Source organism: Ramlibacter pinisoli (assembly GCF_009758015.1).
Classification (GTDB): Bacteria; Pseudomonadota; Gammaproteobacteria; order Burkholderiales; family Burkholderiaceae_C; genus Ramlibacter; species Ramlibacter pinisoli.
On the sequence record NZ_WSEL01000002.1, the window covers coordinates 1 to 42,703 of the forward strand.

Annotated in this window: 42 protein-coding genes and 2 pseudogenes; 15 read left to right on the forward strand and 29 right to left on the reverse strand. The window is 64.8% G+C overall.

The features are described from left to right. Window positions 1–85 (forward strand): NAD(P)(+) transhydrogenase (Re/Si-specific) subunit beta (locus tag GON04_RS00005; RefSeq protein ID WP_157396174.1); only part of this gene is annotated, 85 nt, incomplete at its 5' end. Window positions 86–486: 401 nt separating this feature from the next. Here GON04_RS00005 and GON04_RS00010 read toward each other — a convergent pair. From GON04_RS00010 to GON04_RS00030, 5 genes are read right to left on the reverse strand one after another with little or no spacing between them, the layout of a single operon-like run. Further along, window positions 487–1,461: a Bug family tripartite tricarboxylate transporter substrate binding protein gene (locus tag GON04_RS00010; protein WP_157395959.1), complete on the reverse strand. Its 975-nt coding sequence runs from the start codon at window positions 1,459–1,461 to the stop codon at window positions 487–489. Window positions 1,462–1,469: 8 nt separating this feature from the next. Continuing rightward, the gene (locus GON04_RS00015) at window positions 1,470–2,441 is read right to left on the reverse strand and encodes an NAD-dependent epimerase/dehydratase family protein (RefSeq protein WP_157395960.1); all 972 of its coding nucleotides are present in this window, start codon (window positions 2,439–2,441) and stop codon (window positions 1,470–1,472) included. Further along, window positions 2,442–3,227 carry a cyclase family protein gene (locus tag GON04_RS00020; RefSeq protein ID WP_157395961.1) on the reverse strand — a complete coding sequence of 262 codons (786 nt, stop codon included), beginning with the start codon at window positions 3,225–3,227 and terminating at the stop codon, window positions 2,442–2,444. It lies immediately after the preceding gene. A gap of 12 nt (window positions 3,228–3,239) precedes the next feature. Next, a complete protein-coding gene (locus GON04_RS00025; protein ID WP_157395962.1) occupies window positions 3,240–4,226 on the reverse strand; it encodes a fumarylacetoacetate hydrolase family protein in 987 nt (328 codons plus the stop codon). Then, on the reverse strand, window positions 4,223–5,260 hold the full coding sequence (locus tag GON04_RS00030; RefSeq protein ID WP_157395963.1) for an SMP-30/gluconolactonase/LRE family protein: 1,038 nt from the start codon (window positions 5,258–5,260) through the stop codon (window positions 4,223–4,225). Before GON04_RS00030 ends, GON04_RS00025 begins: the two co-directional genes overlap by 4 nt. 96 nt (window positions 5,261–5,356) lie before the next feature. On the opposite strand from GON04_RS00030, the gene GON04_RS00035 reads away from it, so the two are divergent. Both GON04_RS00035 and GON04_RS00040 read left to right on the forward strand, forming a co-directional pair. After that, window positions 5,357–6,304, forward strand: coding sequence for a LysR family transcriptional regulator (locus GON04_RS00035; RefSeq protein WP_157395964.1), 948 nt, complete (start codon window positions 5,357–5,359; stop codon window positions 6,302–6,304). A gap of 89 nt (window positions 6,305–6,393) precedes the next feature. Continuing rightward, window positions 6,394–6,775 (forward strand): annotated as a pseudogene (locus GON04_RS00040) (aromatic ring-hydroxylating dioxygenase subunit alpha); the annotation flags it as partial. A 192-nt stretch (window positions 6,776–6,967) separates the two neighbouring features. On the opposite strand, the gene GON04_RS00045 reads toward GON04_RS00040, so the two are convergent. The 12 genes from GON04_RS00045 to GON04_RS00100 all read right to left on the reverse strand — a co-directional run bounded on the left by GON04_RS00045 (window position 6,968) and on the right by GON04_RS00100 (window position 21,454). Then, window positions 6,968–8,347: an MFS transporter gene (locus GON04_RS00045; RefSeq protein WP_157395965.1), complete on the reverse strand. Its 1,380-nt coding sequence runs from the start codon at window positions 8,345–8,347 to the stop codon at window positions 6,968–6,970. A gap of 300 nt (window positions 8,348–8,647) precedes the next feature. Then, window positions 8,648–9,763, reverse strand: a complete 1,116-nt coding sequence (locus GON04_RS00050; protein ID WP_157395966.1) for an FAD-dependent oxidoreductase — start codon at window positions 9,761–9,763, stop codon at window positions 8,648–8,650. After that, window positions 9,760–10,119 carry a Rieske (2Fe-2S) protein gene (locus tag GON04_RS00055; RefSeq protein ID WP_157395967.1) on the reverse strand — a complete coding sequence of 120 codons (360 nt, stop codon included), beginning with the start codon at window positions 10,117–10,119 and terminating at the stop codon, window positions 9,760–9,762. The genes GON04_RS00050 and GON04_RS00055 overlap by 4 nt, the downstream gene beginning before the upstream one ends. A 12-nt stretch (window positions 10,120–10,131) precedes the next feature. Further along, window positions 10,132–11,082 (reverse strand): VOC family protein, encoded by a 951-nt coding sequence (locus GON04_RS00060; RefSeq protein WP_157395968.1) that lies wholly within the window; start codon window positions 11,080–11,082, stop codon window positions 10,132–10,134. A gap of 19 nt (window positions 11,083–11,101) precedes the next feature. Then, the gene (locus tag GON04_RS00065) at window positions 11,102–12,259 is read right to left on the reverse strand and encodes an alpha/beta hydrolase family protein (RefSeq protein WP_157395969.1); all 1,158 of its coding nucleotides are present in this window, start codon (window positions 12,257–12,259) and stop codon (window positions 11,102–11,104) included. 23 nt (window positions 12,260–12,282) lie between these two features. Continuing rightward, window positions 12,283–13,395 (reverse strand): ABC transporter substrate-binding protein, encoded by a 1,113-nt coding sequence (locus tag GON04_RS00070; RefSeq protein ID WP_157395970.1) that lies wholly within the window; start codon window positions 13,393–13,395, stop codon window positions 12,283–12,285. After that, window positions 13,395–13,814 (reverse strand): DoxX family protein, encoded by a 420-nt coding sequence (locus GON04_RS00075; protein WP_157396175.1) that lies wholly within the window; start codon window positions 13,812–13,814, stop codon window positions 13,395–13,397. The genes GON04_RS00070 and GON04_RS00075 overlap by 1 nt, the downstream gene beginning before the upstream one ends. A gap of 14 nt (window positions 13,815–13,828) precedes the next feature. Continuing rightward, complete coding sequence (locus GON04_RS00080) at window positions 13,829–16,219, reverse strand: efflux RND transporter permease subunit (RefSeq protein WP_232532904.1); 2,391 nt, start codon at window positions 16,217–16,219, stop codon at window positions 13,829–13,831. Between the two features lie 8 nt (window positions 16,220–16,227). Continuing rightward, window positions 16,228–17,268: a YCF48-related protein gene (locus tag GON04_RS00085; RefSeq protein ID WP_181653560.1), complete on the reverse strand. Its 1,041-nt coding sequence runs from the start codon at window positions 17,266–17,268 to the stop codon at window positions 16,228–16,230. A 10-nt stretch (window positions 17,269–17,278) separates the two neighbouring features. Continuing rightward, the gene (locus GON04_RS00090; RefSeq protein WP_157395972.1) at window positions 17,279–18,625 is read right to left on the reverse strand and encodes a DUF1329 domain-containing protein; all 1,347 of its coding nucleotides are present in this window, start codon (window positions 18,623–18,625) and stop codon (window positions 17,279–17,281) included. Between the two features lie 19 nt (window positions 18,626–18,644). Further along, window positions 18,645–20,318, reverse strand: coding sequence for a DUF1302 domain-containing protein (locus GON04_RS00095; protein ID WP_157395973.1), 1,674 nt, complete (start codon window positions 20,316–20,318; stop codon window positions 18,645–18,647). A 29-nt stretch (window positions 20,319–20,347) separates the two neighbouring features. After that, window positions 20,348–21,454, reverse strand: a complete 1,107-nt coding sequence (locus GON04_RS00100; RefSeq protein WP_157395974.1) for an FAD-dependent monooxygenase — start codon at window positions 21,452–21,454, stop codon at window positions 20,348–20,350. A gap of 210 nt (window positions 21,455–21,664) precedes the next feature. Here GON04_RS00100 and GON04_RS00105 point away from each other — a divergent pair, with 210 nt between their 5' ends. Next, the gene (locus GON04_RS00105) at window positions 21,665–22,585 is read left to right on the forward strand and encodes a LysR family transcriptional regulator (protein WP_157395975.1); all 921 of its coding nucleotides are present in this window, start codon (window positions 21,665–21,667) and stop codon (window positions 22,583–22,585) included. 39 nt (window positions 22,586–22,624) lie between these two features. On the opposite strand, the gene GON04_RS00110 is transcribed toward GON04_RS00105, so the two are convergent. The 8 genes from GON04_RS00110 to GON04_RS00145 are packed head-to-tail and all read right to left on the reverse strand — an operon-like array spanning window position 22,625 to window position 29,872. Beyond that, window positions 22,625–23,710, reverse strand: coding sequence for an aromatic ring-hydroxylating oxygenase subunit alpha (locus GON04_RS00110; protein WP_157395976.1), 1,086 nt, complete (start codon window positions 23,708–23,710; stop codon window positions 22,625–22,627). Window positions 23,711–23,742: 32 nt separating this feature from the next. Further along, window positions 23,743–24,699, reverse strand: a complete 957-nt coding sequence (locus GON04_RS00115) for a PDR/VanB family oxidoreductase (protein ID WP_157395977.1) — start codon at window positions 24,697–24,699, stop codon at window positions 23,743–23,745. Beyond that, window positions 24,696–25,328, reverse strand: a complete 633-nt coding sequence (locus GON04_RS00120; RefSeq protein WP_157395978.1) for a MarR family winged helix-turn-helix transcriptional regulator — start codon at window positions 25,326–25,328, stop codon at window positions 24,696–24,698. Before GON04_RS00120 ends, GON04_RS00115 begins: the two co-directional genes overlap by 4 nt. 23 nt (window positions 25,329–25,351) lie before the next feature. Beyond that, on the reverse strand, window positions 25,352–26,053 hold the full coding sequence (locus GON04_RS00125) for an ABC transporter ATP-binding protein (RefSeq protein ID WP_232532905.1): 702 nt from the start codon (window positions 26,051–26,053) through the stop codon (window positions 25,352–25,354). Between the two features lie 15 nt (window positions 26,054–26,068). After that, a complete protein-coding gene (locus GON04_RS00130) occupies window positions 26,069–26,809 on the reverse strand; it encodes an ABC transporter ATP-binding protein (RefSeq protein WP_157395980.1) in 741 nt (246 codons plus the stop codon). Then, a complete protein-coding gene (locus GON04_RS00135; protein WP_157395981.1) occupies window positions 26,806–27,807 on the reverse strand; it encodes a branched-chain amino acid ABC transporter permease in 1,002 nt (333 codons plus the stop codon). Before GON04_RS00135 ends, GON04_RS00130 begins: the two co-directional genes overlap by 4 nt. Further along, window positions 27,804–28,661 (reverse strand): ABC transporter permease subunit, encoded by an 858-nt coding sequence (locus tag GON04_RS00140; RefSeq protein ID WP_181653561.1) that lies wholly within the window; start codon window positions 28,659–28,661, stop codon window positions 27,804–27,806. The genes GON04_RS00135 and GON04_RS00140 overlap by 4 nt, the downstream gene beginning before the upstream one ends. Window positions 28,662–28,687: 26 nt before the next feature. Then, entirely contained in the window at window positions 28,688–29,872 is a 1,185-nt protein-coding gene (locus GON04_RS00145; RefSeq protein WP_157395983.1) for an ABC transporter substrate-binding protein, read from the reverse strand. A 761-nt stretch (window positions 29,873–30,633) separates the two neighbouring features. Between GON04_RS00145 and GON04_RS26985 the strand changes: the two genes are divergently transcribed. Together GON04_RS26985 and GON04_RS00155 are read left to right on the forward strand one after the other, a co-directional pair. Beyond that, window positions 30,634–30,927, forward strand: coding sequence for a type II toxin-antitoxin system CcdA family antitoxin (locus GON04_RS26985; RefSeq protein WP_157395984.1), 294 nt, complete (start codon window positions 30,634–30,636; stop codon window positions 30,925–30,927). Further along, window positions 30,927–31,226: a CcdB family protein gene (locus GON04_RS00155; RefSeq protein ID WP_157395985.1), complete on the forward strand. Its 300-nt coding sequence runs from the start codon at window positions 30,927–30,929 to the stop codon at window positions 31,224–31,226. Before GON04_RS26985 ends, GON04_RS00155 begins: the two co-directional genes overlap by 1 nt. A 336-nt stretch (window positions 31,227–31,562) precedes the next feature. On the opposite strand, the gene GON04_RS00160 is transcribed toward GON04_RS00155, so the two are convergent. The 4 genes from GON04_RS00160 to GON04_RS00175 form a co-directional block, all read right to left on the reverse strand. Next, entirely contained in the window at window positions 31,563–31,877 is a 315-nt protein-coding gene (locus GON04_RS00160) for a hypothetical protein (RefSeq protein WP_198349175.1), read from the reverse strand. Window positions 31,878–32,240: 363 nt separating this feature from the next. Continuing rightward, on the reverse strand, window positions 32,241–32,504 hold the full coding sequence (locus tag GON04_RS00165; RefSeq protein WP_157395987.1) for a hypothetical protein: 264 nt from the start codon (window positions 32,502–32,504) through the stop codon (window positions 32,241–32,243). 77 nt (window positions 32,505–32,581) lie between these two features. Then, on the reverse strand, window positions 32,582–32,971 hold the full coding sequence (locus GON04_RS00170) for a putative phosphothreonine lyase domain-containing protein (protein ID WP_157395988.1): 390 nt from the start codon (window positions 32,969–32,971) through the stop codon (window positions 32,582–32,584). A gap of 14 nt (window positions 32,972–32,985) precedes the next feature. Then, entirely contained in the window at window positions 32,986–33,396 is a 411-nt protein-coding gene (locus GON04_RS00175) for a hypothetical protein (protein WP_157395989.1), read from the reverse strand. Window positions 33,397–34,150: 754 nt separating this feature from the next. On the opposite strand from GON04_RS00175, the gene GON04_RS00180 reads away from it, so the two are divergent. The 9 genes and pseudogenes from GON04_RS00180 (at window position 34,151) to GON04_RS00215 (ending at window position 42,351) form a co-directional block, all read left to right on the forward strand. Then, the gene (locus GON04_RS00180; protein WP_157395990.1) at window positions 34,151–34,597 is read left to right on the forward strand and encodes a hypothetical protein; all 447 of its coding nucleotides are present in this window, start codon (window positions 34,151–34,153) and stop codon (window positions 34,595–34,597) included. Window positions 34,598–35,144: 547 nt separating this feature from the next. Continuing rightward, window positions 35,145–35,585, forward strand: a complete 441-nt coding sequence (locus tag GON04_RS00185) for a hypothetical protein (protein WP_157395991.1) — start codon at window positions 35,145–35,147, stop codon at window positions 35,583–35,585. 44 nt (window positions 35,586–35,629) lie between these two features. After that, window positions 35,630–36,382: a hypothetical protein gene (locus tag GON04_RS00190; RefSeq protein WP_157395992.1), complete on the forward strand. Its 753-nt coding sequence runs from the start codon at window positions 35,630–35,632 to the stop codon at window positions 36,380–36,382. Beyond that, complete coding sequence (locus GON04_RS00195) at window positions 36,382–38,358, forward strand: Mu transposase C-terminal domain-containing protein (RefSeq protein ID WP_157395993.1); 1,977 nt, start codon at window positions 36,382–36,384, stop codon at window positions 38,356–38,358. The genes GON04_RS00190 and GON04_RS00195 overlap by 1 nt, the downstream gene beginning before the upstream one ends. Next, window positions 38,355–39,314, forward strand: a complete 960-nt coding sequence (locus GON04_RS00200; protein ID WP_157395994.1) for a TniB family NTP-binding protein — start codon at window positions 38,355–38,357, stop codon at window positions 39,312–39,314. The genes GON04_RS00195 and GON04_RS00200 overlap by 4 nt, the downstream gene beginning before the upstream one ends. A 14-nt stretch (window positions 39,315–39,328) precedes the next feature. Beyond that, window positions 39,329–39,676 (forward strand): annotated as a pseudogene (locus tag GON04_RS27245) (TniQ family protein); the annotation flags it as partial. 3 nt (window positions 39,677–39,679) lie between these two features. After that, complete coding sequence (locus tag GON04_RS00205) at window positions 39,680–41,155, forward strand: hypothetical protein (protein WP_232532906.1); 1,476 nt, start codon at window positions 39,680–39,682, stop codon at window positions 41,153–41,155. 209 nt (window positions 41,156–41,364) lie between these two features. After that, window positions 41,365–41,940: a hypothetical protein gene (locus GON04_RS00210; RefSeq protein WP_157395996.1), complete on the forward strand. Its 576-nt coding sequence runs from the start codon at window positions 41,365–41,367 to the stop codon at window positions 41,938–41,940. 99 nt (window positions 41,941–42,039) lie between these two features. Next, on the forward strand, window positions 42,040–42,351 hold the full coding sequence (locus GON04_RS00215) for an NYN domain-containing protein (RefSeq protein ID WP_338050857.1): 312 nt from the start codon (window positions 42,040–42,042) through the stop codon (window positions 42,349–42,351). Window positions 42,352–42,703: the final 352 nt, after the last annotated feature.

Sequence of the window (42,703 nt, forward strand, 5' to 3'; positions counted from 1 at the left end):
GCTGTTCTACAAGGACAACAACCGCATGCTGTTCGGCGACGCCAAGAAGATGCTGGACGAGGTGCTGTCGGCGTTAACGAGCTGACACTGCTGCTGCACTCAGTTGCACCGCTGCAGTCATAACGGCGCCCTGCGCCCCCTTGCGGGAAGGCAACACAAGACCGCGGCACATCCTTGCAACGCGCGTTGTGCCGGCCTTCTGTTTCCTCGCCTCAAAGTCCCCTGCCTAAATCGTCGACGTCCCTGATTCATGCAAAAGAGCATTTCGCGTCGACGACTGCTTCTGGCCCGAAAGCCGCCCACTTGCCACCCCACACCGTCACCTGCCACACCTTGAGTGCCCGCGTGGCTCAGGCTCGTCGGATCACCCGTCTACTAGCGGATGAATCCGCCGATGCATTCAAGGCGAGTTCGCGCAGCGGTTGGCGTGGTTCCTTGTACACAGCCCCAACCTGCGTAGCGGCGAAGGCCGCCGAGATTTCTAGCTCAGCTGGCCTTGATGTCGAGCCGGCGGACGATCTCAGGATACTCCGCCAAGTCCTGGGCCACGGTGTCGGCCAGTGCCTTGGGCGCTCCGCCAACGAGTTCCCATCCATTCACCTGCGCCCGCGCCCGCAGCTGTGTGTCCGCCAGCGCCGCGTTCAGTGCACGGTTCAGTGCCGCGATCACCGACCCCGGCGTGCCCTTTGGCACCGCCAGACCAATCCAGAAGGAAGGGTCGAATTTGCGGAAGTCTGACTCGATCAGGGTCGGTACGTTTGGCAGTGATGCCAAGCGCTTGGACGCCGTCTGCACAAGCGGCACGATGGCGCCGCTCTGAAGTCCCGGTTGCGCCGAGGAAAAGTCGAGCAGCGCGAGTCCCACTTCGCCGCCCATGAGTCCGGTGATCAGCCCACCGCTGCCCCGAAAAGGCACGTGCGTCATCTCGATGCCGGCGAGCTGGCGGAACTGTTCCATCGAGATATGGTTGGCGGCACCGATGCCCGCGCTGCCATAGAACACTTTGCTGGGGTTGGCCTTCGCATAGGCAACCAGTTGCTTCAGCGTCTTGTACGGTGCCTTCGCTGGCGCAGCCAACATGCCGACTGCACGCAACGCCAGGCCAACAGGGGCGAGGTCGCGCCCCGGTTCTACCTTCGTGCTCTTCTGTACCAGCGGCGCGATGACGTGATTACTGCGCGAGGTGACGAGCACGGTGTAGCCGTCCGCAGGCGCCGATGTCACCGCGGCCGTCCCGATCAGGCCCGCGGCGCCTGGGCGGTTGTCGATGACGATGGGCTGGCCGAGGCTCGCCCGCATGCCATCGGCCAGCATGCGTCCGACGATGTCGGATGGCCCGCCGGGCAGGTTCGGCACCACCAGCTTGATCGGATGGTCCGGATAGACGTTGCCCTGCGCCCAACTGGCGCGAGCAGCGGCCAGCGCTGAGGCGGCGGCCAGGAAGGTGCGGCGGGAGGGCATCGAGTTTCCTACTGGGAACGTCGTCTCAGGGGCGGGGGGTATCGTGTGGCTAGGGCGCGTAGCACCAGCGCTTCCGGCGAGCCGTCGTCGGCCAGGCCCAGCGCGCGCGCGGCGGAGTTGTCCAGAAGCGGATAGTTGGCAAACACCGCTTCCAGCGCCGGTTGCGGGGCATAGTCGGCCAGGGCGCGACGATCCGCGCCATACAGGCCAGCGAGGGTATCCACGATCTGGCCCATGGACAGGCGCAGCACGGGGAGAGTCCAAGCTCGCGCCGGGTCGGCCCCCACCTCCATGCTCGCGGCGTGGACCAGGTTTTCCGCGCATCGCCAGGCCGACATCAACCAGGTGGTGGCTTGTGGCGAGACGGGGCAGGTATAGCGCTCGCCGGCAGCGAGTGCGTGCAGGATGTCGCTCATGAAAGCCGAGGCGAAGCCGTTGGGCTCGCGCGGACGGGCGACGACGCCGGGCAGCCGCACGGAACGGCCGTCCAGCAGGCCGCGCCGGCTGAAGTCCGCCAGCAGGATCTCGCAGGCGAGCTTGTGCGCGCCATAGGTGAGCGGTGGACCCAAAGGCGTGTCGGGCCGCACAACCTCGGGGAGGGTCGCGCCGTACACCGCGACCGAACTCGCATAGACCACGATCGGCGGCCGCTCCCGGCGCACCGCGAGCGCCTCGAACAACGCCAGGCTCGTATCCAGGTTCACGCGCCGGCCCAGCGCGTAGTCCTTCTCGGCGGCACCACCCGGCACCGCGGCTAGGTGGATCGTCACATCGGGGGCAAACTCTGCCACCCTCGCCAGCGCGCTCGCCGAACCGAGGTCGCCCTCCAGCGCCAGCGCGCCCGCCGGTACCCAGGCCAGGCTCTGGTCCGCCAGTGCCAGCGCCGTGATGGAGCTCTCACCGATGCGACCGCGGGCTCGCAATACCTCGACGACCTTGGTGCCAATGAAACCGCCGGCGCCGGTCACGAGGACTTTCATTCAGTCCTCGAAGATCGCGACCGCGCGAGTCCAGCCAGCCGAAGCGCCGCGGATCTTGTGCGGGAAGCAGCAGATGGTGAAGCCGTCGCCTGGCAGCACTTCCAGGTTGTGCATCTTCTCGATGTGGCAGTAGCCGATGTCCTTGCCGACCTTGTGGCCCTCCCACAGCAGGCTCTTGTCACCGGTCTCAGCGAACTTCTTTGCTGTGTGCAGCATGGGGGGATCCCAGCTCCAGGCGTCGGTTCCGGTCAGGCGCACGCCGCGTTCCAGCAGGTGCATCGTGGCCTCGTAGCCCATGCCGCAACCGGTGCTCACGTAGTCGTTGTGCCCGTAGCGGGTGCCGGCGCGCGTGTTGACCACCACGATGTCGAGCGGCTTCAGTTCGTGGCCGATGCGCTTCAGTTCCGCATCCACGTCCCGGGCCGTGACGCAGTAGCCGTCGCGGAAGTGACGGAAGTCCAGCTTCACACCAGGACGGAAGCACCAGTCCAGCGGCACCTGGTCGATAGTGATGGAGGGCTTCTTCTCGCCCAGCTTCGCGTCCATCGTGGAGTGGAAGTGGTAGGGCGCGTCCACGTGTGTGCCACTGTGCGTGGTCAGACGCACCCATTCCGCGGCCGCGGCCTCCTGATCCGGGAAGTCCTCCGGATTGGTGCCGGGGTACAGCATCATGAACTCGGCCATCGTGTCCTGGTGCTTGGAATACTCGATCTTGGGCGCCAGCATGGGCGGATCGGACAGGACGTCGTTCTCGAGGTAGATCGACAGGTCGACGAAACGGGGCATGGTGGGCTCTCCTTACTGGGGCCGCTCGGCCTGCACGATGCGTTGGTCGATGGCGCCGAACACGGGTTGCCCATCGCAGCGGGCCTCCATGCGCACACGGTCGCCAAACTTCATGAAAGGCGTCCTCGCTGCGCCCGCGGCAATGGATTCAATGGCGCGGCGCTCGGCGATGCAGGCCGAGCCCTTCTTGTCGCCGGCGTTCGATACCGTGCCCGAGCCGATGATGGTGCCGGCGGATAGGCGCCGGGTGGCGGCCGCATGCGAGATCAGCCGGTCGAAGCCGAAGTTCATTTCACTCCCGTTCGGGTCGCCAAACCACCGGCCGTTGTATTCGATGCCCAGATCGAGACAGACCCGCGCATCGCGCCAGGCCGCACCGATCTCGTCTGGGGTCACGGCTACCGGGGCGAAGCTGGACGAAGGCTTGGCCTGAAAGAATCCGAAACCGGTCCGCATCTCGCGCGGGCCGAAGGCGCGCAGGCTAACATCGTTGATCTGCACCAGCAGCAAGATGCGGCTCGTCGCGAACGGCGCCGTGCAGCCGAGGGGCACGTCGCCGACGATCACGCCGAACTCCCCTTCGAAATCGATGCCATGGGCTTCGTCCGGCAGCCGGATGTCGTCGTGCGGGCCCAGCATGTCGTCGGAACCGCCCTGGTACATCAGCGGAATGGTCTCGATATCCGGCAGGGGCTCCAAGTTGAACGCCTTCTGCATCAACTCGCCGTGGTTGAGGAAGGCCGAGCCGTCGCACCACTGGGGCGCGCGCGGCAGGGGCGCGGCGGCCCGCCGGGTGTCAAAGTCGAACGCTCCAACCCCGCCGCCCTCGTTCAGCGCCTGGTAGACCGCCTGCAGGCGCGGCGCCGCCGCAGCCCAGTTCTCTACGGCATGCAGCAGGGTGGGAAGGCCGGTCGGTGCTTCGACCGCTCGCTTCAGGTCACGCGAGACCACGACCAGGCGGCCATCCCTGCTTCCGTTCTTCAGCGTCGCGAGTTTCATGCGGCATGCCTCTCGTTCCAGTGGATCAGGGGCAAGCCTGCCACCGGGGAGCGGAAACTGGGCAAAGTCGTTCCCCGCAGGCTGCCCAGGTAGACGGTGTGCAGGTCGGGACCGCCGAAAGTCAGACTGGCCAGCCAGGGCGCCAGCGTCCCGCCGGCGGCGGCCGCGATCTCCGGCGTGAGCGTACGGGCCTCGAAGTGCGCATTCAGGCACTTCGTGGCTTCGGGGTCGCCGTCATCCAGAAGTGTCAGCACCTCGCCGTCCGGGGTGATCGCCACCAGCTTGTCGGCCATGATCAACGTGACCCAGAGGTTGCCGAAGGCGTCGAAGGCGAAGCCGTCGGGAAAACCATCGAGTTGGCTCGGCCCGTAGACCTCCCGCCGGCCCAGGGATCCGTCCGCTTGCACGCGCAGCCTGGAAATGCGGCGGCCATTGCTTTCCACGACGTACAACCATTCCTCGTTGGCGTCCATCCGGATCTCGTTGGTGCCCTCGAAACGGTCGGCCACGATGCGCGCGTTGCCTTGCTCGTCAAACAGCGCGATGTAGCCGTCGGCGGCGCGCGCGTTGATCGAGTCCATCCACGGCCGCATCCGCGTGGTGACGGTCAGGTACAGGCGGCCACGACTGTCCCGCAGGGGGAAATTTGCCTTGCCCAGCGGCTGGCCGTCGATTCGATCGAACAGGCGCCGCAGGCGGCCTTCGCGCGTCATCACCTCCACCGCGTCGGTCCCCCAGTTCGCGATCAGGAGGTCGCCGTTGGCCAGGAAGGTCATTCCGTTCGGCAGGGAGCCCTGACTCTGCACGTAGCGAGCGTCAAAGTCGGCGCTCGATAAGAACTCCGACTGCGGAGGCACGACGAGGCGCTGGTTTCCGTCCGGAGCGATCCTCATGGCGCCGCCGCGCGCGTCCGCGGCCCACACGGTGCCGTCCCGCTCTGCGAGGACGCACTCGGGGCGCTGCAGTTCGTGCCCGACATGGCGGATCGCTGCCCGGTCAACCTGCCAGCCTCGCAGGGGATTGCGCTTGTTCATCGCCTGGAAGCATAGGGAGGGGGCGCGCCCGGCGCCAACAAAATCTGGCAATGGCTGTCATCTGCCTAGCCAATACCTCCGAAGCTACGATTGGGCATGCGCTACCAAAGAATCGACCTCAACCTTCTCATCGCCCTGGACGCGCTGCTCGCCGAGCGCAGCGTGACGCGGGCGGCGGAGCGCATGCACATGACGCAGTCGGCCATGAGCAACGTCTTGGCCCGCCTGCGCGAGTACTTCGACGACCAACTCCTGGTGCCGGTGGGCCGGACGCTGCGGCCGACGCCGCGTGCCGAAAGCCTGGTGCAGCCCGTGCGGGACATCATCCTGAAGGTCGATTCCACCCTGGGCGTCCGGCCCGAGTTCGAGGCGGCGACCGCGCAACGGCACTTCACGATCATCGCCTCGGACTACCTGTCACACGTGATGCTGACGGAGGTGCTCCGGCGCATCGCGCTTGTTGCGCCGGGACTCAGCTTCGACATCCGCCCCACCAGCGCGACCATGGCGCAGGACCTGGACCAGGGACGTGCCGATTTCCTCATCGTGCCTGCCCACCTGACGTTGGCCGACCATCCGCAGGCCGTGCTCTTCGAGGATACCTACCAAGTGGTGGCTTGCGCGCAGCATCCCGATCTGGCCCATGGCCTGTCCCTGGAGCAATACCAGTTCTTCGGCCATGTCGTCTACCAGCAGGAACGCGGCAGCAACCCCTGGTTCGAGCAGTGGTACGCCAACGAGCACGGTCAGACCCGGCGCATCGAGGTCATCACCCACGGCTTCGCTCTGATCCCGCGCTTCCTGGTGGGGACCCGGCGTGTCGCCACAGTGCAAACCCGCCTGGCAATGCAGTTCCAGCAGTTCATGCCGGTGCGCCTGCTACCGCCGCCGATAGAGACGCCGCGCCTGACAGAAGTGTTGCAGTGGCACCGCTACCGCGCCGACGACCCGGGCGTGCAGTGGGTACGCGACCAGATCATCGCGGAAGCGGAGCGGATGCCGGCACTCTATACCCTTGCCGGCGACCGCAGGCGCCCGCCGTGATCGGCTAAGACTGCACCAGAAAATCGCGGGTTTGTTGCCGATAACAATGAATGCCGGGCGCCTTGGTCCACCTGCTGGCGGGCAGGCGCCACGTCATGATCGAAGTCGGCGTTGCACTGGCGGGGCAAGGCGGCCATGAAGCCGACTCGAAGGTCAAGGCTTCAAGCATCGGTGGACTTCATCACGCCGGAGACCGAGACCTCGATCTGGTATTTCTGGGGCATAGCCCGCAGCTTCCGGCCGGAAGACAAAGCGCTCACTGCGAGCATTCGCGAGGGCCTGCGGAAGATCTTTGCCGAGGACCTTGAGATGCTCGAGCGCCAACAGCAAATCCTGTTGCAACGGCCTGAGCGCCAACTGCTCAAGCTCAGTATCGACACCGGCGGAGTTCATTCGCGCCGCGTGCTCGACCGGCTGCTCGAAGCCGAGCGTGCGAGCGCAGCGGCCAGCATGGGGAACAAGGCGCGATAAGGATGCAGGTCACCTCGCTACCTGATCGGTGTTCTAGCTACGAACGGCCACGCCTCCCAGATACTGCTTGTCCCGCTCACGGCAGCCGCACCGTTCGCGGCCCGATGCGCTTCATGTGTGTGAGGTTCTCAGGATCGGCCCCAATGCCGCCCAGGATCCCCATGCTTGTCACTCATCATGGCGCTCTCGGAATCAGGCAGGTTGAGAGGAAATTGAGGCGTCTTCCCTGCGCGCGCGCGCGCAGGCGAACATAGCCGAAGAGCACAGGCCGATGGCGGCGGCGACCACGCCAAGGCCGGGGTAGCCCACCAGCTTGACTGCGGTTCCGCCGAGCACGGGCCCGATGGCGGCGCCCAGCATCAGCATGGCCGGGGTGGCAGCCACCGCGCGGCCGCTGGCGTCGAGGCGGGCGACCAGGCCGAAAAGGAAGGTGTGGGTGAACACCGTGGTGGCGATGAGCACGGAAACCAGCGGCGCATACAGCGCGAAGGAATCCGTGTGGGTGATAGCAAACACGGCGGCCGCGTGCACCAGCGGCCCGGCGACGATGACTGCTTCAGGCCTGAGCTTGTGCTGCAGCCATCCTGCGAGCGGCCCCGGCATGAGATTGACGAACCCTGCTGCAACCAGCACGGCCGTGACCGCAGCTCCGAAGCCGCGGTCCACACCGACCCGCTCGACGAAGCTGAACATCGTCGCCTGCGCCAAGGCCAAGAGACCAATGCCCACCATGCAGAACCAGGCCGCGCGCGGCAAGGGCGCATTCGGCCCGTCGAGACGCTCGCTCCCTCCCCCGAGCTTCGGAAAGGACGCAGTGGCCACGATGCAGGCCAAGGTCATCACGGCGGCGAATAGGAAGAAGAGGGCCGCGCCGCCCTGCCCCGCCACCAGTTTGGATCCGCCCCCAAGGATGAAGATGCCGAACAGGGCGAGCGCGAATCCCGCCAATGCGAACAGCCGGTGCGGGTTGGCGCTGCGCCCGATGCAGCCGTGGGTGACGCTGAGTGCGCAACCGGCGCCCATGCCGCCGATGCAGTGCAACAGCGCCATGAGTGGATAGGACGCCGTGAGCGCGACACCGAGAAAGGAGAGCCCGGCAATGGCAAAGCCTCCCACGGCGGCCTGGCGGGCTGGCACGCGCGTGAAGCGCGGAGCCAGCAGCATGCTACTGACCACCTGGCCGCCCAGGAACAGGCTGGCCAGCAAGCCGGCCTGTTGGGGATCGAGCTTGTACGTGCCGACAAGCGCCGCCCCGACCCATACCGGCAGTGCCACAAGATCCAGCATGCCGGCGCAGTGGGCGACTAGCAATGCAGCGATGCCGCTGCGGGAGGGAGTGGGCATAGCGAAGGCGCGCAAGCGCTCAATTGAAAGCTGCGCGAAGCGTACGCGGCAGACGCAGGCGGGCCAAATGGGAAATCTCCATGGCATGCATTCATGCGGGCGATACCAAGGGTCAACCCTGGTATTGGCCGGATCGAACGCGCGCGCAAGCAGACCACCGTCTTCGAATACGGCAACATCGGTCCTGGCTCGATCTTCCACTTCGCCGGCGAGGCCTCGAAGGAACAAGGCCGCATTCTCCTGCTCCGCATTCCTTGAAAGTGGGACGGTCCCATGGTGCAGGACCTGCTCGGCGGCCAGCTCGGCGTGGCCTTCCTACCTTCCGCCGACACCCTGACTCCGGAGCGATCGAGAACGCCGTGAGCGAGTGCGCCGGATCCTCACTCTGATGCCGCTGTCATTGCCGATGCCAGCGAAGCGGCTCAATTTCGACCAGGCACATCACGCGCACTGGCCGTTGGCTTGCAAGTTGCACAGCCATCGGCCGGGGTAGCGTTGCAAAGCGCGGCATGCCGCGCTCAGTCCTGTTCAGATCGGCTGCGCCAGTGCCATGAGGCTGTCGCGCATGATCTGCGCGTGCTCCTCCTTGCTGCCGCCCTCCATCTCGATCACGCCGAGTCGCATCGAGTTCTCTACCACCATGCGGCAGCGCTCCCAGCGGCGCTGCTCGAAAGCGGCGATGGCGGCGGGCACACTGCCTTGCCAGCCGACTTCCTCCGCCAGCACCAGTCCGTCCTCGATGCCGATGCAGGCACCGGAGGCAAGATGCGGCGTGGTGGCGTGCACCGCGTCCCCGATCAGCACCACGCGACCCACGTGCCAGGGCTGTGGCAGCAGCACCGACTCGAGCGGCCGATAGACGATCTGCGAATCTGGGCCGATCCGGTCACGGATCCAGCGCAACAGGGGCGCCGAAAAATCATCCAGCAGGCCGCGCAGGTGGTCTGCGAATGTCGCGGAGTCCACGTAAGGGTTGGTCGGCCGGTGTTCGGTGACGAAGAGGTACATCTCGTCTTTCGACACCGGGTTGATGCCGGGCTTCACCTTGCCCCCCGCCCACATCGTGGCGCCCTTCACCTCAGGCGGGCGCGGCAGCACTGCGCGCCAAACGGCCTGGCCGCTGTACCTGGGCTGAGACGACTGCGGGAACAGGGTCTGACGCACCTTGGAGTACAGGCCGTCGGCGCCGACCACGAGGTCATAGCGCCTGCGTTGGCCGTCGGTGAAGGTCACCTCCACGCCCTCGGCGTCCTGGGTGATCGCCGTGAAGCTCGCCCCCAACTGCACCTGGGTGCCGGCAGCGCGCGTGGCGTCCGCCAGGATGCGGGCCAAGACAGGCCGCATGATGCCGCCGCCGCCCGGCACGTCGTGGCCGGCAATGCGCGGCGTTGGCAAGGTGGCGATGACCTGGCCGTGCGGCAGCTGGACCTCGACACCGTCGCCAGCAGCGCCAAGCTCCAGGAAGGCGTCCAGGACACCGAGCTCAAGGAAGGCGCGCAACGTCGCGCCGCCCAGGCTGATGCCCGCGCCGTAGGAGCGCCAGCCTTCGTCGATCTCCACGAGGTCGACGGCCGCACCGAGCTTGCGCAGCTGGATCGCGGCCGCCATGCCGGAGAAGCCGCCGCCGATGATGAGGATGTTCATGTACTTGTCTCCAGCTGGGAAATGTCCACGCTCAGCGTGCCTTCTTCGGATTCAATGAGGGTTACGCGCACCAGCGACTCGCCGATGCAGGGCCCCAGAATGCAGGCGCCGCTCCAGATGTCGAACTGCGCGCCGTGCGCGGCGCAGACGATGCGGCTGCCGTCTGCGTTCAGGTAAGCGTCCTTGCGCCAGGCCATCGATGTGCCGGTCCAGTGCGGGCAGGCATTGCGCCAGGCATGCAGACCATCGCGCCGCACGACGAACATCGTGTCGCGGCCGCTGCCTTTAGGATCGAAACCACGGGCACTGCCTTCGGCAATCTCGCCAGAGTGACAGAGCCGGATGACTTCCTGCATACCCGCTCTGTGTCAATGGTCGCCGGGGGCGCGTTGCGCACCGGGCGGCGGGCCACCGGGTGCCCACTTTTCCCTGTGCTGGAACAGGAACAGCTGCGACGCATCCGCGCCCATGGCCGCTTCCCGCGCCGTCCACTGGTCGTTGTGCTGGTCCATGTCCGCGTCGTACTCGACGTGGCAACCCAGCGGGCTGTTGAAGTACCAGAACCAGTTAGAGCCGTAGCGGTGCCGACCCGGGCCCCAGAACGACTCGTAGCCCTTGGCCACGAAGCGCGTGCCCGCCAGCAGCACTTCCGTCGGGCCGCCCAGATGGAATGTGAAGTGCTCGCAGCCCTTCATCTGCGGCGGCGTCTGGATCATGAACAGCGTGTGGTGGTCCTCGGTGCCGGCAGGCCGCATGAAGGGGCCGGCGCCAGTGAAGCGGTCGGTGGTGATGAAACCCAGGCGCTTCGCGTAGAAAGCCTCGGCCTTCGCCGCGTCGGGCACGAAGTAGACCACGTGAGACAGCGTACGCGGCTTGGCGGCCATCCCGTCGTCCACCGCCACCGAGTTCACCGGGCGGCGCGCGGCGCTGCCCGGCGCATTCGACAGTTCCCCAGGCAGGTCCAGAAGCTTGCGGCGCACCGTAACCTGGAAGCCCAGCGCGAAGCCGAGGTCGTCCACGCTTTCAATGGCGCCGTCGGCCAGTTGCTTGACGTCGCGGTCCTTGCGCAGCTCCTGCGCGATGGCGTCAACCGTCGCCTGGTCCGCGCAGCCATAGATCGTCTTGCGCAGCATGCTGGCCGTTCCCAAACCGGCCGGCAGGGTCGCGTCGTCCTTCGCGGCGATGACGATGGCGGTTCCATCCAGCGCCTCGAAGCGGCCCCCGCCGACGGGTTGAAGTCCATATTCGGTAAGGTACTGTGCGCAGGCAGCGATGTCGTCGACGCCGAAAACGAGCGCGTCAGGTCCAATGATGTTCATGTGAGGTCCTCTTTGGAATTCAGGCGGTGCGGCCGCCCAGGGTCTCCGCGACCCAGTCGGCGATGTAGTGGCCGGCGTTGATGCTGTTGTCGAAGCTGGCGTGCTGGGCGCCGCCTTCACGGTCGGTGAAGATCTTCAGCTCGCGCTTCGGGCTGTTCACCAGCTGTTCGTAGGTGCGGTGCGCCCACTTCAGCGGAATCTGAGAATCCTTCTCGCCGTGGGTGACGAGGAACGGCACCTTGATGCGGTCGAGAACGCCATCGAGGTGCATGTTCTCGGCGATGCGGAAGAATTCTTCGTCGTCCTTGGCGCCGAAGACCCAGCGTACGTGCTCCCAGTAGTGGGGGACGGGCAGGTCGCCTTCCTTGGCCTTGCGCTTTTGTTGCACGTCCCGCCAGTCGTGGTTTGCACCCCAGGCCACGCCACAGGCGAAACGCGGCTCGAAGGCCAAGGCCCGCGGGCAGTAGTAACCACCCAGCGACACGCCCTCGAGGCCGATGCGCCTGGAATCTACGTCGTCGCGCAGTTCCAGCCAGTCGACCACGCGGCTGGCCCAATGCTCGGCGTCGTAACGGGCAGGCAGGCCATGAAGGCGCAAGGCTTCGCCCGTGCCCGGCTGGTCGATCACGAGTGAAGACACGCCACGCTTCGCCAGCCAGGCCGGCATGCCGACGCGGTACTTCATTTCCTTGGTGGAGTCGAGGCCATTGACCTGCACCAGGACCGGCGCGCGGCCCTGCACACCGTCCGCACGGCTGAACAGGCCGGCAATGTGCTTGCCCTCGTACGGGATCTCGACGCGCACGCAGTTGTCGCGCGACAGCCCCAGGCTGCGCCCGAACACATCCAGCATGCGGCGATACAGTTCCATGCGGCCCGGTGCACCGTGCGCCTGCAAGCGCTCCGCCGTGATCAGATAGGCCGCCGCGCGGCCGTACTTCTCGCCCGCGGAAAGCGGGCGTCCGCGCGCCTCGTCCTCTTCGGCCAGCCCACAGAGCTTGTCGGCGGTCCTCCTCCAGGTCTCGCGAAAAGCCTGCGTGCCCGCGGCATCGGGTTGCTTGGCAGCGTCCTGCAGCGGGGCGCACATCTCCTCGATCTCGCCGATGCGGGCTCCCATCTCGATGGCAAGGTCGACGGAGAGATTCCAGACGTAGTTGGTTGGGAAATAGCGGAACAAGGGGAACTCCGGTGAATTAGTTTTCAGCGACGGAACCGGCCGTCGGGCGTGACGATCGTCATCTCGACGAAACGCGAGCCGCGCCTGTCCTGGGGGGTGAACTGCACGCGGTAGCCTCCGGTATCGACGGGACGCGATTCCAGAGCGTCTACCAGGCATGCGCGGGTGGGCTCGCGACCACAGCGGCGCAGGGCCTCGGTGATCACGCGGGCATATACGAATCCTTCGAGTCCGGCATAGCTGGGCGCGCCTGCGGCCAGGCGGAGGTAGTCCGCGGCGACCGGGACGGAAGCAGTGCGCGGATGCGGCAGCACCTGGGAGACGATGACACCCGCCAGTTCGCCGGGGGAGGCGCCGCCGGCGACGAGCTGGGTGCCGGCCTCGCTCATCACATAGAACTGCGGCGTGCAGCCCGCTTTGCGCGCAGCACGGATCACCGCGAGCGCGTTGCCTGCATCGAGACCCAGGATCAGCGCTTGCGGCGGGGTCTTGCATGCGACTTGCACCGCCTGCGCCGCACCTGCCGCTGCCGAGAGTCGCGCGAACGCCAGAGGCCGAATCGCCAGCCGGCTCAGTTCCACCTGCACGCCTTCCGCGGCCGCACGTCCGAGAGCGTCGTCTTGCGTGATGGCGGCAATCTCGGTCATCCCCACCGTATCAAGCTGCAACACCATGGCCGCAGCTTCTTCGCGCGCAGCGGCGCGCAGGTTGAACACGTGCCGGCGCAAAGGCTCGCGCAACAATTCGGCGCTGCTGGCCGCCCCGACCAGCGGGACCCTGGCCTGTTCTATCAGCGGCAACACCGCCTCGATGGAAGCCGGCCCGTGAAATCCGGTCAGTGCAAGCACACCACCGTCCAGAAGCGCGCGCGTATTGGCCACTGCTCGCTCGGGGTTGCCGCCGTCATCCTTCACCAGCAGTTCGAGCTGGCGGCCGCCGACACCGGCCGCGCCATTGGCCTGCGCCAACCCCAGCCTCAAGCCCTTCTCGAGCTCGTTGCCGTAGACCGCGAGCGGGCCGGAAAGCGGTGCGGACATGCCGATCACGACTTTGTGCGGCGTGACACCCGGCTCGCCACGCGCGGCGCCCACCAGGGCCGCCGCGAATACGAGAGAAAGAGCGAGCCTGCGCTTCATCACTGCGGCGCCTGTTGACCCACACCGAACCGTCCCGGCCCGAGTGCCGCGACCAGCAACAGGCCGCCGGCGATGCCAAGGTTCTTGAAGAACGACAACTGCTGCATCATGGCTTGCGCCGGCGGTGCGGCCCAAAAGTCGTGAAACAGGAAGCCGGCAAGCAGTGAGTAGCCTGCTAGGGCCAGCGCCGCCCAGCGCGTGCGGAAGCCGGCCAGCAACGCGAGCGAAGCGGTCACTTCAAGCAGCACCGACCCGGCCAGGAGCACTGCAGGCAGGGGCAGGCCCTTGCTAGCCACGAAGCCCACGACGCCCTGGAAGCCCATGATCTTCCCCAGCGCCGAGTTCAGGAACAGCGTCGCGATCAGCACTCGGCCGGCCAGGGCCAGCAGCCCTTCGGCGGAGGAAGCCTTGTTTTGCATGGAAGCGCCTTCGTTCATTTCGCGACCAGTTCCCTGACGGCGCGCAACGGCGAGTTGGAACCGTACTCACCGTTTGCACTGGGCCGAAGCAGGAAGTGGCCCAGCGCCGGCAACAGCACCAGGGCGCCCAGCATGTTCCACAGGAACATGAATGCCAGCAGGATGCCCATGTCGGCCTGGAACTTGATCGGGCTGGCGACCCAGGTGATGACGCCGATCGCCAGCGTGACGCCGGTCAGCATCACCACCTTGCCGGTGAAGAGCAGAGCCCGGTAGTAGGCCTCGGACAGGCTCTTGCCCTCGCGCATCTGCGCAAGGGTCACCGACAGGATGTACAGCGCGTAATCGACGCCGATGCCGACGCCCAGGGCGATCACAGGCAGCGTCGCCACCTTGACGCCAATCCCCAACGCCACCATGAGCGCCTCGGCGAGCACGGAGGTGAGCACCAGCGGAACGACCGCAACCACGACGGCGCGCCAGGACCGGAAGGTGATAAAGCAAAGGGCCACCACCGCGGCGTACACCAGCAGCAGCATCTGCCGCCAGGCGTCCTTCACCACGATGTTGGTTGCGGCCTCGATGCCGGCGGAACCGGCCGCCAGCATGAACTTGACCTCAGGCGTGTCGTTACTGCGGGCGAAACGCTCCACGTGCGCCACCACGCGCGCCAGCGTGTCGGCTTTGTGGTCCTTCAGGTACACGTAAGTGGTCAGCAGGCCGCAGCTTTCGTTGTAAAGGCCGCGCGGAGCACCGGCAGTGATTAGGTTCAGCATCTCCTGGTTGGGGAGAAGCTCGTACCACTTCGGATTGCCTTCGTTCAGGCCAGTGAGGACCCGACGGTTCAGCAGGCCCAGCGTGTTGGTCGACTCGACTCCCTCCACCTGGCGCAGTTCCCACTCGAGCGCATCCACCCGCTTGAGCGTGTCGTAGCGCGAGCACTGGCCTTCCGGCGTCGTCACCATCACCGCCAGCACGTCGCTGGACGCACCGTAGCTGGCGTTCATGAAGGCGACGTCGCGGTTGTAGCGGCTGTCGGCGCGCAACTCGGGCGCACCCGGGTCCAGGTCGCCGATCTTGAGCTGGCTGCTGGCCGCCACGCCGACAGCGCCCAGCACCAGCGCACCGACCACGGACCAGGTGGCCCAGGGCTTTCGCGTGAAACGGTCGAGCGCGGCCCACAACGGATGCTTGCCCGCTCCGCCTGCTTCTGCTGCTTCCGCGCGCAGGCTACGCTGGGCAGCGCGGGCGCTGACGCCGGTGTACGACAACAGCACGGGCAGCAGGATCAGGTTGGTGAAGATTAGCGCGGCAACGCCGATCGATGCGGCGATCGCCAGCTCGCGGATGACCTGGATGTCGATCACCAATAGCACGGCGAACCCCACCGCGTCAGCCAGCAAGGCGGTCAGGCCCGCCAGAAAGAGCCGGCGGAAAGTGAAGCGGGCGGCGACCAGCTTGTCGAGACCGCGCCCGATGTCCTGCATGATGCCGTTCATCTTCTGGGCCCCGTGGCTCATGCCGATGGCGAACACCAGAAAGGGCACCAGGATCGAGTAGGGGTCGAGTGCGTAGCCCAGAGTCGGCAGCAGCCCGAGTTGCCACACCACCGCGACCAGCGACGCTGCCACTACCAGCAGGGTGGAGCGAATGCAGCGCGTGTACCAGAAGACCATGACCGCGGCGATCGCCACGGCGATGGCGAAGAAGGCCAACACCGCGCGAACACCGGAGATCAGGTCGCCCATGATCTTGGCGAAACCGGTCACGTGGATGGCGACGCCCTGCGCTTCGTACTTGGTGCGGATGCCTTCCAGCCGGTCCGACAGGACGCCGTAGTCGAGCATCTGCCCTTGCGGATCCTTGGCCAGCAGCGGCACGAAAATGACGCTGGATTTCGCATCCCTTGCCACCAGCTGACCGATCTCGCCCGAACGAGCGATGTTGGAGGCTAGCTGGTGCAGGCTGGCAGGCGAGCCGTCGAAACGGTCTGGGATCACTGGGCCGCCATCGAGGCCTTCCTCCGTCACGCCAACCCAGCGCGTGGCCGGAGTCCACAGCGACTTCATGCGCATGCGCTCGACACCCGGCACCAGAAACACTTCGTCGTTGATCTTGCGCAGCGTCTCCATGTAACGCGCGTCATAGATCGTGCCTTCCCTCGGCGCTACTGCAATGCGAACGGAATTACCCAGGCCGCTGAGTTCAGACTGGTATGCCAGGAAATTGCGGATGTACGGATGGCCCGCGGGAATCGTCTTCTCGAAGCTCGCATTGAGCTGCAGGTGTGTCGCCTGCCAGCCGAGGACCACTGTCGCCAAGGCGCACAGCAGCAGCACCAGCCAGCGGTGGTTGAACAGGGCGCGCTCCACGGTGGAGCCCGAGCGCGGGTCGAAATCTTGCATGCTCATGGTCAGGGCCGCGTCGGAGCCGGCGGCAGTTGGATGGCGCCTTGCAATCCGAACACGACCAGCGGTCCGGAGCCGGCGGAATGCAGGGCGTTCAGCGGCTGCATCGGCGGCGTCTTCAGGGGCACGAGTCCGCCCTGTTCCACGGCCAGCACCTCGCCGGCTTGATTGGCAAGCAGCACCTGGCCACGGGCGTTCGTCGAAGCGGTGATGGAAACGGGAGCGGGTGACGCGAGCTGCGCCCAAGACTTTCCGCCATCGGCGCTGCGCCAGACGTTGCCCCGCAGGCCCGCCACCAGCATCTCCTGCTCACGCAGAAGCTCGGCGGTGAAGAAGCTTCCCTGATACGGCAGTTCCAGCCGGCGGTATTCGCGGCCGCCGTCGGTGGATAACAGAACCAGGCCCTGCTCGCCGGCCAGCAGCAGGGTGTTGCCCTGGCCGCGCAGTGCGTAGAGGTGATTCCCCTTGGGATTGGGCAGCCGCTGCATGAGGGGCTGCCAGGTCTGGCCGCCGTCCTCGGTGGCAAATGCCAAGCCGTAGGCGCCGACCACCAAGCCGCGGCGCGCGTCGAAGAAGTGCAGGTCGAGGAAGGGTTTGTCGGCCCCCTCGGCCACGAGGCGTTGCGCCTCCTGGATGGCCTTCGCTTCGCCGCCCGAGCGGGCCGCATCCAGCGCCAACTGCGCCGCACGCTTGCCATCGAACCGCAGCGACCACGTGTCGCCACCGTCGGTGCTATTCAGCACGACGCCGCCGTGACCGACGGCAAATGCCGTCTTCGCCGCAGGGCAGCGGACTGCCGTCAGCGTCACGGACACCGGGACGCGCGCCTGGCGCCAGCTGGCGCCGCCATCGTCGGACGTGACGGCGACCCCGCGTTCCCCCACGGCCAGCAGCCGGGCGCCGCACTGCGCGACGCCAAGCAGGACCGTGCGGCCGGGATCGCGCACCATCAGGGACGGCCGCTCCAACGCGTCGGGTACGGGCGCGGCTTGCACCGCCCCGGCCACGGCGCACGCGGCCAGCAGAAGGGAACCGAGTCGCCTCACGTCGTCTTCCTCAGCGCACGCCCTGGGCCGCCAGGCCGTCGCCCGTGAAGATCGTGTCCGACCAGTTCTTCGTGGGCCGATGGTGGTAGGACTTGTCGTTCAGGACGTTGGAGACGTAGGCCTGGCCGGTCAGCAGGTCGTAGAAGCCGAAGGTCTGCTGAACGGTACCGGGGAAATCCGGCATCACGTAGTTCAGGTTCCAGGTGGTCTTCCACAACTGGCCGTTGGCGTCCCAGCGGTCGCCCAGGACCGCCTGCCACGTATCCTCGTCCAGGTAGTAGACGCCCTTGGGAGCCTGGTGACGCTGGCCGGGCTTGAGGCTGGCCTCCACCACCCAAACGCGGTGCAGTTCCCAGCGCAGGTGGTCGGGATTCAGGTGCTGGCCCTTGATCAGGTCGGCGTCCTTCGCCTGCAGCAGGCGGTTGTTGTTGTATGGGACGAGCACCTCCTTCTTGCCGACCAGCTTCCAGTCGAACAGGTCTGTCTTGCCGGTGAAGACGCTGATCTCATCGAAAGACATCAGGCCCGCGCTCGCCGGCGTGGGCGTGTCGCAGCAGGCATTTGGCAGCTTGCGCACACGCCGCTGGCCGGTGAGGTAGACGTAGGCCGCTACCTTGGACGGGTCGAAGTGTTCACGGCCGGCGATCATTTCCCCGGCGCGGATGGGCGGCCCGTCGTTGACCAGGTTCACCTGCCAGTAGTAGCCGGAGAACTTGTCGGCGCCGTCCTCAAGGTAGTAGGGCATCGACTGCTTGATCTGGCCGCTGGTGGTGAGCACCACCTTGCCGTCGGCCGTGATCTGGTACTGGTTGAAGTCGGCTTCCCAGGAGGCGCCGCGCCAGGCCAGCTTGTGGTTCCACATCGCCTCGACGCCGGACTTCGGTATCGGGAACGGAATGCCGCCATACACGCCGCTGGGAATGTCACCTTCCAGCTTGCCCCGGGTCGCATTGCGCAGGGTGTTGTCGTAGACCCACTGCGGCGCCACTGCGGTGCGGTGCGTGGGGTATACGTCGAGGCGGTAGCTGTTGGGATACTTGCGCAGCATCGCCTTCACGCCTTCGCTCAGCTTGTCGGCGTGCTGGGCGATGTTTTCCGGCGTCACGCTGTAGAGCGGTTTCTCGGCCTTGAACGGGTCACCCCGCTTTCCGCCCGGCTTGTCACCGGGAATGGGCGTGGTGTAGCCGCCGGTCCACGCTGGGATCGTCCCGGCGGCATTGCCGGCCTTTTCCGCGCCCAGAGGCGTCAGCGTGGTCTTCAGGCGCGCGGCCTCGTCGCTGCTGACGGCAGCCTGCGCCGTGAGGGCGACGCCAGCGGCGGCCGCAAGAGTGAGGTGCGCGAAGGTGCGCAGATTCATGATGGGTCTCCGAAGATGATCAGAAGGTGGTGCGCAGCGAGACGCTGACGAAGTTGCGGTCCTTCAGTGCCTGCATGAATTGCACGTTGTTGTTGTTGTCCAGGGCGGAACCTTCCGGCCCGTAGAACTGCACGTAGTTGATGCTCGCGACCCACCGGTTCAGGTAGACGCCGGTCAGGCCGATCGTGAAGTCCCCGCCCTTGTCGACGCCGAAGCCGGGGCCGACCGCCGACGATTTGCCCGCGGTGTAGCTGGCGCCGACGCTGGGCGTGAGGTCAAGGCCAGGGAAGACCTGGCGGTAGGTGGGCGACAGCACCATGCGGACGGAAGCGGCAGAACGGTCGGCGTTCGGGTTCAGCTGCGCTTCCCCGCGGGTAACCTTCATGCGGGTGTTCCAGGCGACTTCACCCAGGAAGCTTGCTTCGCGCCAGATCGGGTTGGGGCCGAGGCTAGCCAGCCAGGACACTTGCGCATGGCCGGTACGGCCAACCGCGTAGCCCGGGTTGTCACGGTTGTCGAGGTTGGTGCCGACGCCAATGCTGCTCAGCACGGTGGCACCGCTGCTCGAGAGCGGCATGTTGTCGCGGATGGAAACCTCGCCTGCGAATCCCCATTCGCCAATCGACTTGGCAAAGCTGGCGCCGTAGGAACGGGCACCCTCGTGGTACACCCATCGATAGCTGGACGCCGCCAACGCCGGGGGGAAACCCGTCAGCGTGTTGTAGATGTTGGCCGGGCCATAGGGATGGAAACGGATCGCGTAGAAGCCGAAATCCGTGTCGATCGCATCAGCGCGGTAGCGCAGCTGCATCCCGCCCTGGCCTCCGTTCTTGGGCTCCAGATCCGGTTGGCGCGCAAAGACACCGATCGGGCCGGCATTGAGTCGCTCGGCACCTGGGCCCATGACATCACTGGTGGACAGGTAGGCTCCCACCGGAATCAGCCGTGTCGGTTCCCACTCGTAGCCGTAGTAGGCGCCGACGGACACCGCGTCGCTCACCTGCACCTGCCCGGAGAGCTTGCCGGTGGGACGCGCGATCTCCTTGAAGGTGGAGTTCGGCACCGACAGCAGCTTGACCAGGTCCACCGGCGCCTGTCCGCCCGCGATGCCGTTGGAGCCGAAGAACAGGCTTTCCCCCCACAGCAGCGTGTGGCGGCCCAGCCGTGCGGTGGCTGGTCTGCTGGCGACGTCGAAGTTGCCGAAGACGAACGCATCCAGCACTTCCACGTCGCGGCCCATCAGCTTGCGGGTTTCCGACGGGAACTCGTTGCCCGGGACGTGGTTGGCCGTGAATGTGGTGTTGTCGTTGGGCCGGTTGTAGACGGTGTCATACCAGGCCGCGCCGCTGACGCGGGCGCCCCAGTTGTTTCGCCACGTGACGTCCAGCTCGCTGAAAAGGTCAACCCGGTTCGAGACCAGGCCCTTGCTGAAGTTGTTGTTGCCGTCGTCCTGGTTGACGTTGTTCGGTCCGATGACGCCCGTCGGGCCGAAAGCCGTCTGCGAAAGCGCTGGGGAACGGTCGCGGACTCGGGCCGCGGCGCTGTACTTGAACGTGTTGTCCCAACGGACCTTCAGGTCGGGATTGGCAGTATCGAATTCGAGCGCGTGACCGCTGCCGCAGGCTAGCAACGCCGCGACAGCAAGCGCGCTCGAGCGACATTTGGGACAGAACTGGAAGGGGGCGTGGAACATGATCTCCTCGTCGTTGTGATGGATTGCGCTCAAGCTGGTGAATGCACGATCTGGTCGAGCGCGCGGGACAGGGCAAGCAGGTCGGTCTCGGTGCCGGGCATCTCGTCCCATCGCGCCGCCTGCAGGGCGATCGCTGCGATCTGGCGGACGCGCGGCTCACGCCGCTTTAGAAAGGCTGGCGCCAGTTCGCGCGGTTCGCGCAATCCGGCAAGCAGTTCGCCAAGCACAACCGCGTCCTCGATGGCTTGGGCTGCTGCCTGGCCGAAGTGAGGCGGCAATGCGCGGACGCATTCCCCTACGCCGACAATCCGTCCGCGCGCCCATGGCGAGACCATCAGGCCGAGAGCAAGAGGGCGGCGCACGACTTCCGTCTCGGGCGCTACGTGGTGCGCCAAGTCGCCCATGACTCCCGGAAAGCGGGCAAGCAATGCGCGAGCGCCCGCCGCATCCGCAGGTGCCTGCGCGCCACGCGATGCCAGCCGCACCCCGACGCGCGACCCGCTAACAGGAACGGCGTAGGCCTTGTCCCCCGCGGCGGTAACGGCACTCAGGGCTTCGTCAAAGCCTGGGGAGCGGCGCGTGAAAAGGTAGAGCCAGGCTGCGCTCGCGGCTCCCGAGGGGGCCGCCTGAAACACCCGCTCGCGCAATGGGTCGCGGCCACCGCAGGCGACGACAACGAAGTCGGCCGACAGCGCCGGCTCCCCCTCAACATCCACGAGGGCCTCGTCGCTAATGTCCACAACCCGCAAAACCTGCGCCCCGTAGCGGATGTGGACACCGGCGTCCCGCGCGGCTGCGGCCAGAATCTCTTGCAAGTCGGAGTGGGCGATCCCGAGGGCCGCCGGATAGCGGGCCCCGGCAAGCCGGGGTGCATCCAGCGAGTACAGTGGCAGGCCGCGTTGACCAATCGCGCTGATGCGCCGATAGGCAAATCCGGCACGCACGCAGGCGTCGGCGACTCCGAGCCGGGCCAGATCGCGCAGCATGCTGGGGACGACATCCACGTGCACCTCCGGCGCGACTGGGTCGGGGCGTGCCTCAAGCAGCCGCACAGCCGCGCCGGCCTGGGCTGCGGCCAGTGCGCATGCCAGGCCCGCAAGGCCGCCACCGACGACGCAGACGACGCGACGCTTCACCGCGCACTCCCGCCCACATCTGCGTCATTCCGAGCATCCATCAAGCCAGCGGACTCCACTGCGTTCTCGCACCCATCGACAAAGTGGCGCGAGAGTACGAAGTGACCCGGTTTTCGAAAAATTGTTTGTTTCCATTCGAGGAATCAGTCTGGCAAATACATTTCGGGTAAACCCTCTAGGGAGCCCGGCGTACCATCCACGGCCGTCCCCATGCGATTCAACAAACTGGACCTCAACCTGCTTGTGGCACTCGATGCGATGCTCGAGGAGATGAGCATCAGCCGCGCCGCAGAGCGCCTGCACATGAGCCAGTCGGCAATGAGCAATGCGCTCGCCCGCCTGCGGGACTACTTCGATGACGAATTGCTGGTGCAGGTCGGAAGGCGGATGGAATTGACGCCTCGCGCTGAGGTGCTGCGCGATGCCGTGCACGACGTGTTGCTGCGCGTGGACACGTCCATTGCCATGCAGCCCGAGTTCATCCCCTCCACCTCGGACCGCGAGTTCCGGCTGTTCGTTTCGGACTACACGCTCAACACGCTCATGCCGCACGTCGTGGCGCGGGCGCACGCGCAGGCGCCCGGCGTACGGTTCCTACTGCAGCCGCAAACGATTGATCCCACGCGTCAATTGGAGCGGGGCGAGGTCGACATGCTCATCATGCCGGCCGACTACTGCTCACCGAACCACCCCACCGAAACCCTGTTCAGCGAGAGTTTCAGCTGTGTCGTCTGGAGCGGCGGACGGCTCGCTCAGGGACCGCTTACCTTCGAACAGTACGCAGTCGCCGGACACGTGGCGATGCAGCCGACCAGCATTCAGCCGAATTCATTCGAATCATGGGTGGTGCAACGCTATGGACTGACGCGGCGGGATGAGATCACCACCTTCAGCTTCGCTGCTGCGCCGGCATTGGTTGTCGGCACCGACCGCATTGCCACGGTCCACACGCGGCTGGCATTCCAGGCCGCGCGGCACCTTCCAGTGACGGTCCACACGCCACCGATCGCCTTCCCGGAAATGAAGCAGGTGACGCAATGGCACAAATACCGATCGAAGGACCCTGGCCTGCTCTGGCTGCGTCAGGTCTTGCTGCAGGCGGTGGTGGACATGGATACCGTTCGACGATAGGCCTGGCCACCACTCGAACGGAGTGGCTTGGGGAGGCGCTCAGGCCTTCGAGGCCTCGGAGAGCTCCGTCAGCCGCTGCACGACCCGCCGCGCGCGGTTGGCGCCCACGTCCACGTGGATGTCCAGCCAGTCGGCCCGCTCGCCGAACTCGCGCATGTTCTGGTACTGCTTCTCGATGACCACACGGTCTTCGTCGAACGTGAATGCGGTCTGCCGGATCACCTCGTCGATGTTCTCGGGCATGTCGGGGTGGCGCGTGCTCGCCATGCTCCAGAAGTAGTGGCAGGTTTCGGCAGTCTCCGGCGTGATGCCGTGGAGGCCGCGCATGTGAAAGCCGCCGCGCTGCGGATCGTCGATGGCATCGGTACCGGGTTCGCACGCCCCCGTCCAGATGCGCAGATGCGACAGGTGGAACTCGATCTCCTGCCAGCGCTCGCACTTGTCGCCGAAGGGCCAGGCTGCCTTGTACGTGGGCGGCGGCGTCGAGCCGGGCATCTGCCGCACGACCTTGACGTGGTCTCCGTCCTGCGTGACGTTCATCTTGGCATTCATGTGCAGCTTCGCATTGCCACCGATCGTCTTCAGATGCACGTATCCGAGGTGACTCAGGTCCATCAGGTTGTCGTGGATCAATTGCCAGGGCGCCTGGTAGTGGTACATGCCGCTGCCCCATTTGTAGTTGGGATGCTCATGGAACGGGTAGACCGGTGGAGCCGACCCAGGGGTCGAACCTTCGCGTGCGGGCATCCAGATCCAGAGCATCTTGTTCTGTTCGACGAGGTGGTAGGACCGCACCTTCGCCTTGGAGGGAACTCGCTCCTGGCCGGGAATCTCGATGCACTGGCCGGCCGGGTTGTACAGCATGCCGTGGTAGCCGCAGCGCAGGCCCTCGCCTTCCACGGTGCCGCAGGACAGCGGAAGCGAGCGGTGGCAGCAACGGTCTTCCAGCGCGGCCGCCTGGCCCTCGCCGGTGCGGAACAACACCACCTTCTCGCCGAGGAAGGTTCGGGCGAGGGGCTGGTCCGTCAGTTCGGACGAGAAGCCCGCCACGTACCACTGGTCGCGCGGGAAGCGCGCGGGCGGAACCTTCGACGAGGTGGGCTGGGCGATGTTGGCGATCTGCATGGTTTTGTCTCAGGGTGGTGGTGGCGGCGCGTTTAGAGGTCGAGCACGAGTCGGGCGGTCCGGGAACGCGAGCAGCAGGGCGTGAACTGGTCATTCGCGGCGCGCTCGGCGTCGGTGAAAAAACTGTCGCGGTGCGCAGGTTCACCGTCGAGCACGCGCGTGATGCAAGTGCCGCAGACGCCCGACTCGCAGGAGAACGGGATGTCGACGCCCTGTTCCAGCAGCACCTGCAGGGCGCTGCGGCCGGCGGGGACGGTGCACGTGCGGCCGCTGCGGGCGAGTTGCACCTCGAAGGCCAAGTCTTCGCCGGTCGCGACCGGGGCAGCGGCAAACTGCTCACGGTGCAGGTTCTCCTCGGGCCAGCCGAGCGCCCGCGCGGTCACCAGCACGTGGTCCATGAATCCCGAGGGGCCGCAGACGTAGAGGTGGGTGGCGGCGTCGCCTCCGGCAAGCGCCTGGCCGGGGTCGAACTGTTGCTCAGTCGGCCCATCGGCCGCATGAAAGCGAACGTTCGCCGCATAGCCGGAGGCCTGGATCTCCCGACGGAAGGCCATGCGCCGCTCGCTGCGCGCACAATAGTGCATGGCAAATTCCTGCTGCGTGGCATGCAGCACCTGGGCCATGGCGAGGATGGGCGTGATGCCGATTCCACCGGCCACCAGGACACTTCGCCGCGCCGCGACCAGCTCGAAATGATTGCGGGGCGCACTGACTTGTAGGGTCGTTCCGGCGTGCAGCCGCTCGTGCACGCCTGCAGAGCCGCCGCGCGACGCCGGATCCCGCAGCACGGCAATGCGCCAGTGATGCCGCTCGGTCGGGTCGTTGCAAAGGGAATACTGGCGTACCAGCTGCGGCGACACGTGCACGTCGATGTGGGCGCCGGCAGTGAAGGCGGGCAGCAGCTCGCCGCCAGGATGCACCAGCTCGAGGCTGCAGATGCCGTCCGCTTCCTCGGTGCGACTGCGGACTTCGACCGAAATCTCGTTCATTCTTCCTCGTCTTCGTTACGCCGCTTGCGGCCGCGCGCAGCCGCCTCGGGAAAGCGGCGCTTCACATAGTTTTGGGTGGCGATTTCCACGGTGGGCAGGTTCTCGTGCAACCGACGCAGCAGGGACAGCAGGGTGTCGACTTCGTCCGGGTTCAGCACTGACAGGAACGCGCGCTCGCGCTCCAGCGCAACTTCGCGCACGCGGTCGTGCAGGGCGCGGCCTTCGGGCGTCAGCACGGCGATGCGGGCCCGGCCGTCCGCGGGGTCCAGCTCGGTGCGGATCAGGCCGCGCTCCTGCATGACCTTGAAGCAGCGGCTGACCGCGCCCTTGTCCATGCCGATCACACGCGATACCTGCTGCGCCGTCACCGAACCGTGGACGGCCAGCAGCACCAGGCAGCGCCAGATCTCGATGCCGACGTCAAACAGCGCCAGGTAGTGTTGGGAAGCGCCACGCGATAGCTTGTTGGCGATCCACGTGAGGAAGGCGGGTGCGTAGCGATCAAGGTCGATGACGTCGGGGGAGGGCAGTTCCTTCCCCTCCGACGGCTTACCGGGGGGGGTGGGTCGGGAGGTGCGGAACTTGGCGGGCGCCGCAGAAACGCGGGTCTTGGGACGGGAGGGGGTCATGAACGTCACTGTACGCACACCGCTCAATGCACCGCCATGCCCAGCCAGCGGTCCAACGCCGCTTGGTCCTGGCGCAGGCCGGCGGCGCTGTCCTCGTGTACCACGGTGCCGTGGTTCAGGATGACGGCCCGCTTCGCGTACGCCAACACTTCGTCCACCTGCTGCTCCACGACGACGACGGGAATGCCGGTCTGCTCGCTCATCTGACGGAAGACGCGCAGCAGTTCCTGCCTGATCAACGGCGCCAGTCCTTCGAGCGGTTCGTCCAGCAGCAGCAGCTTCGGCTGGCCCAGCAGGGCCCGCGCAACGGAGAGCATCTGCTGCTCGCCGCCCGAGAGCTGGCTGCCGCCGTTTCGCCGGCGCTCCGCCAGCCGAGGAAACAAGGCATACGCTTCGTCGAGCGCGGCGCGGGACCGACGCTTCAGGCCGGACACGAGGTTCTCTTCCACCGTGAGCGAGGGAAAGATGTCGCGCGTCTGCGGCACGTATCCGATACCCAGGTCGGCGCGCCGGTGCGGCGCCAGACCGGCAAGATCGCGCCCGTCAAACGTGATCCGACCGGCGCGGATCGGCACCAGGCCCATGATGGCGCGCAGCGCCGTTGTCTTGCCGACCCCATTTCTACCGACCATGGCAAGCCGGTCGCCGGCGCGCACCTGCAGCGCCAGGCCATCCAGCACTGTGGTCGGGCCATAGCCGGCCACCACGCCCTCGAGTTGCAGCATCGTTTGGGTCATGGTTCAGTGGCCCAGGTAAGCCGTACGCACTTTGGGGTCGCGGCGGATGGTGTCGGGGTCCCCGGCAGCCAGCACCGCTCCTTCGGCCAGCACCACGATGCGGGTGGCCAAACGGAACACGAGGTCCATGTCGTGCTCGATGATCAGCACGGCCAAGTCGCGCGGAAGTGCATCCAGTGCCGCCAACAGGCGAGCACCGTCACCCTTGGGCACGCCCGCCATCGGCTCGTCGAGCAGCAGAACCTTGGGCTTCAAGGCCAGTGCCAGCGCCATCTCCACCAGACGCTGCTCGCCATAGGCGAGGTCCTCCGTGGCCGTTGCAGCGTGCTCGCGCAGGCCGAGGCGAACCAGCAGTTCCTGCGCTTCTGCCTGCAGCGCCGGATAGGCGTCGATGCTGCGCCAAACACAGTGCGTCAGGCCTTCACGCTCGAGAAGCGCGAGCTCGACTTGGCGCTGAACGGGCAGTTGCGGCGCGAGCGTCGTGATCTGAAAGGTGCGGGCGAGGCCGGCGCGCGCGCGCTTCGGCTGCGGCATCCGCGTGACATCTACCCCCCGCAGATGGATGGATCCTGCATCGGGCTGCAGCACCCCGCCGATCTGGTTGACCAAGGTCGATTTCCCCGCCCCATTGGGTCCTATCAGGGCCACGCGGTCGCCGGCGGCGAGTTCCAGGCTCACGCCGCGGGTGACGTGCAGTCCGCCAAATCGTTTGTCGAGGCTGCGCAGTTCCAGCAAGACGGTCATGCAGTTGCCCCCAGCCTACGGCGCAGCCAGGCCCAGGCCTGCGCGGGTGGAACCAGCACCACGAGCATCAACAGGGCGCCGACGACGAACAGCCAGTGGTAAGGATTGATCGAGGCGGCGGTGTGGTGCAGCAGCGTGAATACAGCGGACCCCACCAAAGCGCCGGTGAGGCGCCCCGCGCCTCCCAGGACGAGCATCACCAAGGCCTCGGCCGAGAGCGCGAAGGACATGCTGTCGAGGCCGACCACAGCGGTGGTCTGCGCGGACAGCGCGCCGGCCGCGCCCGCCACGCCGCCGGCGATCGCGTACATGGTGAGCAAGCGCACAAAGACCGGCGTGCCAAGGGCCGCCATGCGGGCGCGGTTTTCGTGGATGCCGCGCACGGCGAGGCCGAAGGGCGAGTCCACTACGCGCCTGAGCACGTAGAGCCCAATCACCAGCACGGCCAGTGTGTAGAAGGCGGCCACGCGTCCTTCGATGTCGAAGGCGAAGCGACCCAGCAGTGGCCCCATGGTGAATCCTGAGAGGCCGTCATCAGCTCCGGTCCAGTCACGCGCCTTCTGGGCGATGCTCAGGACGATCTGCGCAACGGCGACCGTCAGCATCAGGAACGTGAAGCCCTGGTAACGCAGCAGGAATGTCCCCGTGGCGAGTGCCAGCAAGGAACCGGCGGCGATGCCGACGGCCAGGCCAAGTGTTGGGTCGGGCAGGCCCCTCAATGCGAAGATACCGGCGGCGTAGGCACCCACGCCAAACAGCGCAGCATGGCCCAGGGTGGCGAGGCCGGCGATGCCGACGATGAGGTCCAGAGACAGCACGAACAGTGCCGTGATGAAGACGCGAGTGAGCAGTCCCTGCTGCTCGGGCAGCAGAAGGCAGGCGGCTGTGCCGGCCGCCAGCAGAACGAGCGGCGCTCGCCAGGCCGGCACGCAGCGCGGCGCACCGCCCTCATCTGCGGCGCGTAGAGTCCGGCGCCCCGGTACGGAAAGAGTGTTCATCGCTTCAGCAGGCCCTGGGGACGCCAGGCGAGCAGGACGGCCATGGCGAGGAAGAAGAACAGGCTGCCCCAGTCGGACGCCAGGTATTTGCTTGCCGTTTCGATCACGCCGAGCAGCACGGCTGCGGCCAGGGAGCCGGCAGTGCTGCCCATGCCGCCGACTGCTACCACCACCAGCACCAGCACGAGGTACTTGAGGGCGTAGTAGGGCTCGAGCGGCATCAGTTCTGCGCCAAGGATGCCGCCTAGGCCCGCGAGTGCCGCCCCGGCGGCGAAGGTCACGCATTGCACGGTTCGGATCGGGATTCCTAGCGTGGACGCCGTAGCGCTGTGGTCCACCGCGGCGCGGAGCCACACGCCAAAGCGGGTACGGGCGACGGTCCAGGCGGCCAGCCCCGCCACCGCGAGGCCGACACCGATCACGAGGAGCCGCTGCACCGGCAGAGTGCGGAAACCGAGGTCCACCGAGCCTGCCAATGCCGCAGGCAAGGGGATCAACTGCACCTGGGGGCCGGCAAGTGCATTGGTGAAGGCAATCAGAACGAAACTCAGGCCGATGGTGAAGAGCACCTGCTCCAGTTCCTTGCGCTGGTACAGGTGCCGCAGCACCAGGGACTCGAGGGTCGCACCGAACAGGCCAGTGGTGACGACCGCGGCTGGCACAGCCAGCCAGAAGCTCCACTGGGCTTCGCGCACCAGCAGCGCCGCACAGTAGCCGCCCACCATCGCAAAAGCCCCGTGGCTCAGGTTCACGAAGCGCATAAGGCCCAGCGTGACGGACAGGCCGACGGCGATGACGAACAGCACCATGCCGTAGGCCAATCCATCGACCAGGATATTTGAGAAGAGAATCACCGCACGCCCCCGGTCCGACCTGTTGCTTACTTGTCCAGCCCGTAGTCGGCTTGCGGCCCGAAGTTCTGCACTTCCTTGTTGATCAGCACGGCGCCCGCCTTTTCGACCTTGCGCAGGTAGACGTTCTGCACGATGTGGCGAGTCTTCTGGTCGATGCGGACCGGGCCACGCGGGCTCTCCCATTGCAGCGAACGGGCAGCATGGATGGCCTTCAGGCCATCGCGCTGGCCGCCGGTGGCCTCGATCATCTTGTGGATGACGTACATGCCATCCCAGGCGCCGACTGATGCATAGTTGGCGACGACGTTGGGGTCGCGCTTCTTCAGCGCATCGACGAACTTGCGATTAGCCGGGGAGTCGTGGGCGCCGGAGTAATGGAAGGCGGTGGTGAGACCAATGGCGCTGTCACCGAGCTTCTGCAGGTCAAACTCGTCGGTCTCCGCCGTGCCCAGGAACTGGATGCCGCTCTTAGCCAGACCGTTCTCGTTGTAGGCCTTGACGAAGCCCAGGTTGGGCGGACCGCCCGGCAGGAAGGTGTAAACCGCTTGCGCACCGCTGGCCTTGATGCGTTGCGCGAAGGGGCCGAAGTCGGAGGTGGCGATCGGCATACGGATCGATTCGACCACCGTGCCACCCTGCTTCGTGAACTCGCTCTTAAACGCCGTTTCGGCGTCGATGCCGGGGCCATAGTCGGTGACCGCGGTCACCACCTTCTTGATGTTCTGCTTGGCCGCCCATTGCGCTAGGGGCACGCTCACCTGCCACAGCGTGTAGCTCGTGCGGATGAAGTATTCCGATTTGTCGGTGATGGCGGAGGTCGCCGCGTTGAAGACGACGGTGGGCGTCTGCGACTGCTGGATCAGCGGTGCGACTGCGAAGGCATTGGGCGTGAAGACGAAACCGCCCAGGTAGTCCACCTTGTCCTTGACGATCAGTTCCTGGACCAGCGTCTTGGTCTGCGCCGGGTTTGGGCCGCCGGTGTCGCGGTAGATGAATTCGACGGTGCGACCCGCGAGCTTGCCGCCTTCCGAGGCGACATAGGCCTCGGACCCCGCCTTGAACAGGGCGCCATAGTGAGCAAACGGACCGGAAAACGGGCCGATGATGCCGACCTTGATGGACGGCGCCTGCGCGTGGACATTGGCGAAAGCAAGTGCCAGGGTCGAGGCGACCGCGAGGGAGCGCGCGAATTGGCGGCGGGAAAGGGGCATGGTTGACTCCGAGAGGTACGACCGTGGCGAATGCCGCTGGGAACAGAACGCATCATAGTTGCGATATCAACTAGTTGCGATGTCAATCACATGGATGAAGCCTCGGTACTTACCCTTAGGTCGGGGTGGGGGATGCTCGCTCGGCTCGCTCTTGGCGGCCCCTCGCGCGCGGCCCACCCCAGAGATCGCATTCGAGGTCGCAGAGCGGATCAAGATCCGTTTTCCCACAGTGGCAACCGCATCCGCAAAGTCCTTGCTTCGACAGCAAGTTCGTGGCGAGCTCCCGGCCACACTAGGCGCTGTGCACCTCAGATTCGACAACGCGAACATTGGCACCACTCAGCAATTGAGTGGAAAAAGCGTCCGCAGCCTCTGGCCGTACGACTTCCCGATGAACGCCAAGACCGAGGAAAGCCGGCCGATGGCCCAACTTTGGCGTCCGCAGGTTAGCTGCTTTCTTGCAGCAGAGTGCGGGCTGAGTGGCCTTGAGCGCAATCAAAGGGGGTTACTTCGCAACTGACCCCCTTTCCGGCGCAAACGCAATCCTCGCGCGGGTTTCGACGGGGTGGCCGATCGAATTCGGATCCGAAATCAGGCCGTCCGCCGCAACGAGCTCGAAGCTGAACCGTTAGTCAGGTTACGCAATGACCGCATGAGCGTTCTCGCCATGCGCGTATGTTACGCGCGTTGTTTGCGCGCGTTAGGCATGGGGCCTATACTCGTCAAACGCCACCAATCTCTGATGAGAGCCGAGACCGAGAATGCCCCGCCCGCGCCGAACTATTCCTTCTTCCGAGCACCCCAGCCCGCCCACTCGACGGGACGGCGCGGCTCTGCGACGCAGGTCCACTAACGTCACGCTGACCGTGGCCTTGGTCGAGGAGGCTAAGGAGCTTGGCGTCAATCTTTCTCAGGCGGCGGAAGTCGGCGTCGCAGGTGCCGTGGCTCGCAAGCGGGCCGAGGTCTGGCTCGCGGAAAACCGCGAGGCGCTGGAAAGCTCGAACGCTTTTGTCGAAGCGCACGGCTTGCCCCTGGCTCGGTACCGCAATTTCTGATGAGTCGATACCGTGTCTACGCGAACTCGGAAGGCGACGGATTCTTGCTCGACGTCCAAGCAAACCTGCTGAGTCACCTCAGCACCTGTGTTGTCGTGCCGTTACTGCCCGTGGACGCTGCGCCCAAACCGGCACGAACACTCAATCCGATGTTCGAAATCACGGGTGTGCCGCACGTGATGGTTACCCAGTTCATCGCTGCGGTCCCCCGGCGATTGTTTGCCTCCGAAGTGGCGGACTTGCAAGAACAGGCTCATGAAATCGTCAACGCCTTGGACTGCTTGTTCCAGGGCGTTTGAGCTCGGCGACCGTTGCATAGGAGACGGCTGAGCTTTGCAAAGAGGTGGTCAGTTGCGTAGTAACCTCCCAATCAAAAGGGGCAATGGCTCGCACAACGCTGGATGGTGCAGCCGATGTCGGTTCGAGACATCGAGCGAAGTCTCAAGTCCATTGATCGGGCCGGCGCAGCGTAAGCGCCTAGGACCGTCTGGAGCGCATGCTCGCGGACACGCAGATCTGGCGGCGAAGGACTGGCCACCAACTGAGGGCGCGGCCGAGCGCGCCCCGTTTGTATAGGCCGTCACGGACCTCAGAGGTCTTCGTCCTGCTCGCGGGGCGCGCGGCGCGCCACTTTGTCACAGCCGCAGGCCCCGCGAATCTTCCTCGTCTGGCGGCAGCCGCTCGCTCGAAGCCACTTGCACCACTTCGACGAAGTCGCCAAGTTGCTTCATGAGTGCAGTATGGATGGGGAGAGGGCCACTCTCGATCTTCTCGAGCTGTCTGATCGTCACGCCCAGCGCGGCCACATCGTCTTGGTAACGCCTGAGCACGCTCGAAGCGAAGCCAGACATGCCCTCTGCTCCACTTCTACAACTGTAGACGCTGCCGCTCTCGTTGTGGATGCGGTATTCGCCTTCCGCCAGCTCAATCTTGGTGATGCCGCTGGACATCCGCCAAGAGTCGCTGCCTAGGTAGCCGCCGTACCAAGAAGCCAGCACGCGGAAATGCCGCTCCCCGCTGGGGTTCGTTATTTCGAGGAGGGTCCACAGGTCTGGGGTGTAAAGCGTTGATCGCATATGACTGATCTCGTGTCAGTAGTCGGCGCCGAAAGCGCACCTTTGCCGCGGTGACCCGCTCGGTCCAATCCGTGCACGGAACTCAAGCAGTCCGCATCTCGGCGCCACACAAGCACTTACCCGAGCTCGCTCCACGCAGAAACCGCGGCCCGCACGGGGCTGGCGCCCAAGGAAGACCACGTGATCTAAAGCCGGACCGAATGCCGTGCTCGAGCCGGTGGTCCGTGTGCAGCCTCACTAGAGTCCCTTCGAAACCTCGGAGATAAAACTTCCCGTAATGCCGAATCGACTGCCCCAGCCCAATTCGGGGTCGTATTCGAGACCACCGGCGCGCTCGAAGACCCACTCGTCCCTGCCGTCAGGGGTGGCGCAGTAGACATGCATGTCGTCCGTCCTGGTCACCCTCAGAAGCATGGGAAAGGTTCCTCCCAGCATCCGGGTGAGGGTGTCACCCACGCTCACATCACTCAAGTTCACTGATTTCAAGGTCACGGATCTCATGGCTGACTCCAAACGGGCGATATCAGTTGACTGCCGACGCGAGGTACCCGAGTGTTGAGGGCCCACTGCGGACCAACTCAAACCTCATAGACGAATCGTTCGATCCCGAGACGAGTGTCGAGATCGCGCTTGTAGCGAAGGACCTCGACGAAGCCAGCAACTCGCAGCACGCCTCTCACCTTCATCACGTCCTCCGTATCCCGCCAATCGCGCGTGTAGACGCAAATGACGTGGTCTGCATAGCCACCAAGCACGATTCCTCGGCGCGTGCTTACCTTGGCGCAGATCAGTCCCCCAGTCGAGATCAAGGCGAGTACCTGGATCCACGCTTGGTCGACCATCGCCGACGGGCGGAAGATCAGCCATTTCCCCGATGCATCGGTGCTAGTAAACGCCTGCCGGGGAGAGGTGAGGCCTAGCCAGGTCGCATCGAGCGCGGTGCTTGGAAAAAGGAAGCTGTCGGGCATCGTCCGCTCCGAACTCATTCTTCTGAATCCAGTCTGGCGTCGCGCTCGCGCTGCGATGCAGCGTGTTCGTCACACAGCACCCTGAGCCATCCGAAGCTCGAACACATCTGTTTTCCTGGCCGTCCACATCGCTCGCACGTGACGGAGCACGCGCTTGCAGCGCTATGCAGGATCGCGTCCAACCGTAGACGCATCACAGGAGGAACGCAGTCAAGCTCGCATTGAATCCGCAGCTCGCCGAGCTTTTGCTTAACCTGAAAGACTCGCAGCTTGGCTTTGGGGTACTCCTCGCCCAAGGCGAGCAGAGCATCCAAGGCGTTCGCCACGGCCGGCCACCAACCTTGGTCCACGCTCACATCTGGCTCGCCGTCAAACAGTGCGCGGTATGGCTGCACGAAGGCCCGTGTTTCGTCTTCAATACCCATCACCTAGTTCCTCTAGTTCCTCTAGTTCAGAAGGCATTTCTCCAACTCCGCACTCCAGGTTCCTCAACCAGAACGACACTGCGGTGGCACACATCAGGAGAAATTCCACGCGAGCCAGGAATGCACATCGATCACGGCGCCGCGTGCTGCAAGGCGCTCGATCATGTCTAGCGCTTCTCCACTCCACAGAAGGCGCGTGAGCTCGTTTCGCACAACACCCCGCTGCACTTCACAACCTCTTGCGTACCACGGATCAAACCTCTCGGCGAACCTGGCGCGAATCTGATCGCCGCAGTTGGCGTACGTGATGCATGCCATCAGGATCCGACCCTCCCCCGTCGCGTAGTAGTCCAACCAGGCTGTCCACAGGGTGGGCGACTCATCGAGCCGGCCTGTCGTTAGTGAAGTTCCTGTTCCCTCACAACGCGGTGTCGACGCGTTGGTCACACTGCCTGGCACGGGAGTACTGGACGGTCTGTCCTTGCTCACCGCATCTTCCTCATGGTGTCGGCCCTCCAGTTGCAAGCTTTCCCACGGACGCAAGCTTGCGGCGTATCTCGAGGAATGCGTTTCTGGACATTCCCGCTCTCAGTCGCACCACATGCGAGTCACTGCCGCATCAAGAACGGATCAGGGACCTCTGTAGTGCACGTTCTTCGCGCTGGGTTTCTAGACGGTCAGCAGAGGATCTTCTGCGCTCAAGGAAACCGTTTTGAAACCACCACCGTCAAGAGGAATCAACACAGAAAGCAACGTGGACCGACTGAGGCGTGCCGAACACCTTCGGGACGCGATCGTCCAACGCGCTCAGGAGAAGAACGACTCACCGGCCGACATTGCTCGCAAGATGGACATGTCAGTCGGCCATTGGTACAAAGTAAAAAAGGAGCCACTGCGGCTCGCGAGCCTCACGCTTGATCACGTTCAAACGCTGGCAACCTACGTCGGGTGGCCGCGTGTGCAGGTCATGATCGCCATCGGCTGGCTGGAGGCAAGAGAGGTCGAGCAATCTCTTTCGGCCGAGTGGACCGTGGAGGCGGCGCTGCGCCGGCTCGAACGCGGATCTCTGGCCAACGGCCTACCTACTCCGTTGGAGCGAGCGGCCCCTGACCATCGCCTACTGATGGCGCGGCTCATGCTCCTTGGCGAGGCCGGTTTATCCGGAGCACCAGGCCTTGTCAATCCATTCTCGGCGGACTAGCCATTTGGCTAGTGCTGATAACCAACGACTAGCCATTTGGCCATGGGGCGAGCGCGCGCTCGCCCCATATCATTTGCCGTCCTCTCTCGGCCTCATGCGAACAGCATCCGCCCGCGCATTCACTTGCGGCGATGCCCCGACCTCATCTGAGGCGTTGAGAGACGCAAACGATCCGTTCCAATCCCGCCACCCGGCATCAACGTGCGCCTGTCAGAACACCCGTCCCCGAGGACCCATCGCGTTTCGCACCGCGAGCGAACCATTGCTCGCCCGCGGTGCGAAAACGTGAGCATCTTCCCCCTCTCCTGTTGCGGAACTTCCCTTGCAACCTCTGCTGGCGCACTTCGTCCGTGCGTCGCGTCAGAGGCTTCGCCGTGAGCTTCTAGCCAGCGTCATTGCCACGGCGGAGAGGTGCAGATGCGCCCTTCGTCGGGGCTCACCGTCAATTTCAGACATCCCGCACGCACAGCGGGAGGACTGAGTTCGCCTTATGCAAAGCACCTTGAAGAGACAGGCAGCCAACGAACGGCTGCTCCCGGAGACTTGAATGCGTCTTGACCAGTACGCGCGCGAGATGGCGCGCCCCTTGGGACTGCGAGGCGATCAGCGTCGCACAGAGATGGTGGCCAGCATCACCATGGGGCATGAACTACGGGTGGAGAGCCCGCTTGAAGCGTCTACCGCCCGGGCCCTGGACATCGATCCGAGCGTGAAGGTGATCAAACCCCAGCCGCTCACGATCAGGTTGGATCTTCTGAAGGTATTCCCAACCAAAAAAGCAGCCTTGGCGGCCTACCCCGCCGTTCCGCCGCGCGAGGACCGGGAAGACCCCGACGATGTCTACGTCTACACGCCGGACTTCTCCGTCAGCGGCACCCTCGGAACCAAGGTTTTGATCGAGTGCAAGACCGTCGGGGCTCACCGTCAACTTGAGTCATCCCGCATTCAAAGCGGGAGGGCCGAGTTCGCCCAATGCAATGCACCTTGAAGAAACAGGGCGGCCGACAAAAGCGGCTGCTCCAGGAGACTTGAATGCGTCTTGACCAGTATGCGCGCGAGATGGCGCGCCCCTTGGGACTGCGAGGCGATCAGCGTCGCACAGAGATGGTGGCCAGCATCACCATGGGGCATGAACTACGCGTGGAGAGCCCGCTTGAAGCGTCTACCGCCCGGGCCCTGGACATCGATCCGAGCGTGAAGGTGATCAAACCCCAGCCGCTCACGATCAGGTTGGATCTTCTGAGGGTATTCCCAACCAAAAAAGCAGCCTTGGCTGCCTACCCCCCCGTCCCGCCACGAGAGGACCGGGAGGACCCCGACGACGTCTACGTCTACACGCCTGACTTTTCCGTCAGCGGCGCACTTGGAACCGAGCTTGTCATCGAGTGCAAGACCGATGAAGAACTCGATCGCATTCCCGGAAAGGTTGAGCAATGGCGAGCCGCACTGTCGGCGCTAGGTTACCGCTTCATGTGCGTTACCGACAAAGAGGTCCGGTATCCGGGTTTCAACTTCAACATGGTCTGCATCAGGGACGCAACTCACGCGCTGCGTCGGACCGGCGCTGACGCGCTCAAGCCTCTCATTCGCGATGTCGAATGCTGGCAAGCCCCGATGAAGGTGGCGACGCTCCGGGACAGGTTTGCTGATCCCGTCATTCAGATGGGGATCGCGGCCGGCGTCGTAGCCTGTGACTTGAGGGCTGGCGTCCTGGGTCCGCACACCGAGCTCAGGCCGGCACACGGTGACCTCACCCATCTCCGCATTCTCCAGCTGGGGCTCTGATGCACGACACACCTCAGATTGGCAACCGGTTCGAATGGCGAGCCAAAGGGTGGCGAATCTCTGCACTCCGTCTGGAACACAAAATACTCGAAATCGAGGCGGACGACGGTGATCTAGCCGTCAAGTCCATCGATTGGTTCCGGCAGGAGCTCACAGACGGCGAGATAAAGCGCATTGCGAAGGACCGAAGCGGACGTGAGCATGTCGTCGAGGCCGCATGGGTCTCAGATGAGAGCGACACCGCACGCACGGAGCGGCAAAAGCGCGAGGCAATTCTGAACTGCGAAGCGCTGGTGCTTGAGCGTGACCAAAGTTTCAGAGCTGCCCGGGCCGATATCGAGGCGCTGTGCAAAGAGAAGGGGTGGGAAGTCCCCTGCGAGCGCACTCTCCGTTATTGGCGGCGCGCCGCCGCGAGTCATCAGTCCATGCTGTCGCCTGGCTGGCATCGGTGCGGAAACAGGCGCCAGGGCCCAGACGTTCTGCTCCTGGAGGCGATGAAAGAAGTGGCGGACAAAGCGCTGCTTTCCAGCGATCTGTTCACACTCAAGACGGCCTGGGGTTTTGTCGAGGCCCTGTATGCGAAGAAGTGCGAGGGCAGCGAGCACCGGCCGCCGCAGCCACGCCGCCGTTGGAGCATCAGGCAGTTCGCCGCATTTCTGAATCGCGTGGACTGGATCGACAAGATGGGCGCCAGGCTCGATTCGCGTACGCGCAGGGCGCTCACACGTGTGGCGGTGCATGTGCACAGTGCTGACCTGCTCTGGGAACTCGTAGAAATCGATGCGAGCTGGCTGGACATTTTCGTAAGAAACGAGGAGGGCGAGAACGTCGGCAGGCCGGTTCTGTATGCCGCCATCGAAGTGGCCTCCGGCTACCCAGCTGGCCTCGCCCTCACCATCCAGAAGCCGTCTGTACTGCCGTTCATGGACTGCCTTCGGTTCATGTACTTTCCCAAGCCCGACTTGGACGAGAGGCATGGCATCAAGAAGCGCGTCGAACTGTTTGGCAAGCCCATCAAGGCGAGCGTCGACAACGGAAGTGAGTTCATCGGGGAAATTGCGACTGCGGTGGTGCGCGTGCTGCTGGGTGATAGCGCCCGGTGCAAGCCCTTTACGCCGCAGGAGAAGCCCCACGTCGAACGGTTCTTCGGAATCATCCGTGAGTTCGTCCGAACACTCCCCGGATCAATTCTCTCGGCCGTTACGGGCAAGAAGCGCGAGGTGCCGAGATCGGAGAGATTGCTCACCTTGACCGAACTTGAAGGACGCTTGTTCCGCTTCATCTTCGACGAGTACGTGCTTCTTGTGAACAAGCTGCGCTCCTACAAGTGGGGCAAAGCCATGTCGCCGCTCGACCTGGTCATCGAGATGAAGAAGTCACAGATGGAGCCATTCCCTGTCAGTCGCGAGGAGTTCGAACGTGCCGTCTGTTTTAGGCGAGAGACCAGAGTGATGAATCACGACGGCATCAGGTTTGACGGCTTTACTTACCACTCCGATGAGCTGGCTCATCTGTACCGTCGCAACGGGCCCGGCAGCTACGAGTTCAGCTACTCCGATGTCGACGCAGTCACGATTTTCGTGCACTCGAAGGATGGCTCGGGAGATGCGCCCGCGACAGCGAAGGAACTGCGGGGGCTGACCGTGGATCGGCCGGGTGCAGCTCAGATTCGCAAACAGATGATCCGGGATGGTGAGGCCCTCAACGAGAGGACGTTTGCCAATCGCTTGGCGCGTTTCAATGAGATCGAACCTGGAGCCAAGGGCGTGCGAGGCGCAAACAAGGCGCAGCGAAGAAAGGACATGCTCGAGCGCGCTCACGCGGAGACAACCAAGACCATGCCGGACGCACTCAAGCCCCAATCGTTCGGTGATACGCCGGCTGCTGCTACCCCTGGCGTCGATGAACCTAGCCAGGCTAGCTCGCCGGCGCGAACAGCCACTCGCCCAGTAGGACGAAAGCGGGGGCAGCGATGACCGAGCTGGCAATCTACGACGAGTGGGTGTTTGACCACGCCCGCTACGCCGGCGCCCGTGAAGCCCTGCTGGAGGAAGTCGACCTGGTCCTTCAAGGCGGACCACGGATGATTGCGATGCTGCTCGGCCCGTCTGGAATGGGAAAGACTGAGTTGATCGTGGACCTCGTCGCGTCCTTTGAAGATCGATTGACCGAGACTGGCCATCCGCTCGTTCTGCATGTCAGCTTTCCCGCTGGCAGTACCGCGGACGCACTGGCCGCCTGCATCATCAAGAAGATTCGCAACATCCGACTCGTCAAAGGGTCGGGTGCCGAGAGACGCGAAAGTGCAATCGGATTGCTTCAGGACTCCGGCATTCAGGTGCTCATCCTGGACGAGACAAACCACGCGGCCGAGGCGCGTGCCACGCGGGCCACACAGACCAAGGCCAACCGATTGACGGCGGACTGGATCAAACAGATCTTCGATCGCGCCAAGGTTTCGGTCGTCATGGCCGGGCTGTCACATTCACTGCGGCTACTCACCGACAACGATCAGCTCGAAGGACGTGCATTGCGTCCGATCGAGATGAAGCCGTACGCATGGCACATCGATGCGGACCGCAAGGCCTTTCGCGACCTGGTGGCGGCATTTTCGGGGCAGGCGATTGAACATGGGTGGACGCTCGACATCAACGAAGACCGACTTTCACGAGCCGCCTACCTCGCATCTCGGGGCTTGGTCAGGCCTGTCGCGCGCCTGTTCGAGCGCGCTGTGATCGTTACAGGGAAGGGTGGAACCCTGACTGAAAAGGTATTCGCGCGCGCTTATGACAAGTGCCTTCCTGAACGACAGATCGGGAATCCCTTTGAACTTGAAGAGATCACCGACGAGATGCTAAACGCGGCACATCGGCAACTGCTGCAGAAGATCAACGAGCCAATGCAGGACCAGGACAGGGGCCGGAGAACGTAATGGCTGGTACTCCTATGTGGGTCAAGAGGCCCGAACCCATCCCTGGTGAGACTCTCGTCAACTTCGTGAGGCGGTTTGCGCACGAGAACCACATCGCTTCTCGCCGTGCACTTCTGCAGGAGCTAGAGATCTCGCATGCGATTCGCTCGGATGCTCTCAGCTTGCGCCAACTGGCTGACGCACTCGGTGTACCGCAATCGCTGCTTGAACCGCTGGCACCCAGCGATGCGCCTGCAGTCCCGGCTCTGCGCCGGTCCCTGACTCGTGCCAACTGCGATGCGGTCTGCCCCGACTGCCTCAAGGCGGCTCAGTACTCTCGGCGGCTCTGGTCGCACCAGCTCGCCACGGCCTGCCCCGTCCATTCAGTGAAGCTGATTGAGCACTGCCCCTCCTGCGACACAAGACTGCGTCAGGATCGGCCTTTGGCGCACATCTGCGATTGCGGGTTCGACCTGCGGCGGCTTCCAGCCTCGCCGGCGTCGCCGTTGGAGGTTGAAGTCGCTCACCTTCTGGACGGCCTCGTGCCGGCGCAGCTTACGCTGCCTCTGGACCTCTCCTCAGGCGTTCCTCCTGATTTCGACCTGTTCCTGCTGGGACTGCTGAATCACTTTGGGTTTGAAGACGTGACTGCACGCCCCGCGAAAGCCGGGAAGACTGCTGCTCCAAAGTCTGTGGCAGCCGCGCGGGAGCGTCTAGGCGCGCTTGCGAACATCACGCAGCAGTGGCCGGAGTCCTTTTCGAGGACTCTCACCGCCCTCATGCAGGCCCCGGGGCCCGGGCAGTCAAGTAGCGACTCGCCGCGACTCGGCACCTGGTACAGGTTTCTGTTCCGCCGCTTCCCGGACCCGGCGTACAACCCGTTCAGAGTCGCGGCCGCGAATTGCATCGTTCAGGTACACGAGGGACCCATCGATGCCCGCACGCGTCATCTGCAGGCACTGGCAACGGTGGAGAAGGAATGGCTGTCGTTGGCCGAAGCTGCCCGTGAACTGGGCGTGCGCGCCGAACGCCTCGGATCCGGGATCGAGGACGGGAGGATTGAGGCCCGCTCGCCGGAAGGCAATAGCGCCCCGAATCGGCAGCGCTTTCTCGCGCGAACCGAGATTGACCGACTTCGCGGGATTCGTGCTGCTTACTGTGACGAGTCGGAGGCCGCCGCCTTCCTCGGCGTACCGCAGTCCGTCTTCGGCTATTTCAAGGAGGCAGGCCTGGTCGAGATCAGCGACCCAGCGACACTGCCCCCGGTTACTCAGGGCCGGGTGAACCGGTCGGCGCTTGAGGCTCTTGCAAATCGGCTGCTCACGAGCGCGCCTCAAGAGGTGAGTGCCCCATCGTCAGAGGTCATCGCGCTTCGTGCTTTGAACCTGCGGCGTACGACAGACCGGCAACGCCTTGTCGATCTTCTGCGTGAGATCGGCAATGGCTCCCTCCCGGTGGCGGGCAGAGATGCGTCGGGCCAAGTCGGCGGAATGCTCTTCGACAAGACCGAAGTACACAAGCACATTGCGAGCTTCTCCGTCAAGCTGCAACTCAACGTGCAGCAGATCAGCGAACTCGCTGGAGTGCACTACGACGCGGTCAAGACCTGGGTCGATTCGGGTCTTCTTTCTGCGGTGCGCGCGCCGAGCCTTCAGGGGCGTCCCCACGTCATCGACCTTCAGGACTTCGTGCGCTTCCTTCTGGAGTTCACCCCTCTGTCCTGCCTTGCCTCCCGAATGGACTCCTCCTCGCGAGGGATCGCAGACGAACTCGCTCGCAGAGGCGTTCCCCTCCTTGGCGAAGGCGGTAAACGCGGAACGCTCGTGCGCATTCTGGATCTCGTGCAGGTCGAACAAAGCTAGCTTGAACTCCGGCAGGCTCAACCGACTGGCAAGGCGAGCGCCCCTCGAGCGTCGACCGAACCGCGACGCTCACCCCTCGCGCGTGAATGTCGTGTGACCGCCGCCGAGCTGGTGGCCGTCTGCGCCTGCTCATACCACACGGGAAGCAGGCAGCAAATTTCCGTGGCTCCTGGCGCTATGTCTGAACATCTTTCATCACTGAGGCACTCATGCACTTCGTTTCCCGCTCGCACGACGGCACCATCGGCCATGGAGCCGGCCAACTCCGAGAGACCTGCGCTGTCGTCGTCACTCCGGAATTCACGCGGGATGATGAGATCAGGCAAACCGAGCTCTTCTTCCCTGACGACCACGCGCCGGTGAGCGTCATCTCTGTCGCGACGGGCAGGATCTTCTTTCACCTTGTGTTCAACCCGGGTTGCGAGGCGGTGCGCACGCACTTGTGGGAAGGCGCATTCCGAGAAGGGATGCCGCTTGTCCTCTGCGATTTGCGCAAGATCGCGGCTTATGAGCTCCCTCTGTCGTCGCGCGAGCTTGCGGCGTGGAAACCTTCGCTCGGCGTTGACTACCCGCGCGATCAGTGGAAGAACCGTGTTCGAGCGATGGAGGATCAGATCATCTCGACGGCGCTCATGCGCCTTCGATCACCTACGGGAATCGTGGAGCACCGCATCGTGGAGATGTCGGCGGATCCATCGGCCCATGCCAAAGGCCTAATGCGTTTGGACTGGACGTGGCACTCCCGGGGCACTGGCCGCCAGTTGCGTATAGGGGTACTGGTTTGAGGGTGCCAGAAGAGGGCTCTCACCTCAGTTTGCACGAACTCCAAGAATGCCGTGGAATGCTGCATTTGGGCGACACGATCTGGGGCGGAGAGCTGGTCGATGGCGTTCGCCGCGATGCCTCAGCTCACAGACTCGTTCCAACTGCCCTATCCACGTAATGAGGGGCAGCGTCGTCGCCTTCTGGTCCGGCGGTGCTACCTCAACCCCAATTCGTACCAAGTACACAGGCACGCGTTTCTCCGAGCTGGATTTGAGATCGTGGACCGCCCGCCGGACACCAGCCTGGGCAAGACTAGCACTGACATCCATCTCGTCCTAGACGCCGGTGACCTGCTCGAGCATGAGACGGGTTACGACGAGTTCATCGTCTTGAATGCGATCCGATCGCAACACGAGAGCGGCTACCACTGACCTTCCGCGGACTCGGTTTTGGCGTCTGCTCACGCAGTGCCCCCGCACGGCCTAAGCCCCCTCGCAAGCCGCTCCTCGGTGCCTGGCCAGCAAGCTCACAGGAAGCGTTTGGGCGGCGCTGACGGCTCGGCGAAGCCGCCTGCGGTCCCACGCCATGCCTGCGGGTAGAACCCTGGTCATAGGGCGCCGTGCTCCTCTTCACCGCCAATTCATTGACGTGTCGGTGCGCGTTTCGGCTCCGTTGGAATTCTCGACGCAGGGCGTCGGGTCCCTGTCGGGTCTGATTCCGCACAGGCGGCTGAGACGGTCGCCCGCCTGGCGTTCCGCGCCACCAGCGCTGAGCTAGTCCATC

Excerpts from the sequence above, each read along its gene's own strand:
- GON04_RS00010 (WP_157395959.1), bottom strand. The coding sequence starts at position 1,461 with ATGCCCTCCCGCCGCACCTTCCTGGCCGCCGCCTCAGCGCTGGCCGCT.
- GON04_RS00015 (WP_157395960.1), bottom strand. The coding sequence starts at position 2,441 with ATGAAAGTCCTCGTGACCGGCGCCGGCGGTTTCATTGGCACCAAGGTC.
- GON04_RS00020 (WP_157395961.1), bottom strand. The coding sequence starts at position 3,227 with ATGCCCCGTTTCGTCGACCTGTCGATCTACCTCGAGAACGACGTCCTG.
- GON04_RS00025 (WP_157395962.1), bottom strand. The coding sequence starts at position 4,226 with ATGAAACTCGCGACGCTGAAGAACGGAAGCAGGGATGGCCGCCTGGTC.
- GON04_RS00030 (WP_157395963.1), bottom strand. The coding sequence starts at position 5,260 with ATGAACAAGCGCAATCCCCTGCGAGGCTGGCAGGTTGACCGGGCAGCG.
- GON04_RS00035 (WP_157395964.1), top strand. The coding sequence starts at position 5,357 with ATGCGCTACCAAAGAATCGACCTCAACCTTCTCATCGCCCTGGACGCG.
- GON04_RS00050 (WP_157395966.1), bottom strand. The coding sequence starts at position 9,763 with ATGAACATCCTCATCATCGGCGGCGGCTTCTCCGGCATGGCGGCCGCG.
- GON04_RS00055 (WP_157395967.1), bottom strand. The coding sequence starts at position 10,119 with ATGCAGGAAGTCATCCGGCTCTGTCACTCTGGCGAGATTGCCGAAGGC.
- GON04_RS00060 (WP_157395968.1), bottom strand. The coding sequence starts at position 11,082 with ATGAACATCATTGGACCTGACGCGCTCGTTTTCGGCGTCGACGACATC.
- GON04_RS00070 (WP_157395970.1), bottom strand. The coding sequence starts at position 13,395 with ATGAAGCGCAGGCTCGCTCTTTCTCTCGTATTCGCGGCGGCCCTGGTG.
- GON04_RS00075 (WP_157396175.1), bottom strand. The coding sequence starts at position 13,814 with ATGCAAAACAAGGCTTCCTCCGCCGAAGGGCTGCTGGCCCTGGCCGGC.
- GON04_RS00080 (WP_232532904.1), bottom strand. The coding sequence starts at position 16,219 with ATGCAAGATTTCGACCCGCGCTCGGGCTCCACCGTGGAGCGCGCCCTG.
- GON04_RS00090 (WP_157395972.1), bottom strand. The coding sequence starts at position 18,625 with ATGAATCTGCGCACCTTCGCGCACCTCACTCTTGCGGCCGCCGCTGGC.
- GON04_RS00095 (WP_157395973.1), bottom strand. The coding sequence starts at position 20,318 with ATGTTCCACGCCCCCTTCCAGTTCTGTCCCAAATGTCGCTCGAGCGCG.
- GON04_RS00105 (WP_157395975.1), top strand. The coding sequence starts at position 21,665 with ATGCGATTCAACAAACTGGACCTCAACCTGCTTGTGGCACTCGATGCG.
- GON04_RS00110 (WP_157395976.1), bottom strand. The coding sequence starts at position 23,710 with ATGCAGATCGCCAACATCGCCCAGCCCACCTCGTCGAAGGTTCCGCCC.
- GON04_RS00115 (WP_157395977.1), bottom strand. The coding sequence starts at position 24,699 with ATGAACGAGATTTCGGTCGAAGTCCGCAGTCGCACCGAGGAAGCGGAC.
- GON04_RS00120 (WP_157395978.1), bottom strand. The coding sequence starts at position 25,328 with ATGACCCCCTCCCGTCCCAAGACCCGCGTTTCTGCGGCGCCCGCCAAG.
- GON04_RS00125 (WP_232532905.1), bottom strand. The coding sequence starts at position 26,053 with ATGCTGCAACTCGAGGGCGTGGTGGCCGGCTATGGCCCGACCACAGTG.
- GON04_RS00130 (WP_157395980.1), bottom strand. The coding sequence starts at position 26,809 with ATGACCGTCTTGCTGGAACTGCGCAGCCTCGACAAACGATTTGGCGGA.
- GON04_RS00135 (WP_157395981.1), bottom strand. The coding sequence starts at position 27,807 with ATGAACACTCTTTCCGTACCGGGGCGCCGGACTCTACGCGCCGCAGAT.
- GON04_RS00145 (WP_157395983.1), bottom strand. The coding sequence starts at position 29,872 with ATGCCCCTTTCCCGCCGCCAATTCGCGCGCTCCCTCGCGGTCGCCTCG.
- GON04_RS26985 (WP_157395984.1), top strand. The coding sequence starts at position 30,634 with ATGCCCCGCCCGCGCCGAACTATTCCTTCTTCCGAGCACCCCAGCCCG.
- GON04_RS00155 (WP_157395985.1), top strand. The coding sequence starts at position 30,927 with ATGAGTCGATACCGTGTCTACGCGAACTCGGAAGGCGACGGATTCTTG.
- GON04_RS00160 (WP_198349175.1), bottom strand. The coding sequence starts at position 31,877 with ATGTCCAGCGGCATCACCAAGATTGAGCTGGCGGAAGGCGAATACCGC.
- GON04_RS00165 (WP_157395987.1), bottom strand. The coding sequence starts at position 32,504 with ATGAGATCCGTGACCTTGAAATCAGTGAACTTGAGTGATGTGAGCGTG.
- GON04_RS00170 (WP_157395988.1), bottom strand. The coding sequence starts at position 32,971 with ATGCCCGACAGCTTCCTTTTTCCAAGCACCGCGCTCGATGCGACCTGG.
- GON04_RS00175 (WP_157395989.1), bottom strand. The coding sequence starts at position 33,396 with ATGGGTATTGAAGACGAAACACGGGCCTTCGTGCAGCCATACCGCGCA.
- GON04_RS00185 (WP_157395991.1), top strand. The coding sequence starts at position 35,145 with ATGCGTCTTGACCAGTACGCGCGCGAGATGGCGCGCCCCTTGGGACTG.
- GON04_RS00190 (WP_157395992.1), top strand. The coding sequence starts at position 35,630 with ATGCGTCTTGACCAGTATGCGCGCGAGATGGCGCGCCCCTTGGGACTG.
- GON04_RS00195 (WP_157395993.1), top strand. The coding sequence starts at position 36,382 with ATGCACGACACACCTCAGATTGGCAACCGGTTCGAATGGCGAGCCAAA.
- GON04_RS00200 (WP_157395994.1), top strand. The coding sequence starts at position 38,355 with ATGACCGAGCTGGCAATCTACGACGAGTGGGTGTTTGACCACGCCCGC.
- GON04_RS00210 (WP_157395996.1), top strand. The coding sequence starts at position 41,365 with ATGCACTTCGTTTCCCGCTCGCACGACGGCACCATCGGCCATGGAGCC.
- GON04_RS00215 (WP_338050857.1), top strand. The coding sequence starts at position 42,040 with ATGGCGTTCGCCGCGATGCCTCAGCTCACAGACTCGTTCCAACTGCCC.